Source organism: Paenibacillus sp. WC2504 (assembly GCF_052682475.1).
The window spans coordinates 574,778-632,448 of the sequence record NZ_JBQZFH010000001.1; the positions used below are offsets into that span (position 1 = coordinate 574,778).

Consider the following 57,671-nt stretch of genomic DNA (forward strand, 5'->3'; position numbering starts at 1 on the left):
AAAGAAATGAGCCCAAAGGAACGGCTATTCATATCAGTTTGCCGTTACAATTCGCTGAGAAACAGGGGGATGGAGCATGACAGCAACTGGGGCGAAAATTTTAATAATTGATGATGAGGCGCAAATTCGCAAGCTGTTGCGAGTAACATTGAATGCGCATGGCTTCGATGTGACAGAAGCTGCAACGGGCCAAGAGGGCTTATTGCAAGCCACAATGGTTCGGCCGGATCTCATCGTGTTGGACCTCGGATTACCGGATATGACAGGGATGGATGTGCTGCAGCATATTCGTGAATGGTCGCAGGTACCGATCATTATTCTTACTGCCCAAGACCAGGAGCAGGATAAAGTGGCTGCCTTAGACCGGGGGGCTGATGATTATGTGACAAAGCCCTTTGGCATGGGAGAGTTTATGGCACGCATGCGGGTGGCGTTACGCCATATCGCTAAGACGCAAGATGAACCTGTGTTGAAATTAGGGGATCTGGTGATTGATTTATCCCAACGGGTCGTGGAACTCCACGGAGAGAAGCTCAAATTGACACCTACGGAGTACGATTTGCTAAAAGTGTTAGCCCTTAACAACGGTCGCGTAATGACACATCGCCAATTGCTCAAACAAGTATGGGGCGGCTCGCAGTATGAATCCGACAGCCAATATCTTCGGGTATACGTCGGCCATTTGAGGAAGAAAATCGAAGAAGATTCGACAAGACCCCGTTATATTCTGACGGAGCCGGGAATTGGTTACCGCTTTGCTTGGCAAGAATAGCTCCTTTTTGTATAGCCTTACATCACTTGTGGGAAATTAACGCAAATGAAAGCGACACAGGGGGTAAGTAAGGTGACCAAGCTTGATCAGCAATTATCGGTCTTCTCCTTAGGCGGTATTAATGAAATCGGTAAAAATATGTACGTCGTCCAATATGCCAATGACATTATCGTGATCGACTGCGGCTCTAAATTCCCGGATGAAACTTTACTGGGCGTTGATCTCATTGTTCCTGATATTACTTATTTGCTTGAAAATAGCGATAAAGTCCGTGCTCTGGTTATTACGCATGGGCATGAGGATCACATCGGGGGCATTCCCTACATCCGCAAACAAATCAATGTGCCGATCTATGCAACACGCTTAACGATTGGGCTCATTGAAGTGAAGCTGAGAGAGGCCGGCTTGCTAGCAGGTACCAAGCTGATTGAAATCACCTCCGATTCCACGGTTGACCTTGGCAGCATCACGTCCACTTTCTTCAAAACCAATCACAGCATCCCCGATTGTCTTGGGGTTGTTTTTCATACGCCCGAGGGAGCGGTTGTCCATACGGGAGATTTCAAATTTGACCTTACACCGGTCAATAATCAATATCCGGATATTCATAAAATGGCGGACATTGGCTCGAAAGGGGTCATGCTGCTTTTATCCGAGAGTACGAATGCGGAGCGTCCGGGTTATACGCCCTCGGAAAGCCATGTCGGGAAGCATATCGAGGAGGCTTTCCATAAAGCGAAGCAAAAAGTGTTCATCGCCACCTTTGCTTCCAATGTCCACCGGCTCCAGCAGGTGATCGATGCCGCGCAAGCGACGAATCGCCATTTAGCCTTGCTGGGCCGGAGTATGGTCAACGTCGTGAAAATTGCTTCCGAGATGGGCTATTTGAGGGTTCCTGACGGGATGCTGGTGGAGGCGGGAGAGATCGGCAGCCTGGCTTCCGAGCGGATTGCCGTTCTCTGCACGGGTAGCCAGGGAGAGCCGATGGCCGCGTTATCCCGGCTATCTCGCTCGAACTACAGGAATGTAGAAATCCATCGGGGGGACACCGTCATCCTGTCCTCATCGCCGATTCCTGGAAATGAGCGCAACGTTTCCAAGACGGTAGACAATTTGTTTAGCCTTGGCGCGGAGGTCATCTACGGCTCAAGCTCAGTGACCGGCATGCATGTTTCCGGCCATGGCAGCCAGGAAGAGCTCAAGTTAATGCTGACGCTCATGAAACCGAAGTATTTTATTCCGATTCACGGCGAATATCGGATGCTTCATCAGCACCGCATTTTGGCGGAGTCAGTTGGTGTCGAGCCTGCTAACATTTTCATCTTGAACAATGGGGATGTTGTAGATATCAAGGATGAAGTGGCGACGCAAAGCCGCAAGGTCACGGCGGGCAACACCTTGGTCGATGGTTTGGGCGATGTGGGGAATATTGTTTTACGTGACCGGAAACAGCTTTCAGAGGATGGGATCCTTATCGTGGTTCTTCTTCTCAGCAAAACGGATGGCAAAATTTTATCCGGACCCGATATTATTTCGCGAGGGTTCGTCTATGTGCGCGAGTCTGAGGATCTCATAGATCGAGCGAGCATTCTGGCCGCAGATACGGTGAACAGACTGCAAACAGGGCAGGAGCCGTTGAACCAATGGAATGTGCTGAAAATTAATGTGAAAGAAGTGCTCGGACGTTTCTTTTATGAGAAAACCGGCCGTAGACCTGTGATTCTCACGATCATTACGGAGTTCTAGCCGGAGGGGCGTAACTGGTGGCGGCCGCTAACCCCCTGCCGCGAATGGGAACAAAAGGGCGCTATTTCTACGAAATGCGCCCTTTTGATCGTGGAGAAATAACACCCTGTAGTTCCCCTACAGGCCACCACCTCCCGCTATTCGCAGAAATAGCGGATTGTAGTTCCTAATTTGGCTTGGCAGCCAAATTAGCTCATAGGCTACGCGAATAGCCGTGCGGCACCTCACTCAACGAAAAAGACTGTCCATCAAGTAGATCACTCTACTCTAAGGACAGTCTTTCTTTCTATACAGGCCGCAGCAGCACTTTGCCTGAGGTCATGTTAGCCGCATACTGTTGAATGGCATCTACCGTCTGGCAGAGCGAGAACGTCTGGCTAATCTCGGTCTGGATCTGCGATCCGACCGACTTCTTCATAGAGCCCTGCAGGGAGAGCAGCTCAAAGATCGATTGGGTCTTCACCCAGTCAGACGCCCAGAAGCCTGTGATCCGCTTGCGGCGGAATACCAGATCATCTGCGTTGATCGTTGTTGTGCTTCCTCCCAGGAGGCCGTATTGAAACAACGTGGATCCGTCCGGCAGCGCCGAGAGCACGGTGCCTGTCAGGTCTCCGCCTATGGCATCGAAGCATACGGCAGCTCCAAGGTCATGAGACTTCCGTTTGAGTTCGTCTTCGAAGGTTGGGGAGCTGCTGTTCACGATATGCTGTCCGCCTATCTCTCTAAGGAGCTGCGCATGCTCATCTTTGCGGACAACACTGATGACGGCCAGGCCGTTCTCTCTGCCGAGCTTCACCAGGATTCTGCCGAGTGCGCTGGCTCCGGCCGTTTGCACGATGGCTTTGGACTTGTGCTGCTTGGCAATCTTCACCATAGCCATGGCGCTTGCCGGATTGACGAAGAAGACAGCGCCCTGCTCGTCCGATACGTGGTCGGGTAGAACCATGCAGGTCATGGCGCTTGCCTTTGTATACTCCGACCAGGAGCCGTAGACTTCGGATACGAAGGCTACGCGTTTTCCTTTCAGCATGCGGGCTACGAGGCTATTGCCCGTTGCGATGACCGTGCCGCACCCTTCCATTCCGCCAACCGACGGCAATGCGCGTTTAATGCCATAATTGCCGGAAAGAAATAATAAGTCAGCGGGGTTAATAGATGCCGCATGCACCTTGATGAGTACTTCGTTACTGTCTATTTGGGGAATTAACGTTTCGCCGAATTCAATGCCTGAAACCCCGCTGTATGTCTTAATCAGCGCTGCTTTCATCGTTTGTGCCATATGGAAGTACCCGCCTATCAGTAGATGTAATTATAACTAATGAATGTACACTGTATTATATAATACGCAGTGAACGGGTAGGTTTTAATAACATTAAATTTACACAAAGATTTGGTCAAAAAGGGGCCTCAGTCACCTTTGTCTAATGTGCAGCGCGATTATAATTGATTCATGAAGCCATGGGCGATATTCAGGTCGGAGGGCATAAATTTGCTGGCGCCGGATTTAATGAGCCCGGCAAGGACGACACAATTCGAGGCGATGGCGCCGCGCATCCATTTCGGATCGAAAGGGGAGTTGTTTTCTAAAGCTGAAAGCTCGAGAAGAGCCAGTTGTCTGGTAAGTTGAGTAAAATCGCTCCTTGAACAGTAGAGATCCTGTTCAAGCTCGATCTGGAAATGGCGCAGATACGTTTTCTCGCCGCCGGTGTAAGCGAACGGCCCCAGTGATGCAGGTAAGCGAGAGGAGAGCCATTTGATGCAGGTCGTTATCTGCCTTTGATGGGGCGCCCCAAGCAACTGGAATTCTTGATTAAGATCCGAAATGCCGAAAGGAATGAGATAGGGCGCTTCGCACTCCTTGGTAATAATCTGGATGCTGCCGCCTCCGACATTGATGACGTCAAGATGGCTGGGGATATCCGATTCGCTTATCGCTTTGCGCAACAGTTCCGCTTCTTCTTTCTGACTGATCGTCCGATAGGCAATGCGCAAGTTTCTGCAGATCTCCTCCATATGTTCAGAGAGGTGCGGCGACCTTCGCATGGCTTCCGTCCCGAAGGCCTCAATGTTTCCGGGGGAGGCACCTTCTAAGAAGGTGCCTTGTGTGGACAACAAGGACTTAAGCTTATCTTCAATGGATGGAAGGCAGACCTCACTCTCCAAAAGCTCCCATGTGAGGACATCCACTTGTTCGATACCAATATCTGATTTCTTGAAAACTTTCGCGCTATGACTGCCCAAATCCAAAATTAATTTATCACTATTCATAAGAGTTCACCTGTTACTCCCTTTAGTAATGGTTATCGCACTGTGAATCCCTGTTTAGTTAATTGCCATTCGGTGTATAGCTGACTATTCCTAGCAAATAAAGGCCTCAGAAGTCCAATAATAAATGATTAATGTTTTCTATGTCAACCAATTTATGTTAAAAATATGGAAGAAGTTTCATTGCAATCATATTTCAACAGATTGCATGGTTATCCGACAAATTGGGCTCTCCGGGAATATGGAGAAAATCAAATAAGAGGCTATCTCCCGGGTCATTTACGGACCTTGGAGACAGCCTCTTCCCTTATAAAACAAATTTGTAGCCAACCCCCCAGACTGTTTTTATGTATTTGGGTTCTTTGGGGTTGACTTCAATTTTCCTGCGTAAATTTGTAATATGTACGTCGATAGCACGATCGTTGACATAGGAATCGAAGCCACGCAAAGCGTTAATCAGATCCTCCCGGCGATACACGCGTTCGGGGTGCTCATACAGCAGCCGAATGAGTTCGAATTCGGAGAATGTCATGTCGATGGGTTCGCCTCGCACATAAAGCGTTCTTTTTTCCAAGTTAATGTCCATATCAACAGACGGTACGGGAACAACTTGCTGGACAGGCTGCTCTTCGGGTGGATGAGCCTGTTTGAACCGACGCAGAAGGGCTTGTATACGGGCCTTCATCTCATGCATGCTGAAGGGCTTGCATAAGTAATCATCAGCTCCTACTGTAAACGCTTCAACTTTCTCGCTGACTTTGGAATTGGAAGAGATGATGATGATGGGAACGGGCGTTAAGCTTCGCAAGGAGTTGCATAAGTCCGTGCCTTCAAAGTCAGGAAGCATGAGGTCCAAAAGAATAAGATCTGGTTCGAATTCGCGAAGAGCGGCAAGGCCTTCCTGACCATTATGGGCTCTTAGCACTAAGAAGTTCTCTTCTGTCAGATACATACAGACCATTTCACCTATAATATCGTCGTCCTCAATTAAAAGCACTCTGTCCAAGCATAAACTCCCCCAAACTAAGTTTATTTTCTAATTTCTTTCCTGAATGAACAGAGGGATCAAAAGTCCTAACAATTTACTTGCTCAACCTATTATAAGGTGTCGAAAATTAAGTGTAAATCGCTCTTATACACTTTTTATCGGGAAATTGTTAGTAAATTGTTAGCGAAAAGGGGCGAGAAAACATACCATTTAGGTAAGTTACCTAATAAGTGGAAAGTACAATAGGAGATAATACGGTTTATTGTGGAAATTGCTTGTAGGAGGTGTAAATGAAGTGGGTCTTTTAAATAGGTATGGAGTCCTGATTGTAAGTGATTTTAATGATTTGAGAGAGAGGTTGCTGCCCATCTTTCAGCAAGATGAACAGTTCATCTTGACAGGTACGGCAAAACACGGAAATGCCGCATTGGATTGTATGCTTGCTGGAAGACCTGATTTGGTGGTCATTGATTTAGCGATGGCGAACATGGCAGGCATTCATGCGCTTCAACTCATTATGAATCATCGTCCAATTCCTATTGTAGTGCTTAGTACACATACATCCGAAGGTGCCATGCAGACCATTCAGGCTATGCGGATAGGCGCTGCGGATTATTTTCATATAGAAATGCTTACTGGGCCAATGTGCCATGAAACGATGATCATTTATTTCCTGGAACGCTGTAAAATGGCTATACGAAACGGCATTCAAAGCGTGCATGAGTCTCCGGTCAAATCCTTAGGAATCGTGGAAGCTGCGCTCTCCGGCTCGCTGCAGGCGAAGCACGACCAGTTTCAAAGACGAATGGATATCGAATTTCATTTGCGTAAAGCGATTGAGAATGAGGAATTTCATCTCGTATATCAACCCGTTGTTGATGTATACACGAACCGGATCGTCGGTTTAGAGAGCTTAATTCGCTGGCACAGTGCGTCTTTGGGGCAAGTGCCGCCTTGCGATTTCATCCCAGTAGCGGAAGAAAGCGGCCTGATTCATGAGATCGGAGAATGGGTGCTGAGAGAGGCTTGCACACAGAGCGTGAAATGGCAGCAAGCAGGTCTTCCCCGTTTGTTCATGGCCGTCAACCTATCCAGACGACAGTTCAATGATGGCGGACTCAGCGCGATGATTCAGAAGATTTTGGAGGAGACAGGCTTACAACCGAAGTACTTGGAACTCGAGATTACGGAGAGCATGAGCATGGATGTCAATCTGGCGGCAGATGCACTTAGTCAGCTGAAAAGGCTGGGTGTGCGCGTAGCGATGGATGATTTTGGCACCGGATATAGTTCGCTTGGCTATTTAAAGGATTTCCCGATCGATAAGTTGAAGATAGATCAGTCGTTTATTAAGGGATTGAAACATCGGGAAGTGAATGCGGCTATCGTGAATACCGTCATTACAATGGCCAAAAACTTAAACTTGCTCGTAGTGGCCGAAGGACTGGAGACCGAAGAGGAGCTTCAAGTGCTGAGGGACTGCGGCTGTCGTTTCGTGCAGGGCTACTATTTCAGCAAGCCGGTTCTAGCGGAAAGCATTGAGCACATGCTGAACACCGATGCGCGAAACAAACCAAACAGGATTGTTATTTAACTATAGGCTGGTGATTGTTCTGCTGCGCGATTTGATTACCAATTTTGCGATTATTACCGTGTTTGTCTTATTCGTCGAACAGTTTTTCATTATAACGAAATTGGATCAGAAGCCGACGTGGTACTACAAAGTTTATGTGGGTCTTACCCATGGCATCCTTGTTGTGATTCTGGTTAGTTTTGGTATTACATTCGATGCTCAAATAGGCCTTAATTTTCGTGGCGTAGGCTTCCTGCTTGCCGCCTATTTGGGAGGATACCCCTCTATCCTCATTACCTTCGCTGTCTTAAGTATATGGCGAATCATAATGGACGGTTCTATCCAGATTCCGCTGCTGTTAATTGGATTTGCTGCGATTATAGGAACCGGTTTTGTGTTCTCGAAAGTACGCTCCTACTGGTTCAAATGGTTATTAGGAGGAACATTCTTTTATGTGTTCTACTATGGAATGATCTGGACTGTGTACCGTTCATCGCTTCAAGTCATAGGAATATACCTCACCTACCAAATGGTGTGTGTGGTGGTTGTGGCATGTTTTCTTGGGTATCTGCTTCGTGCCCGGGAGTACAAGCTGCAGATTCGGCAGGTGGAGCAGGAACTCATTGATATGCTGCGCTTACAGCCGGGGTTTACGTTTAAATTCCATAAGCACCGGGGCCATTTTGTCTATATATTGATTGAGGGTCAATTACTTTATCAGCTGGGTTTGCGGCCGAGTCAATTTATTGGGAAAAAGGCTCATGAAATCAGCATATTAGGGACTAAGTTTCTGGAGTTTCTGCAGCCCTATTATGAGCAGGCTTGGGAGGGCGAAAGAGTCATCTATGAATATGACTGTCAAGGCTTCACGATCCTCGTTACTTTGCAGCCTATCTTTAAGTTTGGCGCGGTTAGTGAGGTCATCGGGTCAGCGGTGGATGTGTCGGAGCATCGTGCAGTGCAGATGAAAGTTAGGGTTAGAGACGAGCAATTCCGGACTTTAGTGGAAAACTCAGAGGACTTTATTCTCCGATTTCGACTGGATGGAAGCGTTGCCTCTGCTAACTCTAAAATGTATCAAACCTACCAACTTACGCCTGAACAGGTAAAAGGAAAGCAATTGACGGAAGTCATTGACATGGATAATCCTTCGAAATGGGAGCGCTCCTTCACCCAATCGATCATCAACGGCAAGACGCAGCAATTCGCCATTAATTTTCTGCTGCCGGACGGTACTGAGCATACCTATAATGTCACGTTATCCCCCCTTTTCAATGAAACAAGGACGGAAATTATTGCGGTCACCGGGACCGTTCACGATATTACGGATCTCAAGAAGCGCGAAGAGGCGGATGAATCCAACCGGGCCAAAAGCCAGTTCCTGGCGAGGATGAGTCACGAAATTCGTACGCCGCTTAACGGTATTCTGGGGCTGTCCCTTCTGCTGCAGCGAACCGAGTTAACACCGCTGCAGAAAGATTATTTGAGTAAAATGGACGCCTCTTCCAGTGTTCTGCTGGCGACGATTAACGATATTCTGGATTTTTCGAAAATTGAAGCGGGGAAATTAATTTTGGAGAAAGTCGACTTCTCCTTGGAAGAGTCACTCCAAAAGGTCGCCGACCTGGTGAGCGTTTCCCTCGGCAACAAGCGAATCGAGATTTTGCTGGATACGTCGGAGGATTTGCCGGATATCGTCAGCGGGGACTCTTTTCGATTAGAGCAAGTACTTATCAATTTATCGAATAATGCCATTAAATTTACGGAGCAAGGACATATTCGGCTTCAAGTGCAGCTTGAGGAATATGCGGAGGAAGGCATCATTATATCTTTTGCCGTAGAGGACACGGGGATAGGGATCTCTAAGGAGCAGCTGTCACAGTTATTCTTGCCTTTCTCGCAAGCGGATACATCGACTAGCCGGAGATACGGAGGCACAGGGCTTGGGCTTGTGATCTGCCAGCATTTGGTGCAGTCGATGGGAGGCGTGCTCCGGGTTGAGACTACGTTAGGGGCAGGCAGCCGCTTCTACTTCAGTCTGTTGTTCGGACGAAATCAGCAGACGGAGGATGACATGTACTCTGCTTACAGGCAGCATCTTCTGCCACAAGAAAACAAGCATGTGCTCGTTGCCGAGGATCATCCCATTGCTGCTCGGCACGTAACCGAGTTGCTGGGCTCCTTCCAGCTGGAGGCAAAGACGGTGCTGTCGGTATCCGACTTATTAGCGGCGTTGGAACAAGGAGAGGGAGGAGCAGGCCAAGCTGCGTTCCGCTATATTTTCTTGGATATGCAAATGGACCCCATGCAGCATCAGGCGATCTGGCAGCGAGTACTGAATGCGGTAGATCGCTCCCAAACTCATGTGATCGCGCTCACGACACTGGAAGGCAGAGAAGAAATGTGCGAGCTGCCTGAAGCGTTGAAGGCGGATGCCGTTCTGGTAAAACCGGTAAGCAGGTTGTCACTGCGCAAGGTTTTGCAGGTTCTGAGCGGGCAGAAGCCATCCCCTAAGAGGTGTGATCGCGATAAGGAGCAGGCTATGGCAGAAGGAGTACTTTTCCAGTCCAAGGGGCACATTTTGGTAGCGGAGGACAATGAAATCAATCAACTGGTCATTACGCAGCTTCTGCAGCAATTGGGCTATGAGGTGGTAATTGCACAAAATGGCTATGAGGTTCTGGAACGGGTGGGTCAGCAAGCCTGGAAGCTTATCCTTATGGATATTCATATGCCGGAGATGGATGGCTATGAGGCAACGCAAAAGCTGAGACAGCTGAAGCCGATGCAGCGGATTCCGATCATTGCGCTTACTGCAAACGGATTCGTGAAAGACACGATGCAAATGCTGAAGCTGGGACTCAATGGCATTTTAGTGAAACCCGTCAATGAGAAGCAGTTGGCCGATATGCTCGATAAGTGGCAGGATTTGCAGTGGTTATTGCGTATTAAGGGGATTGATGCGGAGCGTGTGCTGCGGAATATCGATCAGAAAGTCCATATTTTTCAATACATGATTGAGAAGTTTAAACAAGATTATACTTGTTTCACGGAAAATTTGCTGCCGCCTATCATCCACCAAGAAGATGCTGTTGCTCGCCGCAAGGTGCATACGCTGAAAGGAGTGGCCGCGAATTTCTATGCCGAATCCTTGTTGGCGGCTGTCTTGGTGCTCGAGAAAGAGATAGAGCAAGAGATCAACTTGGAGACATGTAAAGAAGAGATTGTGCGCGTGCAGCTGGAGATTGATCAAATTATCGCAACGATTTAGAGCATACAATGAAAAGAACCAGGCAGAAGTGATTGCCGGGTTCTTTTCGCTGCCGCTAGCTGGTTGCAAGGTATGTGAGTCCATAGGATAACCAGACGAAGTGATACACATTGACGACTCCGTAGATGATCACCGTGAGGGATAGGCAGGGCTTGACCCAGGCGCGTTTCCGGATATAAGGGTAAAAGGCCATGAGCAGCAAGGGAAGTATGAGTTTAAGGAAATAATACCCGGCGACATGCCATTCATATACACTTCGTATCAGAGGGTTCAGTTCTTCAATAAAGGACAGATGCAAGCCGATGTCCGTGAATACGGCATCACTCAAGCATAAGAATAACAGCCAAAGGAGTAGCTTGCTCTGAAAGAAATGGCGGATGACAGGCATAGGCTGGACGTCCTCGCTTTCGTCGCATGAATGGATAAGTTCGATAAGTAAGATCATTTTAATGATACACTTTGTATCTAACGAAAGCAACTAAACCCACGACTTTGACTAGGACGGTGCGAGCAAAATCAAGCCGAGAACGTAGACGGAATTCCGTCTGAGGACTGATTATCCAGCGACGGATCTCTTTTACAATGAATGCGGGATATGGTGAACGGTAACGGAGAGAGGGTGAGGATGCTGCGAAATGGGTTGATTAGGCGGGGGCGCCCGTTCTTCCTGCGTTGGACTTATTCGATACATCTTGCACTGATCCTTAGGTTGAGCTGTTTCCTTCGCTGCATACTTATTCACCTGAGTTATATGCAAACGCGGATGTTAAGCGGAGTTTGGCGGGTTCGGAAGCGGCAATGGCAGATTCGGAAGCGAAATGGTAAAAAAGAGGCCCTCCTCAAGTAGAATAATCTACTCGAAGACGGCCTCTTGCTCGATTAGAACACTTTCGTTGTCCAAGACTCGCAATTCCAAGTTTCCGTCACAACATCACGGTAAAATTCCGGTTCGTGGGAAATCAGAAGAATGCTGCCCTTGTAGGCTTGCAGCGCGCGTTTGAGCTCATCCTTGGCATCTACGTCCAAATGGTTGGTCGGCTCATCGAGCACCAGTAAGTTCGTTTCGCGGTTGATCAGCTTGCAGAGACGGACTTTCGCCTTCTCGCCGCCGCTCAGGACGACAACTTTACTCTCAATATGCTTCGTGGTGAGACCGCATTTCGCTAGCGCAGCGCGCACCTCAAATTGCGTGAAAGAGGGGAACTCGTTCCATACTTCCTCGATACAAGTGTTGTTGTTGGAATCTTTGATTTCTTGTTGGAAGTAACCGATTTGCTGGTTATCGCCTTTTTGAACGGAGCCGGATACCGGCTGGATTTCACCCAAAATACTCCGCAGCAAAGTCGTTTTCCCGATACCGTTGGCACCGACCAGCGCAATCTTCTGACCACGTTCCATTCGCAGGTTAAGCGGTCTGGATAGCGGTTGATCGTAGCCGATCACGAGATCTGTCGTTTCAAAAATGAGCTTGCCTGACGTGCGTCCTTCTTTGAAATTAAACTGCGGCTTCGGTTTCTCCTTTGCAATTTCAATAACTTCCATCTTGTCGAGTTTCTTTTGTCTGGACATCGCCATATTCCGCGTCGCCACGCTCGCTTTGTTACGGGCTACGAAATCCTTCAACTCGGAAATTTCTTGTTGTTGGCGTTTGTAAGCTGACTCAAGCTGCTGTTTCTTCATTTCGTGTACTTGTTGGAAGTGATTGTAATCTCCCACATAGCGGTTTAAAGCTTGATTTTCCATGTGGTAGATCAAGTTGATTACGCTGTTCAGGAACGGAATATCGTGAGAGATAAGAATGAAGGCATTCTCATATTCTTGCAAATAACGTTTCAACCATTCGATGTGCTGCTCATCCAAATAGTTGGTAGGCTCATCGAGGAGCAGAATGTCCGGTTTCTCCAGCAAAAGCTTCGCCAGAAGCACCTTCGTCCGTTGACCACCGCTCAAATCGTTCACATCTTTGTCTAAACCAATATCGGTGAGGCCCAGCCCGCGAGCGGTCTCTTCGATTTTGGCATCGATCATGTAAAAGTCTTGATTCGTCAATGTATCCTGAATTGTACCGACATCCTCCAGCATCTGTTCAAGCTCTTCCGGCGTCACATCGCCCATCCGACCGTACATGTCATTCATTTCTTGTTCCATGTCGAACAGATATTGAAAAGCTCCCTTCAGGACATCGCGGATGCTCATGCCTTTGCTCAGAACAGCATGTTGATCCAGGTAGCCAACGCGCATGCGCTTGGACCATTCAACCTTGCCATCATCCGGCTGAAGCTTGCCTGTAATGATGTTCATGAAAGTAGATTTACCTTCCCCGTTAGCACCGATGAGTCCGATATGCTCCCCTTTGAGCAGGCGGAACGAGACGTCGTTGAAGATGGCGCGGTCTCCAAAGCCGTGACTTAATCTTTCTACATTTAATATGCTCATGAAATGACACCTTTTCTTTTAAACTTTTTCTCGTTTTATTATAAGCGTTATGGGATGGAAAACTCAATGAATCAGCGAGCAAAAATGTGACTTGATGGGATACATAATACATCCAAAATAAGGGAACGGTACAAATAGCTAAACCAAAAACAGGGTGATCCTATGTCTACGACTGCCGCTCCATCGCTAACCCCTCATCTGCCTGAAAATATAGCGCAGCTTGTCGAGATTCTGGGGGAAAGCAGCGACATTATAATTAGAGAGCTCGGCATCGGACGATCGGGCGAGCTGCCGATTGCCATTGTTTTCACGGACGGACTGGCCGACCATACTTCGATTCATGAATTATTAGAATCTCTTATGCTGTTCACAGGGGACTTTCGGAACGCGGATGGAAGCTTGATAACAGATCTTCCAGGTGCCCTGGAACGATATATTATTTCGTTAGGCGGCGTGAGGAAAACCGAGCTGATGGAGGATCTTTACGATGCGATCCTATCCGGTGATACCGCTATCATGCTGGATAACTGCCGCCTAGGGCTCATCGTCAGCACAAGAGGATGGGAGTCACGCGGAATTACAGAATCCAATGTGGAAGCTGTCGTTCGGGGGCCTCGCGAAAGCTTCACAGAAACGCTGCGTACCAATACGTCACTCATCCGCCGGAGAATCAAGCATCCTTCGCTTCGAATGGAGAACCTCCGCGTCGGGCGGATATCCAAAACAGATGTTGCCTTCATGTATATTAAAGGGATTGCGGATGACAAAGTTGTGGACGAAGTCAGGAACCGCATTCAGCGGATTGACATCGATGCCATTATGGATACGGGTCAAATTGAAGAACTAATACAGGACGAAACGTTCAGTCCTTTTCCAACGATCTATAACTCTGAACGGCCGGATACGATTGCTGCAGGCATGTTAGAGGGGCGTGTTGCAATTCTGGTGGACGGCTCACCGTTTGTTCTGTTAGTCCCCGTTATTTTCACTCAATTTCTGCAGTCCGCAGAAGATTACTACCAACGATCGGACTTTGGCGTCATACGGATGCTGCGTTATGTGGCGATGCTGATCTCTCTCTTGACACCATCGGTTTATATTGCCGTGACCACCTATCATCAAGAGATGCTTCCAACTACACTGCTGCTCAGTCTGGCAACACAGCGGGAAGGGGTTCCGTTCCCGGCTTTTATTGAAGCGCTGTTGATGGAAACAGCGTTTGAAATTTTGCGTGAGGCCGGAATTCGCATGCCGAGGATGGTCGGCTCCGCCATTTCCATTGTGGGGGCCTTGGTGCTTGGACAAGCCGCCGTTCAAGCGGGTCTGGTATCTGCGGCGATGGTCATCGTTGTTTCGATCACAGCTATCGCAAGCTTCGTCATGCCCGCCTACTCCATCAGTTTTCCGCTTCGCCTGCTGCGGTATCTGTTAATGTTTATTGCGGCTTCCTTTGGCATCTATGGCATCTTCTTAGGTTGTATGTGCATCTTGTTTCATTTGTGCAGCCTTCGCTCATTCGGAGTTCCCTACATGTCCCCCTTTGGTCCCTTTCATGCAGCAGACCAGAAGGATGCGATCTTTCGCTTGCCGCTCTGGGCTATGCACCGCCGGCCATCTTTAATCGGTAAAGAGACTAATCGGACTCGCATTAAAGATAGTAAGCCTAGGAAGCCAATCGATTAGTTCGAAATAAGAAGGGAGGGTTTTCCTGATGTGCAAGAAGATAAGGGTTACTCTCCTGATCATCCTTCTATTAAGCATAACGACGGGGTGTTGGAACCGACAGGAATTAAATCAGCTCTCCTTTGTGATGGCACTTGGCATAGATAAACATGATAACCAAATTGAATTAAGCGCCCAAGTGGCGAATGTCGGCGAAATCGGGATGGACTCATCTTCGGAGCGCGGGACATCCGTTACGAATTTCCATGTCGTATCTCCCACTTTATACGAAGCTCTTCGCAAGATGACGAGCCATGCCCCCAGGGAGCTATACCTTTCCCATTTGCGAATGTTAGTGATTGGTGAGGAGCTGGCAAGGGAAGGGGTGAGGGACGTGTTAGATTTCTTTATGCGCAATGAGCAAATGCGTCCTGATTATTTCGTTGCGATTGCCAAGGACGTACAGGCTAAAGAGATATTAAGCACATTGACTCCAACGGAGAAAATTCCGGCGAATAAGCTGTATTCCTCCTTAAAAACCTCCCAGAACCTTTGGGCGCCTACGATTGCCGTGCATGTAGATGAATTTGTGGCCAATCTGGTTGCTCTAGGTAAAGAACCTGTCTTGACAGGGCTTAAATCCAATGGGGAATTAGCCGTCCTCAACAAAAATAATAAGCTGAAGATGACGGATGCTCCTGTCGGATTGGTCTTTACCCAGTTGGGTGTTTTTCGCGGGGACCGATTAGTTGGTTGGCTGAATGAGCAAGAGAGCAAAGGCTATAATTACATAAGCGGAAATGTGAAAAGCACCGTTGGAAATGTGCTGTTGCCTGATGGCGGAGAAGCGGCCATCCATATTTTAAGAACAAAATCCAAAGTAACGGCAAGCATGAAAGAAGGCAAACCGGTATTTACCGTCAAATTACAGCTGGAAGGGGATATCGGTGAGGTCGAGGGAAGCATTGATTTAACAAAATCAGAGTCGATTTATCTGTTGGAACAGGTCATGGAGAAAAAGTTGAAGGAAAGCTTGCAGGTCGCGGTTTCCAAAGCGCAAAAGCTTGAAGCGGACATTTTCGGCTTCGGTGAAATTCTGCACAGATCAGACCCTGGTTCTTGGAAACAGATGAAATCGGACTGGACGAGTTATTTTGTAAAATCAGAGGTGATCGTACAAGTGGATGCCAAACTGCGTCGAACAGGGAAAGTAAGCAGCTCTTTCATTGAAGAATTAAAGAAAAAGACAAAGGAGTAGTTGACCCATGGCACTTCTTCCTTTCATCTTACTTGCGGTTGCTGCCATCGTGCTCATTGAGGTCCCTAGAATGAGGCGAAAGCATCTGAAGAAGGAGCTGTGGTCGTTTTCTTTGCTGCTTGCGCTTGGCACGTATCTTTGCGCAGCGAAAGCTTTGGGCGCGCATCTGCGAAGCCCATTAGCGTACATTACGTATGTGTTTAAGCCTATGGGCGAACTTCTGCAGAAGATGATGAGTTGATGAAAGAGCTGGAGACGGGATTATGTCTTTGGCTTTTTAGTTTGTTTCGGCAGGTGGCGCAGCTTGGCAATCAGCAGCATGAGCAGCGGAAGCAGCAGGGTGACGGTGAGTGCGTAAGCGGGCCAAATTTTGTTCGTGAAAGTAAAGGAGTAAGGGATATTGGGGATTAAAACATTAGCTAAAGGGACTGAAATAACGCCAATCGGGAGCACAAGCGGGCGGTATTCTTTTAAACCTAGTATTTGGGCTAGAATGAGTGTCGTAATATAAAAGTTAATGACCGTATAAAAATATTGCGTGACAAACCAGATAATCGCAATAATGGCCTCGGCGCGCTGTAGAAAATCGCCAATATTGATTTTTTGCGCCATATCATAAGTCGGATAGATGCTCCCCAAAGCTAAAGAGACACCTAAAACGGCAATATTCGTCATCGTGACGATCCATATCACAGTCCCGCCGATAACTGTTCCTAGATAATAAGCTTTCTTCGCTTTGCTGACATCATTGGTATAAGGCAGCAGCATGAGAAAGTTGAAAACGGCTGTGAGCGGAAAACTGAGAAATTGGACGCTGCCTCGAATGGTCGGCTTAATTCCTTCTTCCAGAACTGGGAGAAAATTGGTTGGCTTCATCTGTGGAATCAGCATCAAAATGACAAGAAATAAAAACAACAAGGTCCATGGAAACAGAATTTCACTAACACGGCTAATGGTTTCGAGCCCCAGAATGACGCTGAAGGCTATCATGATGACCGTAATGGAGATGATGACTTCAATAGGCGTTTTGGACAGCATTCTTGTTGCGAGAAAATCGCTAATCCCCCACAAAGGGTACAAGGTGCTGATATAGACAAAAGATAATGCGGCCAAGGCCGCCAACTTTCCGAAGAAGCGGCCTAAAATCTGCTCGCTGTATTGAGCGAAATTCAGGTTAGGAAATTTTCCGCCGAGCGTGCAGTAGAAAACGATGAGGAGCATGCTGGCGAGTAATCCAACGATGATCGATAGCCAGGCATCCTGTTTGGCCAAGAAAATGAGTTGGGGTGGCGAGTAAATAATCGCGTTTCCAATCGTATAAAGGCATAAAAGTACCCCGAATTGTCTGCTTGATATTTGGCCTTTTTCCAACATTCGAAAGTTCCCCCGATTTTGTAGCATCTCAGTGATCTTTCCTATTTTTGCCTGATTGAGAAGGGTTAAACGTGGTGAGGACGGAAAAGACCTGAGGGTTGTTTGCCCTCAGGTCTTAAGATGATTATAGTGCCATCATTATGGCAGGCGAACGGATGCCCTGTATAAGCTGCTGTTCCAGTCCACTTTGCTATTCAGTGACTCCGCAACGAGACGGAGTGGGACGTACATGCGGCTGTCCCCCATAATCTGGAGCGGGACCGGCACGGAGACCGACTTGCCGTTCACCGTCGCTGAGGAGCTCCCGTCCTTCAGTTTCATCGTCACGCCTCCGCTCGTAATAGTAGCCGTTCGGGTTGCGGCATCCCACTGAAAACCGGCATTCATTGCGGTGATGAAGGGGCGGATCGGAACAACGGTCGTCTCATTGACGATGAAGCCGCTATAGTCATACTCAGGCTGACCGTTGATGTCGATTTGCACCTTCGGCTTGTCCATCTTACGCACGACGAGCGCGTTGCTCAGCTCGCGGCCGGGATAGGTCAACATGGTGCCGTTGGCGTACAGACCGGAGCTGGACCCGCCGTCCATATTCATGGCTTCCTTCAGTCCAAGCTGAAGGGTGATGGCGGCGAGCTGGGATAGCGTTGCGCTCGGCACGGTGCCCATCACGAGACGATCAGACCCGTCGATGCCGATGAAGCTGCGCGCAGCAAGGGATTGCGTCACCTTCGGATCGGAGAAGCCATCTCGCGTGACGTCGAGATCGACAGCGCCGCCGGTGACTAGCTTCGGCCCGACCCCGATCGCCGCGAGCCACGACTTGGCGTTCAGAGAGCTTCCGCCTTCGCCTTTGGCCAGCAGCTCTTTCGTGACGCGATCGCCGACGTCTAGATTCGGCAGGATGTGCTGCCGGTTGTTGGCGCTGTTGCCGACAAACAGGACGTAACCGCCGGCAGGAACCTGCACGGAATCGTTCGTGATGCGAGTGATGAGCCCATCTTCGATGACGACCTTGGTCCCGTTCGGGAAGTTGATCCAGCTGCCAAAGTCCGGGGTATACCAGATCACTTGATCGGTGCTGCTTTCACCGTAATACTTGTTAACCCCCCAAGGGTTAATGGTGTAAGTCCCGTTGCCTTCACTGACACGTACGGCGATGTCGAGGTCCACGAACTGAATATCCGGCACTTTATCCCGATTCAGAATAAAGGTCTGATTTTCCCCGGAGTGAAGAGCTTCACCGGCTTCTACCATCGTCCCGTTCGGGTAGCGAATGTAGGGGTTGGACTCATAGGCGTTGAAAAATGTACCGTTAATCGCGGCAACGGCCCCTTCGCGCTCGGCGATTGCTTGTAATGGAGCGTCATGTCCAATTCCTCCGTCAGCCAAGGCGGGAGCGAGCTCCAAGGTCGGGTCGGTCAAGTCGACCGTAACGACATTTACATTATAGGTTTTGTCTTGAGCGGTTACTTGCTTGGTAACGGCGTTCACCGAAGGGGAGTATAGTGCGGACGCGGGCGAAGCGCCGGCAAAAAGTGCAGCTGTCAGCAGAAGCGCCGCACCGGGTTTCATGATTTTATGACGAAACATGAGGTAGTCTCCTTTGGGTTCAGTCGAATGCTACCGAAAATACGCGGCTTACTTATATTATTCGGTTGAGATGAGCTTTTTTGTGACGTCTGGCGGACATTCCAGGAGGAGGGGATGGTTGGTAAAAGGGCAGGCGGCGGTGTAGGTAAAAGAAAACACCGGCTCAGGTGAGCCGGTGCATGGGGAATTAAGCAAGTTTCGCCAAGTACTCGTCGAGTTGATTGAAGGTACCGCCAAAGCCTTGTTCCATGTTCTCAATCATAGACGTGTAGAAAGCAGCTTCTTCTTCGGTTGGGTTAACAGGGCCACCGCTAATTGTGACAACGGTTTTACCATCTTGCTCTTCGAAGGTTACGATATTCAAAATTTCAAGTGGGAAAACCGGGCTGAACGGAGCACGGATCGTGTTCGCGTCCGCATCGGAGAACGAGTTCGTGTAGACGAGTTTATCCGAAGGGGAAACCTCGCTATATACAAATTTGCCCCACATTTGAAAGCCGTCAGGGGATTTCATGCTGAAATGGAACATGCCGCCGGGGCGAACATCACACGTGGATACTTCCAGTTGCATCCCTGTCGGTCCCCACCAGTGACTTAGATGTTCGGGCTTCGTCCAACATTGGAAGACGAGCTCGCGAGGAGCGTTGAACGTGCGTGTAATAACTAACGAGCGGGCGTTTGTCGTTTCGGACATGGGTGAGTACCTCCATAAGTTTAAAATAGTATCGATCTGTAAGAGTGGCAGAAAAGCGGGTCGGGTCTCCCTTCTACTTCGAAGCGGGACCCACGGCAGTCTTGCTGCGACAGCCTAAGGCTTGTCCTCCGAATTTCTTTCTTTGTTTTGCAGTTCTTGCAAATAAGCGTCCAAGCGGTCGAAGCTCAATAGTCGAATTCATGCTTTAAATATACTTTGTTAGGAATATTCCTGTCAAGGAATATATAAATAGCATAGGTGACTGGAGTAGTATGGCCTGATGCGTGGCGGTTTATTTCGGAGAGGATCTTGTGGGTGGTGGATGAGTAACGTTCGAACGTGTGTGAGGGAGGGAACTACAGGGCGTTATTTCAGCCGGAAGAGCCGGGTTTCACAGTTTAGGGGAACTGGAGGATCTTATTTCAGCTGATAAACAAACAAATGGCCTGATTATGGAGAAATAGAGGATCACAGTTCCCATTGATCGGAAAAGAAGCTAATTCGACGGAAATAGAGGCCCACAGTTCCCATTCGCCCCTCTCGCGCCAAATTCAAAAGGCCGCCAAGGAAAGGTATACATACCTTCCATGGCGGCCTTATTATTTTAGGCACCGGGTTGTTTCCCCGTGAGCTCCACTTCAAAAGCATCAATGATGAACAAAAACCTCTCGGCCTCCCGAAACACATGGTCCGCGAGCAGCGGATGGATGATGCTTTTGATTTTGCAGGCCTCGATCAAATCTCTGGCCGTCTTCTTGAAGTCGCGGAGCGAGACGACGGAAACGCGGTTCTGATCCAGGAATTGGTCCAGAAGCGGCTCTGTCTGTGATTGCGGCTTCATGCCGCTCAAGTCGATAGCTTGAAACAACAGCTGATCGAAATCATGGCTGAAATTGCGCGCTTGCTCGACTAATTGACGCTCTGACGGGTCGAGCAGATGCCCGATGAATTTGGCATGATCCGCCATAATGCGCAGGAAGAAAACATTTTCATGAATAATCGCATCGGGCAGCGGATCCAGTCTTCCAGTGTTTAATTCCTCCAGCCGATTCCTGAAATAGTTGGCTTCTCGGCTTGTATGATCAACGAGTAAGGGAAAGTTATTGCCTCCTGGCAGTTTACATTGAATGATTAGTCCAAGAACTTTTCTTTTAAAAGCCCAAATGTGCGTTGCTGCTGCGTGTGCTTCCAAGTTAAAACGCTGGATTTGCGAGGGATCAGTCGCTTCGGTATACGAATGGGCTTTAGCTTCAATTTGCTCAAAAATACTGTAAAATTGATTCGCTTCCTGAATGAGTTGCGTATCTTCGCAGCGGAAACCCAGCTTCAGAAAAAGGGAATGTTCCTTCATAATTCGGGACCAGAATCGCACTTCTTCCAAAGAACGTGCTACAAACGCATTGGACAAGATCAGCACTCTCCTCGCACTTCAAATATACTATGTTAAGTATAATCGCTTGGAGGAGAAGATAGACCATTTTCGGCCTAACTGGGACAGCTCCCTATCCGTTAGCTCACGTTACCCGGCGATGATGCTCCGCCTTGCGATAATCTTTGGGCACGATGCCTTTGCTTTCCCGGAAAATGCGGGAGAACGTTTTGTACGAGCCGTAACCAACCTCGTGCGCAATTTCCGTTACGCTCATCTCTGTGGACACGAGCAGGCTGCAAGCATGACGCAAGCGCAGGTCGTGGAGGAAGTGGACGAACGTTTGGCCAGTCGTCTGCTTGATCACCTCAGAGATCCGCGAGGCGCTCATCGCGAACTTCGCAGCGAGGTCCGATAAGGCCAGCTCCTCCTGATAGTTACGATGAATATAATGAATGATAGGCCAAACGGAGTGATGCGTCTTCGCGCCGTGAAGTGGGATTGCTGCTGCCTCCGCCAAGGGAGCTTGCTTCCAACGATGGCGGTCGAAGCGGATGAGAATTTCTTTTAGCTTGCCTTTTAAAAGTGTCTGTCTGTATCGTTCGGTGCCGTTATATTCCTGATACATCTCCTCAAGGAGAGCGAGCATCTGCTGCTGATCTTGTCCATGCAGCTGGACATAGGCAGGCAAGGCCGTCATCTCACCCAAAAGCCCCGACAGACCGGGATCGCTCCCTGATTCCATCAACAAATCCATGCTGAACATGCAGTTATACAATACCAGCTTTTGTCCGGGGTCCGTAAAAATTTCATGCACCTGATAAGGCAGCACGAACGTGAAAGTGCCCGTCCTCATCTCATGATTGACATCATTAATGCTTTCCGACCCGGTGCCCTCAATGACATAGGATAACTCGAGGAAATCGTGACGATGTGCGCGAAAGCCGTGCCCCAGCGTATTTTTGCTGATATGAAAAGGGAAGGATGAGTGCATGTTTGGGTACGTTTTCAAATAGTCGGGAAAATACGTCATACTCAGCTAATCTCCTTCGAAGAAATGGGACGTTTTCCGAAATATAGGTGCGTTTTTCTACTGCCTTTATTTTATCATAAAAGCAGGTCGTACAGGATGTACTTATGAGGAGGAACAGAACGTGGGAAGCAATAAAATTAGAATTGGTATTATTGGTGCCGGTAACATCGGCGGCGTGCATATACGCGAGTTTTCGAAATTGGCGGATTCCTGTGAAATTACGGAGATTACAGACGCCTATTTGCCTCTAGCACAAGCAAAAGCTCAAGAATACGGCATTGCTCACGTAGCGGCTAGCCCGGAAGAGCTTATTCAAAGCAGTAATGTAGACGCTGTCATTATTGGTGTGCCTAACCAGCATCATGCTTCCCTTGCTGTACAAGCTATTGAAGCCGGCAAGCACGTGCTGATTGAAAAGCCGATGGGCATTAATGCCGCAGCAGCTAAGCAGATTCTGAAAGCCAGCGAGGCTTCGGATAAAGTGGTCATGATCGGCCACCAAATGCGCTGGGAAGCTGTCCCGCAGCTGATCAAAGAGCAGGTTGAAGCAGGTGAGCTTGGTAAAATTTACACAGCCAAAACAGGCTGGTTCCGCCGCAAAGGGATTCCGGGCTGGGGCACATGGTTTACGAAAATGAACGAATCGGGCGGCGGCCCGTTGATTGATATTGGGGTTCACATGTTGGATCTTGCGCTCTACCTGATGGGCAATCCGAAACCTGTCTCCGTCTTTGGCGCTACTTATGCCGAATTCGGTCCTCGCAAGAAGGGGATTGGTACGTGGGGGACGCCAAACTGGAACGGCACGTATGATGTGGAAGATTTGGCCACGGCCCTTATCCGTATGGAAGACGGCAGCACATTGACGTTGGAAGTGAGCTGGGCGGTTCATATGGATACGGATAACACGCCGTTCATTCATCTGATGGGCTCTGACGGCGGCGCAAGTTATAAAGGAGCATCCGGCAAACTGCTGACAGAGAAGTTCAATCGGGCTATCGAGACCGATTTGAAAAAGCCTGAAAATGACGAAGGGGAGCGCCTGCGTCTAAGCAGACATTTCCTAACGTGCATTCGGGAAGGCAAACAACCGATTACATCCGCTTTATCCGGCTACACGAACAATTTAATTCTTGATGCAATCTATGAATCTTCCCGCACAGGGAATGAAGTTAAACTAAACTGGGACATCTAATTCGGGAGGGAAACACGATGCTTAGAGGGTTAACGGGAGCAGGACTTGGCAAGCTGGAGAGCAATGAGCAGTTCATCGAGCTAGCGGCAAAATACGGCTTTGCAGCCGTCGATATCGACGCGCTCGCCTTAGTAGAGAGCCACAGCACGGACGGAGCGCGCGAGCTGCTGAACAAGCATGGCCTCGTTATTGGCTCCATCGGTCTACCGGTGGAATGGCGCGGGTCTGAGGAGCGCTTCCGCGCGGACCTGCCGAAGCTGACTCAAGCAGCCGCAGCGGCTGCAGCGCTTGGCTGTACGAGCTGCTGCACGTACGTTCTGCCATCGACGGATCTGAATGCTGCGCATTTCATGGCGCTGGCCACGCGCAGATTGCGCACTTGCGCGCAAATCCTAGGCGCATACGGCATCCGTCTTGGCCTAGAGTTCGTGGGGCCGCATCACCTGCGCACACGCTGGAAACATCCGTTCATCTGGACGCTCGAAGAGACGCTGGATTGGATTGATGCGATCGGCGAGAGCAACGTCGGTTTGCTGTTCGATGCGTACCACTGGTACACGAACGGGTTAACGGTAGCTGACATCGAGAAGCTGCGCCCTGAGCAGATCGTCCACGTTCACATCAACGACGCGCCGGACGTTCCGGTGGAGGAAGTGCTGGATAACGGACGTGTGTACCCAGGCGAAGGTGTGATCGACTTGGCAGGCTTCCTGCAAGGTTTGGCGAAAATCGGCTATAAAGGCGCTGTTTCGCAGGAGATTTTGACGGCCACGCCTCCGACGGATTCCCCGGAGAGTTTGGTGCAGCGTTCCAAAGCGGGCTTTGATAAGGTTTATGCGGCGGCGGGGCTGTAGGCTTTTGTGTGGTTAGCCCCAAGCGCAGCTGGGCAATACAAGAATGATGAGCCAGAGGACGTAATGTCCTCGGCTTTTTTACTTTTTCAGGGCTCGCATTCTCACGAAATGCCAGAAAGTTTGCCATTCGACAAAGGTTCCCATGAACCATCCACACAGTCCGACAACATTTTCATGCATTCTCGTTTACTATGTTCCTGTTCTACTAAATATGCCTAAATCAAAATGAAAAGGAGATAAGATCATGCAAATTAAAAAGAAGGATGACATTGGCTTGATTTTGGACAACTTTTCGTCGTATGCGAAGTGGGATCCTTCGGGCCAGAAACTATACCTTGTGTTCGCTGATAACAAGCGTGGGGGGCAGTGGACGCTGATGAACTACAACGATGATCGTTTCAGCGTACATGGTCGTGGTAAAGACTACTTGGATGAAAAAGAAGCGTTCTTTGAGGAACGGAACAGCGTTGTTTCGTTCTTATGGAACAACCGTGCCGCGCTAAAGGCAGCTGTAGATCCAAGCGAGTAGAAAGCTGGACAGCCAGCTAGCTCACCTAGTTTAACGAAGAGGCAAAAGCCTCCGAAACCACCAACGATGCTTGGTGGCTCCGGAGGCTTTTGGCGTTGGGTGCTGCTCGGGTTAAAGAGCAGCGCCCTCTTTTTGCTTATCGCGGTATTGCCCCGGGGTAATACCCTCTTGCTTGCGGAAGGACCGGATGAAGTTTTGCGAATTGTTATAACGCAGCTTGGATGAGATATCCTTGATAGGCATATCCGTCTCCGACAGCCATTTCTTCGCCATGTTGAACCGGTAGGCGGACAAATAATCGCTGAAGGAGCAATTCGTCTCTTTGCGGAAAATGCTGCTTAAATAATTCGCATTGTAATGCAGTCTGGATGCACAGTCCTCCAGCGTGAGGTCGGTATCGTAATATTTTTGCACAAGATCGATAATTTTCTCTGAAATATTGTGATACTGCGCATCCTGTCGGTCACGGTAGATGCGAATCAGCGGGTGGATGACCTCTGTCCAGAACCAGTCTTCGATTTCCGCCGTCATATGCAAATTCAATAGCTCTTCGAAAAGCGAGCCCTTGTTCGGATGAATCTGATTCAAGGAAATGCCGGATTCCTGCATCACCATCAGCAGGTTGTTAAGCAGCCTAGCCAGCGGAATCTGATATTCCTGTGGTGAAAGCGGAGCGGCGAATACAGCTTGCAGGAGCTGTCGCAGCAGCTCTTTGGACTTATCCTTTTCAGCAACCTTGATGGCGTCCATCAATTCATTTTCGAGCGGCTTCGGATAGTTCAGATTCAAGAAATGTTTGCCCGAATTTATATTCTCGTACTGAATGATGATCCCTTCGCCGAGCTTGATCCGATGCTTCAGAGCTTCAAGTCCTTCTTTGTAGGCGATCGACATTTGCGAAAAAGCATGGATGGGAAGGCTCATCCCGATGCTGACATGCAGATTCAGGTAGCTGAAAATGTGCTGCTGCATCTGCTCCGTCAAAGCGTAAACTTTATTGCGGAAAGCGGCAGCTTCGCTGTCTGGACTTCCAATCAAGGTCACCACCGTCTGATCGATAATGACCGGAGCGAGCCGCTGGTCGGAAGGAATAAGCTCCTCAATCATATTGTGCGCGGCGAAAAGCAGCAGCTCCATGTCCCTTTTTTCATAACGGGTATTGTCGATGGAGTCGATCTGCAGGGTAATAACGGACATCGTTTTCCATTCGTCCATATGTTTCGTATAGCCAAATTGGGCTAATTTATCGGGCAGTTCGCTCGTTTTGATATGCCCCTGGAAAGCTTTGATCAAGAAGAAGGTCCGCACCTGGCCAATATGCTGGTGAACCTCACGTTCCAGCTGGGACTTGGATTGGAACAACGTATGGACGTGCTCGCTGATCATCTGGAACTCGTTAGCCTTTCGCTTCTGATTCACGGTAACGAGGCCCCCGATTTGATTGAGCAGGAGCTGGATGGGCGAATACATTTTGCGTGAACCGAGCCAAGCGAGCAGCATGGACAGAAGCAGCATCAGAATACAGACGTAGATGGTGTAGACACCGATTTTACGCGATTCCTTGGTCAAACTGTCGATGGAAGTTAGGGACAAATAAGTCCAGTTATTCAAGTTCGAGTGCAGATAGCTCACGGAATAGCTCTTGTCGTTGATATCCGCCGTGAACTGACCTGTAGGCGCCATTAGATGGCTTAGATCCTTCAGGCCGGCCTCGGCAATAGGTTTACCAATCAGACTGGCATCCGGATGCATGAGAATTTGATTGTGCTCGTCCATAATCAGAATATCTTCCAGATGTTTGGTATCGCTTTGAATCAAATCCTGCAGGGAACAGGCTGGAATGTTGGCCATCGCCAAGCCGTACTTCTCCAGACCGGTGGTTGGCAGCTTTTTGACCAGTGAGATGCTGTAATCGCAGGTTACACTCCGAGCATTTTCCTCCGTAAAAAACCACTTCGACGGGTTCAAAATCCAGGTGCTGTTCTCCTGCGTGTTCATCAGATTCAGCAATTTATCGTAAAAGGGGTAGCCGTCAAAACGGTACAACCCCGAGTTCTTAATCATCCAGTTCTCGCGGGCATTGATCAAGATGACATCTTCCAGCTTCGTGTCAAAAGATTGCATATACCGGATTTCGCTGCGCAAATCGTCATACATCATGAAATCGTTTACAGTTAGAGGCATATCCATCGCCTTCTTGAGCACGGTGGAGTTGACGACCTGATTAAGTGTATGGTTGACAGTCGTTAATTTCTGCTCTACATTGGAGTTGATTTGGGTGATTAACTGCATTTTTCCTTCGTTGACATTTTTTTGGATCTCATTCGACGAGGTCATGAAGGCAAAAGCGCCGATAAAAATAACCGGGAGCGTGCTGAGCAAGAACCCGAACATGGTCATTTTGCTGAGAAAACTTAAATTGGGCATCGCAGCCAACACCTTATCTTAGGATGATCAATTCTGTATCTAAGTTCTGTATCTATGTATTGTAGTCAAGTCTGTCGTTAAGAGCAATAATCATCTGTCTGGCGGATAATCATTTTCTCTGATTATGACCGCAAAACGCTGCTGCATCAAGGGGGAAGGATCATGAACACACAGGTAAACATGAAAGGTTTTAAGCGCGGTCGTCTCTTTATCTTTGGTCTGCTGATGGTTGTTTTGATCAGTGGTTGCACGAAAGGAAGCACTACGGGAGCCAATGAGGCGAGCAGTGATCGCCCTGTCATTTCGATTATGGCACCGCTTCATTTTCCGCATCCGCCTATCCCCGAACTTGTTCAGGAGATCGAAAAGCTTACGAATACGAAGCTGGAATTGAATTGGGTTCCGGATGGCATATACACCGATAAAATGAACACAGCCCTCACCACGAACTCGCTAAAAAAAGCAACCTATGTGAAATATACGGACTACATGTTGATGAAAAATTCGATTCGCTCCGGCGCCTTTTGGGATATCGGACCGTATTTGTCGGCTTATCCGAATTTGAAGCAGTTGAATAAGGAGATTTTGGGACAGGCGGCTGTCGATGGAAAGATCTATGGCTTGTATACCGAGCGGCCGTCCTCCCGGCAAGGGATTATTATTCGCGAGGACTGGCTGAACAATGTGAAGCTGGCTAAGCCTACTACGGTTGATGAGCTGTATCAAGTGTTAAAAGCTTTCACGTATGGCGATCCCGATCGCAACGGCAAGGATGATACCATCGGGCTGACGGACCGAAATGACTTGGTTTTTGGCGCTTTCAAAACGCTGAGCTCCTACTTCGGCACTCCGAATAACTGGGGCGTTGCGAATGGAAAGCTGGTGCCGGAGTTTGAAACGCAGGCTTATGTGGATACGATGAATTTCATGAAAAAGCTGTACGACGAAAAGCTCATTAACTCGGATTTTGCGGTCACTAGTAAAGAAGTGCAGCGTGATAAGCTGATTCGTGGCATTGCGGGCGTCTATATTGGGAGCATGCAGGATGTGCAGCGCCTTTCGGACGAAGTGCAGCTTGTGAATCCTTCGGCCAAATTCACTCTCGTGAATCATATCGAAGGCCCTACGGGATTCAAGATCTGGTCGATTCCGAACTACAGCGCGCTGTACCTGTTCTCCAAAAAAGCGATTCGCACGGAGGCGGAATTGAAGCAGGTGCTGCAATTTTTTGACCGGTCGATGGATAAAGATGTCGCCAACCTGATGAAGTATGGATTGGAGGGACGTCACTACACCACCATTGGGGACAAAGTCCAGCTGCTGGAGGAGACATCCAAGATTCGCGTGAACGAAGTGAATGCGCTGTATGCGCTCATGATCGCGGACTTGAACAACCCGCAGGTGAAGCAGGTCGCGGAGAGCGAGTCCCTGTCACAACTGGCGGATAAGCTCAGCTTGGATAACGAGAAATATATCGTTAAGGACCCGACGCTAGGGTTAGAGTCGAAAACCTACGACGAGCGTGGCGTCGAGTTGTACAAAATCATCTCCGACGCGACGTACAATTATATGCTGGGGAAACTCGATAAAGCTGCTTTCTTGCAGGAGACTGAGCGCTGGAAGCGTAGCGGCGGCGACCAGATCATTGGCGAATATAATGAGGCATATGCGAAGAAGTGATCTGATGGGAGTGCCCGAGGGCGTCTCGTGGGGGAAATCCGGCGAAAGTGAGCCGAACCTCCTGCGAGAGTGCCGAAAGGGCCGTCTCACGGCGGTGGAACCCGTGGACTCCGGCTGAGCGAGCCTTAAAGGGCGTCTCGTGGGGGAAATTCGGTGTAAATGCACCGAATCTCCTGGGAGAGTGCCGAAAGGGCCGTCTCATGGCGGTGGAACCCGCGGACTCCGGCTGAGCGAGCCTTAGAGGCCGTCTCGTGCCGGAAATTCACCCCAATCCCACTAACCCCAGCTAGCAACCGAAAAATCCTCTCCGCGCCACTATTTCTGTAACGTTGTTTTTCGACACTAAAGTTTGGATAGTGTGCCAACTGTTGCAGTTAACGTCTTAAAACACGCTTAACGCCGGCAGGGGATTGCCGCCCCTAGCCCGACCTCATCTGTAACGTTGTTTTTCAACGTTATAGTGTGGGGAATGAGCTGTTAGTTGCAGTTAACGTCTTAAAACAAGCTTAACACTGGCAGAGGATTGCCGCCCCTAGCCCGATCTCACCTGTAACGTTGTTTTTCGACGCTAAAGTGTGGGGAATGAGCTGCTAGTTGCAGTTAACGTCTTAAAACAAGCTTAACACTGGCAGAGGATTGCCGCCCCTAGGCCGATCCCATCTGTAACATTGTTTTTCGACGCTAAAGTGTGGGGAATGAGCTGCTAGTTGCAGTTAACGTCTTAAAACAAGCTTAACACTGGCAGAGGATTGCCGCCCCTAGCCCGATCTCACCTGTAACGTTGTTTTTCGACGCTATAGTGTGGGGAATGAGCCGCTAGTTGCAGTTAACGTCATAAAACAAGCTTAACACTGGCAGAGGATTGCCGCCCCTAGCCCGACCTCATCTGTAACGTTGGTTTTCGACGCTAAAGTGTGGGGAAATGGGCCGCTAGTTGCAGTTAACGTCATAAAACAAGCGTAACACTGGCAGAGGATTGCCGCCCCTAGCCCGACCTCATCTGTAACGTTGGTTTTCGACGCTAAAGTGTGGGGAATGAGCCGCTAGTTGCAGTTAACGTCTTAAAACAAGCGTAACACTGGCAGAGGATTGCCGCCCCTAGCCCAACCTCATCTGTAACGTTGGTTTTCGACGCTAAAGTGTGGGGAATGAGCCGCTAGTTGCAGTTAACATCGTAAAACAAGCTTAACTTGGTAGGGCCCCCCTTGCCTCTAATCAAATCCCACCTGTAACGTTGTTTTTCGACGCTATAGTGTGGGGAATGAGCTGCTAGTTGCAGTTAACGTCTTAAAACACGCGTAACACCAGAAGGGGAGCCTCGCTCACGCTCAAGGGCGTCTCGACCAACCCCACAAACTGCAAAAAGTGCAGCAATTTGCCTCGTCTTGCCCGTTTCTAGAGATGAACATGCAAAAAGTACATGTAATTCATTGTCTTTTACCCGAAATAGGTAGAAAACGCCAATTTAGCTGCACTTTTTGCATGATTGAAGGGAAATTCATTGATTTCCGCCGAATTAGCTGTACTTTTTGCAGGATGTGTTTTGCAACCGCATCTCCCTCTCGTTCCTGCACCCACACCCACCTTGATCTGCTGTATCCAGCCCCATCAAATTCCCCCATCTAGCTACTTAACACCCAAACCGCATCCCCCACTCGCGCCTACATCCACATTCACTTTGACCTCCTGAATCCATCCCCACCATATTCACTCCATCCAACCACCGCAACTCCGTGCCCGCACCCACATCCTACTACTCCAGTGTGAAGCTGAACCTGAGGGCCAATAATCATCTCCCTCCCCAATAATCATCATCTCACATCCTAGAAGAACCAGGTCGAAATGAGTAAATGATTATTTCGGTACCTACATAAGACCTTGTAACGTGGAATTTGTAGCAAACAAACAATTCACGGAGGTCTAACAAATATGAAGAGAAATTTCGTCTCGATACCGCTCGGCATTCTGCTCGTATCCAGCTTTGCACTTGCAGCTTGCTCAGATGGAGGCAAGGCCACTCCTGCAGCTACGACGGCAGCAGCCGGTACAACAGCAGCACCAAAAGCAACGGCCGATACAACGCCAGCCTCGATCACCATTATGGCGCCACTGAACACAGCACAAACGCCACCAGATACGATCATCAAAGAACTCGAAAAATTAACAAACACGAAGCTGACCTATCAATTTTTCCCGGCTGATACGTACGAGGAGAAGCTAAACACGACGTTCGCTACCGGTGCATTGCCGCAAGTGACGTACTTGAAAAACCAAGCGACTTTCATTCAAATGAAATCCGCCATCCGCGACGGCCAATTCTGGGAAATCGGACCGCTGCTCAAAGACTTCCCGAACCTGAGCAAGCTGAAGTCCACAACGAATGACAATACAAAAGTAGACGGCAAGCTATACACGCTATATCGTGGCGTAGACATCGCCCGCCAAGGTCTTATCTACCGCAAAGACTGGGCCGATAAGCTGGGCTTGAAGCCACCGTCTAACATGGATGAGCTGTACGCGATGGCAAAAGCCTTCACAGAGCAAGACCCTGATGGCAATGGCAAAAAGGACACCATCGGCCTAACAGACCGTAACGATCTCATCTACGGTGCTTTCAAAACAGCAGCAACTTGGCTAGGCGTTCCGAACAACTGGGGCGTGAAAGACGGCAAGCTGCAACCGGAGTTCATGTTCCCTGAATATGTGAAGTCGATGGATTACTTCAAAAAGCTGCGCGACGAAGGCTTGATGAATAAAGACTTCGCAGCAACAAGTAAAACCGATCAACAAAAGCTGTTCACGAACGGTACGGCAGGGATGTACATCGGAGCTATGACAGACGTTTCTTCCCTGAACAAGGATCTGGTCAAAAACGTGCCAACAGCCGTTGTAGACGTACACAGCATGGTAGCAGGACCTGACGGCAAGTTCGCTGCATGGGCGCTCCCAGGTTACGCGAACGTTGTACTATTCCCGAAATCTGCAATCAAAAACGAAGCTGAGCTGAGAAAAGTCCTCGCCTTCTTCGACAAAATGATGACGCCTGAAGTAGCGAACCTAGCAAACTGGGGTATCAAAGATGTTAACTACAGTGTAATCGACGGCAAAGCGAAAAAGCTGGATGAAGAGAAATGGACACGTGAAGTGAAGCCGTTCACTGACGCAGCCATCGGTGATGAAGATACATCAGGAAGACTGCTCGGTATTCCAACGATCCCTGCTCAAGGCAAAGCGGATGAGCTGAAAATTGCGAATCTGAAATTCGCTGTACAAGACCCTGTGGCAGCGCTTGACTCCAAAACAAACTTGGAAAAAGGCGTTCAACTCCAAGACGTTATCAAAGATGCAACGAACAAATACATCTACGGCAGCATTGATAAGGCTGGATTCGATAAGGCCATCGAGGACTGGAAAAACCGCGGAGGCAACAAAATCATCGAAGAGTACAACGCTTTATACAAAAAATAAGCCGTGGACTGGAAACAAGGAAATCATACTGGTTTCTAATCGGGGAGGCTGCTGATCATCAGGGGCAGTCTTCTCGTTTTTAGGAAACATCGGGAAAGGAAGAGAATTATGCAGGACGTACATGCTGTGCAAAGTGTGGTGGAAAGGAAACAACAGAGCAGTGAGTTAGGCAGGCGGCTATGGAGGAACAAATGGATTTATGTCATGCTGCTGCCGGGTATTTTATATTTTATCGTGTTTAAATATGTCCCGATGTACGGATTGATCATCTCGTTCCAGAACTATAAGCCGTTCAAAGGGGTTAGCGGGAGCGAATGGGTAGGTTTTGAGCATTTTCAGCGGTTGTTTACAGAGCCTGATTTCTTAAATATTTTGAGCAATACGTTAATTTTATTTGTGATGAACATCCTGTTTTACTTCCCGATCCCGATTATCATGGCCTTGATGCTCAATGAGGTGAGAGGGGAATTTTTTAAGAAAACGTTTCAAACGATCGTCTATTTGCCGCACTTTATGTCTTGGGTCATCATCGTTTCGATCTCTTTCGTTATGTTGACGATGGACGGCGGGATTATTAACGACATTATTGAATATTTCGGTTTTGAGAAAATCAATTTCCTTTTGGCACCGGAATGGTTTAGACCAATGTACATTCTTCAAGTCATCTGGCGGGAAGCCGGCTGGGGGACGATCATTTATCTGGCGGCGATTGCCTCTATTGATCCTGGATTGTATGAGGCGGCACGTATGGACGGTGCAGGACGTTTGCGCCAAATGTGGCACATTACACTTCCGGCATTGCGCAGTGTCATTATTGTTTTGTTAATTTTGAAAATTGGTGCGGTTCTCGAACTCGGTTTTGAACATGTGTACTTGCTGCTTAACTCTATGAACCGAAATGTTGCGGAGATCATTGATACTTATGTATATACAGCGGGTTTAAAACAAGGCCAATTCAGCTACAGCGCAGCGATCGGATTGTTCAAATCGTTTATCGGACTTGTTCTGGTGATGATTGTCAACCGCATTGCGAAGAAAATGGGCGAAGAAGGCGTGTACTAAGGAAGGCAAAGAAAGGCAGGAGGGCTGCACCATGGTAGAGGATAGAACATTAGCCGGGCGAATGTTTAGCATCATTAACTATTTGCTCTTAACGATTATTGGTTTGATTACCGTGATTCCTTTTGTGCATGTCGTGGCGGGATCCTTTACGACCAGCGCGGAGATGGCGGCGAAGAAGTTCGTCATTATTCCAACGGAATGGAGCATTGAGGCTTACCGTTTTATTTTTTCGACAAATACGATTTTTAAAGCGATGGGCGTTTCCATCTGGACGACGCTGCTCGGGACGATCATTTCGATGTTCATCACAGCACTCATGGCGTACGGCTTGTCCCGCAGAGATGTGGATGGCCGCAAAGTGATCATGTTCATGGTTGTGTTCACAATGTTGTTCCACGGCGGTTTAGTGCCAACGTTCCTGGTTGTAAAAGAATTAGGGATGATCGACTCTTATATGGCTTTAATTTTACCGTCGGCTGTTTCAGCGTTTAACTTGATTATTTTGAAAAACTTTTTCCAAAACATCCCGGAAGGTCTGGAAGAGTCGGCGAAAATCGATGGCTGCAGCGACTTCGGCATTTTGTTCCGCATTGTCTTGCCTTTGTCGATGCCGGCGATTGCTACGATTTCCCTCTTCTATGCCGTAACGTACTGGAATACCTACCTGAGCGCAATTCTTTATCTGAATGAGAGCGCGATGTGGCCGATTCAGGTACTACTGAGACAAATTGTCGTTCTCGCAAGCGGAATGGATCATAGCGTGGATCTCGACAGCGTGACGCCGCCTCCGGCTCAGTCCATCAAGATGGCGGTTATCGTTGTAGCGACATTACCAATCCTTGTTGTTTATCCGTTCCTGCAAAAGCATTTTGCGAAAGGCGCGATGATCGGTTCCATTAAAGGGTAAAAGAAAGGAATCCAACATGCAGATGTTTAAGCATATCGAAGAGATCCGCGAGCTGCTTGCGGACATGGACGGTTTGTTTGCCGGGTTTCACGACTGGCTATGGGGACAGTACGACGCGGAAAGCGGCGGTTTCTATTATGCAAATAGTTCTAAACAGCTGCCCGCCAGCAGTGGTGTCCCAGACATTGAATCAACGGCGCAAGCGCTCAATATTATGGAGCGCTTCGGCTTACTAAGCAGCCTGCCGGCGGAGATGAAGCGGGGGCTTACACGCTTTTTCCAGAAAAGGCAGGACCCTGTATCCGGGTATTTCTATGATGCGAATCCGCTTATGCGCGAAGATGAAGTGATGGTGGCGCGGGCCATCTCCTACAGCCGTAACGCGCTAAGGAAACTCGGCGGCCAGCCGCTGTATCCGCTGCCCTATGAGGCACAGCAAGCCCCTGCTTATATGGACTCACCGCAAAGCTATCTGACATGGCTGCAGTCGGTGCCGCTCGTGAACAGCTGGCGTGGCTGCGACCGTCTGTCTACCTCCAGCGTGTACGTGCGGCAGGTAGAGCTGGAGGAGCGCAGGGGGGCTTACGCGAAGACGGCGTTTGACTTCTTTGCGGAAAAGCAGGACCCGCACACAGGGCTATGGGGCGAAGGCTCCTACTATGTGCGGATATCGGGGACGTTCAAGCTGCACATTTTTTATGATCACTTCGGGATTCCACTGCCGAGTGAAGATCTGATTTACCAAAGCATCCTTATAGCGCTAAGGCAGGAGGAAGCAGCGGATATGTGTTATATCCGCAATCCGATTCACTTGCTTTCGTATATGAAGCTGTCGATCCCAGAGGAAGAGCTGCGCGAAATCATCCAGATTACACTCACGAATATGCGAAGACTGCTGCGCGCTGACGGTGGCTTTTCCCGTGAGCTTGCTCATTCTCCGACAGCGCCTAACGTCGCTCAGGTCAAGCCAGGCGAGTACTATCCCGGCATGCCGAAGGCCGTACACATTGGCGGCGGCAAGGTCGAAGGCGATATGAACGCTGGGACGCAAGCGCTGCTAATTCGCTCGGTTTGCCATCAGTTGGCTGGAAATCCATAAATCTATATAGGAATAGAGAGGGAAACTTACTATGACGGATATTTATGCAAAATCACCTATGGAATGGGCGCGAGCTGCCTGTGATTCCATTATGAGCCAGTATACACCGATGGAACTGCCGCCCGCCGGGCGTTGGCATTATCATCAAGGTGTGTTTTTATGTGGGATGGAAATGCTTTGGGCAGCTGAAAAGGATGATCGCTACGACGCCTACATTCAGGCTTATGTAGATGGCCTGATTGACGATAACGGCAATCTTTACTTTGCTCGCGATGAGCTTGATGCCGTGCAGGCCGGACTTTTGTTGTTCCGTTTGGAGGAGAAGACGGGACGCACGAAATACCGGATCGCTGCCGACAAGCTGAGAAATTTGCTTAACACGATCAACCTGACGTCAGAAGGCGGGTACTGGCATAAAGACAAATACGCCTACAACATGTGGCTCGACGGTTTGTATATGGCGGGTGTCTTCTCGCTGAAATATGCGAATGCTTACGGTGATCTCGCTCTGCGCGATACTGTGCTGCATCAAGAAGGACTGATGCGCAAGTACATGAAAGACGACGCAACAGGGTTGCTCTACCACGCATGGGACGAGAGCCGCAAAATGCCTTGGGCCAATGCCGAAACCGGCTGTTCACCCGAGTTCTGGGGCCGTTCGCTTGGCTGGTACGGTCTTGCCCTCGCGCAGTTCCTGGATGAGCTGCCTGCGGATGAGCCGGGGCGCGAGGTTTTGGTCGACTCCCTGCGGGAGTTCGTTCATGCCTTGATTCGTTACCAGGATGCCGAGAGCGGACTGTGGTATCAAGTCGTAGACAAAGGCGATCAACCGGATAATTGGTTGGAGTCCTCCTGTACAAGTCTGTTCGTTTACACGATCGCCAAGGCGGTTAAACACGGTGTTGTCGGCGGGGAGTGTGCGGCTGCAGCAGTGAAGGGGTATGAAGGCTTGATCCGCACGCTAAAATTCGATGAGCAGGAACGGGTCATCCTGCCTTTGATCTGCATCGGTACGTCAGCCGGCGATTACGAAAACTACGTAACACGCCCAACTAGCGAAAATGACCTGCATGGCGTAGGGGCTTTTGTTATGGCTTGTGTGGAAGTCGAGTCACTCGTTAAACAGACCGTATAGGCATCTAAGAGAAACAGACGTAAGAGCAGAGCATCACCTGTTATTCGTCTGTTTCTTTCTTATGATTATGTAAACGCATACATTTTAATTGTCAGATAAAAGGAGAGATACAGCTTTGAATAAACGGCGTATGATTTCGGTATTCATGTCTGTGATTTTGATGTTTTCGATGCTTCCGGTGGCGTTAGCTGCGGATGTGATTCCATGGGAATTCAGTGCCTTCGGCGCAGGGACTAGTAGTATAAATACACCAGTGCCAACCATGAATGCAGACGGTTCCGTTACCCTGTTAGCCAAAGACGGGAAACTGGCTAGCACAGAAGAAGGGATATCTTATTATTTTAAAAAGTTAGAGAAAGATGCCAACCTTGAGATTCGTGCAACAGCGACTGTAGGCAATTTTAATAGTAAAAATCCGCCATCCACACCCAATCAGAAATCGTTCGGGCTGATGCTGCGCGGAAGTTTTGCGCAAGGTAGCGCCAAACAATCATCGAACTATATAGCCATTGGAGGCATGGGGGATAAAGACAATACGCCGAATGTGGTACAAGCTATTTATAAACAAGGCGTTACCGGGACTACTTCCGATGCTGCAAATACGAACAAGAAATTACTATTTAGCGGAGTGAGGGCTCCTGCACCTAAAGAGGTATATAATTTTAAAATCAAAAAATCCGGTGACGCTTTCGAGTTAACTGTCAATGGAGTCACACAAATCTTAACAGTTAATGACCTGTTTGATGGCAATGATCAGCTGTATGCCGGGTTATATGTCGCCAGAGATGCAGAGATCACTTTCAGCAATTATGACATTAAAGTGGATGAGAGAGTCCCAAAACAGCTGAAATTGAATACAACTTCTATGAAAAAAGACTACTTTATCAAAGATAACCTCGACCTTACTGGCTTAAAAGTAACAGCCGTGTATGCGGATAATCACGAAGAGGAGCATTCATTAGGAGATTATCTTGTGACGGGGTTTGATAACAGTGTGGTGGGAACGAATCTCATTACAATCTATTTCAACGGTCAAACAGCCACCATTCCTTTAAACATGAAGAACTTAGTCGTCACCGCCATGGACATCCGCTACAAGCCGGCCAAAACCGACTACTACCCGGAGGAATTCTTCGATTCGCAAGGCCTGACAGTGCTGGGACAATTCAATGGAGGCGACGTTTGGTCCGAAATGTCCGATTCGCAATATACATTTTCCCTTCCGCCAGCGGCTGCAACCGTATCGAACGCAACCTATACACTCAAGACACCGGGAACCCATACCGTTACGGTTAGGTCCACAGTGACCACAACCACCTATGCGACATTCGATGTCACCGTGAAAAACGCCCAGCTAACGGGCTTGGACATCAAACAGCTGCCTCAGAAAACCCAATTTTTCGTTGGCAAAAATTTCGATCCGGCCGGCTTGGTTGTAGAGGCGAAGTACAGCGATGCTTCAACCGTTAGATTATTGCGAAGCGACTACACGCTTTCAGCGCCGGATATGTCGACGGCAGGTACGAAGGAGATTACGGTTACTTATAAAAATGTGCCCCAAACTGATAAGACGGTTAAATTTCCTATTATAGTAAAACAGCGAACGGTTATCGGAAGCCAAGTTACCGGATATCCGAAAACAACCTATGCCATTGGGGAGTCTTTTGACCCGGCAGGTTTAGAGGTGAAGGCGGTTTATGACAGCGGGGATCAGGAACTGTTGGCCGATGCCCAGTTCACGCTAGATACTTCAGCTTTTGACAGCACAAATGCAGGTGTATATTCCATTACGATTACGCCTGTAAATGCAGCCATTCCACCAACCGTACTGCAAGTATCCGTCGTTGAACCTAGAGAGCACGAGTGGAAAGTCATCCGCTTTGGGCAATCCACCTCAAACACGAACAACACGGTTACGGTCGTTGAGCCAGGTAAATCAGCTACACTTGTCGCCTTAGAAGGCGGCGGTAAAGTGACTGGCGACCACGATGGGATTAGCTTTTACTATACGGAGCTGGATGCGGTCAAAGACAACTTTGAATTATCTGCGGATATCAAAGTTGTTGCGTATGCCAAAGATCCGCATGACGGCCAAGAATCGTTCGGCATCATGGCCAGAGACGCGATCGGAACGGCCGGAGACTCCGCCGTATTTGCTTCCAACATAGCTGCCGTTGGCGGATACAGCGGCGGCACAACGAAGCAGAACGGTACGCAGTTGTTCGTCAGAACCGGCGTTACAGCTCCGAATGGCACTGGCAGCCAAGGTGATCAAAGCAAGATGTTGAGTGCGGTGAAACCAGCCCTCGCGAATACCTATCCAGCGGCTAATTATAAGCTAACGCTGACGAAAACCAATAGCGGTTTCACGGGTCGATTAAACACCGATAAGGCCGAAGAGATTTTTGCGCCGGATATTATGACGGTGCAGGATGGCGACAAGATGTATGTCGGCTTCTTCACCGCTCGTCTGGCAACGATTGAAGTGAGCGGCATAGACCTGAAGGTGACCGCTGCTCAAACGGATGCGCCCAAGAAGGAGCCTGCTCCGGCAGCCATCGATCCGGATATGAGCCTGACCGGGCTGACGAGAACTTCAACGACCGCGTATTCCTTTGGGCTGAAATCCAATGTCAGCGGTGTGGTGACGATCAAGCAAGGATCGAGCTTCCTTGCCCAAAATGCTCAAATTCATGCGGGACAGCCGCTTGTGCTTAACACAACGGTTACGGCTAACACGTATACCAACTTTAGCGCGGTTTTCGTGCCCGACGATACACAATATTTGGCGAACTACGGCAAAATCGTGAAAAACTTCACCGTCGATATGAAAACCTATGTGGATAACGGTGACATCTACGTATCGCCGGCAGGAACTGCGAGTGGGGACGGTACAATCAACAACCCTCTCGATCTGGATACGGCCATTGATTATGTGAAATCAGGCCAGACCATCATCCTGCTGGACGGCAGATATGTACGCAGCGCCAAGCTGGAGATCAAAAAAGGCAATGACGGCACGGCCGATGCCATGAAATCTTTGGTCGCGGCGCCAGGGGCGAAGCCAGTGATCGATTTTGACAAAAAGACGGAAGGTGTCGTGCTTAGCGGGAATTACTGGCATGTGAAAGGCATTGATTTCACTAGGTCTGTGGGCAATACCAAGGGCTTCACGGTAGGTGGAAACCATAACATTGTGGAGCTTAGCCGATTTTACGATAATGGCGATACAGGTTTGCAAATTAGCCGTACCGATGAGTCCGATTCGGATAAAACGCTATGGCCGTCCTACAATCTCATTCTGAATTGTGAATCTTTTGATAATGTGGACCCATCGAATAACAATGCCGACGGTTTTGCTGCAAAGTTGACTTCTGGTGTGGGCAACGTTTTTCTGGGAGATATTTCCCATAACAATATCGATGATGGATGGGATTTATACACCAAATCAGGGACAGGGGCGATTGGTCCTGTTGTCATCGAGAATAGCATCGCGTATCACAATGGAACTTTAACGAACGGTACGGTAGGTGCAGGGGATAAAAATGGCTTCAAACTCGGCGGCGAAGGCATCCATGTACCGCATGTCATCCGAAACAGCATCGCTTTTGGCAATGGTGCTTATGGCTTTGCGAGCAACAGTAATCCGGGAGTGCGCGCGGAAAGCGGAAATATATCTTATAACAATACCAAAGGCAATCTGAACTTTACGACGTACACGGGTATTCAGACCGACTTTCGTATCGATGGTTTTACTTCCTATCAAAAGGATTTCACGGCCAAAGATAATTATCCGGCAGCCTTAAATTCTGACACCAACTATCTATTTGATGGCTCCAAAAGTGTGAACAAATCCGGCGCACAATTGACGGATGCGAATTTTGCGAGTCTGGTTCCTGCACTTCCGTATCAAAGAGATGCGGAGGGCAATATCATCAGGGGCAACTTCCTGAAGTTGGTTAGTCCTAGCCATCCATCCCGGTCGGATTCAGGGGGCGGTTCATTTTCTAGTAGCGCAGCTCCTAGCAGCACGGTGAAAGAGGTAACGGGTGGTGTTGAACTACTAGGAGTACCTACTGGAGCTACGGTAGATGGGAAAAAAGTATCAACATTTTCAATTACAGCTGATCAATTCAATAAAGTGATCGACCTTCTGAAGAAGGCGAATGGAAATACGATTATTGCTGAAGTAAAAGGCGATGGAACTGTAGCTGCTGTGGAAGTGCCTGCAAGCTCAATAAGCGCAGGAGCGGCAGCCATGCCAAATTTGGAACTTTCGATTAGAGCAGGCGGCATGACTTACAACCTGCCTCTCAAAGCGCTGGATGTAGATGGGCTAGCGGCGAGTTTAGGGACAGATGCGGCAAATGTGAAAATTAGCATTTCCCTTGAGCAGGTAACTGGAGCAGCTGCTGATCCAATAACAGCAAAAATGAAAGAAGCAGGCGTCACGCCGCTAGCCGCACCGGTAGAGTTCAGCATCGTTGCTGAGGGCAACGGCAAGAAGGTGGCTGTCACCGATTTCGGGAGTACCTATGTCACCCGAGTGCTGATCTTGCCATCCGCGGTTGATGCTGAGCAAGCCTCAGCTGTATGGTTGAATCCGGCGACAGGGGAACTGAGCTTTGTTCCGGCGATTTTTAACGTCGTTAACGGTCAAACCGAAGTTACGATGAAACGTACGGGGAACAGTGTTTACGCTGTCGTTTCTTCGGATCAGACCTTTGAGGATCTGACCGGGCATTGGGCCAAAGCGGATGTGGAGCTGCTGGCTTCCAAATTCGTCGTCAAAGGCGTTGCAGCTGGCACCTTTGCGCCAAACGCGTCCATTACGCGCGCTGAATTTGCAGCGCTGCTAGTACGCGCATTGGGATTGAATGAAGCGGGCGCCAGCACTTTCTCGGACGTACCTGCGAACAGTTGGTTTGCAGGGGCGGTTGGCGCTTCAGCAAAGGCCGGACTGATTGAGGGATTTGAAGATGGCTCGTTCGGGCCTGGTGAGCAAATCACGAGGGAGCAGATGGCGGTCATGATCACACGTGCCATGAAGTTTGCCGGGCAGCAGCCTGCGGTGATGGATGTAGCGCAGCTGGATAAGTTTGGCGACAATGCCGCCATTCATGAATGGGCGAAAGCAGCTGTCGCCGAAGCGGTTAGCGTTGGCATTGTAAATGGCGTAATGGATACGACGTTTGCGCCTGGTGCAGCTGCAACCCGCGGGGAAGCAGCGGTTATGCTAAAAAGATTGCTGCAGAAGCTGCAATTTATGAACTGATCTGAAAAGGCGCCCGCGAGGGCGTCTTTTTTTGCGGGTTGAGGCAGGTGTTAGATGCTTACAGCACTGCAGTTGCTTCTTTCATTGGATGAATTCCAATAGAAAAGTCATTTGGAGGGCGGAATGGTCCGATCCTTTGGACAAATTCCAATGAGACGGGTGAATTCGGTGCCAAATTACCTGGTTTCACCGAGTGCTGTTGGATTTTATCCAAGGAGGAGTGGAAAATTACGCCTCAAAAGGGTAGTTTCATTGGAAATCGTCCAATGAGTCGTACGGACGCGGCGCTTACGCATACTCCCGTGACAAGCTCTTTTTGACATCTTCACCGCCTTAAACAGGTAATTACTATGATAAAATAGAATACTAGAGAGACTCATAGGGGAATGAAGCCTGACATCAGGGGGTACAGTAGATGAAAAGAACATTAGTCGTAAGCGATATCCATGGTTGTTTGGAGGAATTCAAGCAATTACTAGTTAAAGTCAATTTCAATGCTGAGGAAGACCAACTTGTCCTGCTGGGAGACTATGTGGACCGCGGTCCGGACAGTCGGGGAACGGTAGAATACGTCATGCGCTTAGTGCGTGAAGAGGGCGCGATTGCGCTCAAAGGCAATCATGATCAGCGGTTCGTAGAAGTGCTGAGCGAGGTAGATCCATTGACGGAGATGAAATTTTTCGAACATGGCGGTATCCAAACGTTCAGAAGCTTCTGCGGTCAGGACAATCTGGATATTAAGCAATCCAAAGAGCGGATTTTGGGGAAGTGTTTGGATCACATCACCTTTCTAAACAACCTTCCGCTTTATTATGAGGATGAGGATCATATTTATGTGCATGCCGGGCTGAATCCCGCATTCGTTGACTGGAAAACGCAGCCAGAACGGGACTTTTTATGGATTCGTGCACCTTTCGTTCAGCAGCCGACAGTTGTGAAAAAGACGGTCATTTTCGGCCACACCCCAGCCAAGGATATTCATGGCAAAGCGGATGTGTGGTTTGACCGCGATAAAATCGCAATTGACGGCGCATGCCCGTACGGCTTTCAACTCAATTGTTTGGAAATCAGGGGGGAAAACGAGTACACGACGTATTCCGTAGCCTCAAGAGGCAGCTGGAAATAGTCGCTGCTTAATATGGCTATTCAGATCGCTGCGCGGAATGATCGGAGTCGTCGCCGGAGTCCTTTTTAGCAAGAAAGATCAAGAAGCAAGACGTTCAATCACGTACACTGTGGATAGCAGCAGGAGGGGGCAATAGACGATGGGCACCGAGTACGATGTGCAAATCCAGGCGACATTGGATTATATTGAAGACCACCTTGCGGAGCCTTTGTCCGTGGAGGGGCTTGCTCGTGTAGCCTGTTTCTCTGAATTCCATTTTCATAGGGTTTTTCAGAGCATGGTTGGAGAAGCGGTAATGGAGTATGTTCGGAAAAGAAGATTGGCGAGAGCCGCCTACCGAATCGCGCATACGGATCAAAGGCTGATCGATATTGCCCTCGACCACGGGTTCCAATCCCATGAGAATTTCACTCGAGCATTTAAAAAGGTGTTTGAGCGAACACCGCTCACCTATCGGAAGCAAGGTATTGTGACACCGTTATATGCCAAAGCGAATGTGCTGCAAAGGAAATTAAATCTAAGTCCCTATTTAGGAGGCATACGCATGGAATATCAATTGAGAACGAAACCGGCTTTTAAGCTAATTGGGTACGAACTGAGGACGACTTGCAAGGATGGGCAAAATCACCGGGACATTCCTGTTTTTTGGAACACGTATCTGCAAGAGAATAAGGGAAGCCGCATAGGCAATCGCGTTCACACGGATTCACCGGTGGAGCTTGGCCTTTGCACGGATTTTAATATGGAGACTGGGGAGTTAACATATCTGATCGGGATGGAAGCTACAAGCTTCGATGGTGTGCCTGCTGACTTGGTGTGCCGTGAGTTCCCTGAGGCCAGATATGCGGTTTTTACGACGCCCAAAGTGACCCCGGATCAATTCGTCGCCTCGATTCAGAGCACGTGGAAGTCTATCTTCGAGGAATGGTTCCCTCATTCGGGCTTGGAGCACGCAGGCGGCGTGGAGTTTGAGTGGTATGATGAGCGCTGTCATGCCGACAAGCATGATCAGATCCAGATTGACATCTACATTCCGGTAAAAGATAAATAACAGCTTGTAAACAAAATAACCATCATTTGTAATCGAAATGCAATCTTGTTTTCATCTGGGATTAAGGTTCGGGACCTATAATGAAATTCGACCCCCTTTTAATATATATATACTTAAGACCCGCAGCCCGTTGCTGTGGGTCTCTTTTTGTCTACTCCGGTTAAAAGGATACGGACAGATAGCTCAGCGAGCCGACTTCATAGCTGCGGTGGATGACTTGAGGCGTACGAGCCGGGTCGCCGCTGCCCATTGCGATATAGAGCGGGATGAAGTGCTCTGGCCGAGGAACAGCCATGCGCGCATGAGGGGCTTCGGCAGCGTAGTTGAACAACGCGTTCAGGTTCTGAGCGCTCATGTTCTGCACGAGCCAATCGTCAAAAGCGACGGCCCAAGCATCCGGCTCCGTGGCTTCCCAGTTGAGCGCGCGCAGATTGTGCACGGTGGCGCCGCTTCCGATAATCAGGATATCTTCCTGATCGAGGCCGCGCAGCGCTTCCCCAATGCGATACTGCTCAGCAGGCGGCAGGTAGGGGTTCACGGACACCTGGATCACGGGGCAGACAGGTGTAGGGAACATGCGCAGCAGAGGCACCCAAGAGCCGTGATCCAGTCCACGCTGGGCGTCCAAGTTCACTTGGATGCCTTTGGCTTGGAAGCGCTCGGCAAGCTGAGCGGCGAGCGCTTTGCTGCCTTTTGCCGGGTACTTGATTTGGAATAGCTCCTTCGGAAAGCCGCCGAAATCATAGATGGTATCATAGACATCGTCGGTGGAGGAGATGGTAAGGACATCTGTTTCCCAGTGAGCCGTAAAAATTACGATGGCTTTGGGTGAAACTTTTTTGCCATAGTCCAAAAGGAATTCGGTGCACGCTGTATCTTGAATAGCCATCATGGGGGACCCATGCCCAACAAATATAGGTGATATCATCGTTATCGCTCCTCGTATAGTTACATTTAATAACCTAGTTACTTTATGTAACTTATATTACGCGCAAGTGTCTATCTGGTCAAGTAAGTTATTTACTTTTTGTAAGTTTAGTGGGAGGAAGGGAGTCATCTCAGGGATAGTATGGCCTTCTTAGCTGAGAACCTTTCAAGCAATGCCTTCGTACCCTACAACGTTGCGCACGGTAGCCTTTCCAGCTACCTCAGCTGAACCTTCTACATGGAGCGTTAAGCTGGAACTGGGCACAGGAGTAGATAGATTACTTTAAGTTAGCGCCCCTGCCCCTATAGATCCACTTTTGCCTTCATTGCACAAACTGCAACCTAGAGAGGTGATCTGGGCAAGTTAAGGCATTTACATTGCACAAAGTACATTCAGTTTCATCCCAAAAGGGCTGAAACTGGGGATTTTTCTTCCCTGCGTTGTACAAAGTGCAATGTAAAGTAGTGATTGGGGCAAATACCAGCGGCTACAATGTACAAAGTACAACGAAGACTAGAGAAGACTAAGACGCAACTCGCCGTGCGCGAATCCTTGGCGCAACCCGCCGCCTAAACGCAAAAAAACCTGGCCTAAAGCAGCCAGGTTTTCCTCTAATCGGTCGGGTCGACCAATTCCAACGCGGCAAAGGAGTTGCCGCCATCCTCGTCGTCGGACTCGACGAATCTTTTGAGTGCGTTTAATTTGTTTTCCCAATAACGCTCATAATAGGAAAGCCAGCGCTTGAGCTCCATCAGCGGCTCCGCTTCCAGCCTGTAGCGGGTTTCGCGGCCGACTTTCCGCTCTTTCACCAGCCCCGCATCGGCCAGGATGCGCAAATGCTTGGACACCGCGGTGCGGCTCATCGGAAAATGACCGGAAATCACGGTCACAGGGAGCTCCTGCTCACGAAGCAGCTTTAGCACCTGCCGGCGCGTGGGATCGGCTATCGCTTGAAACACATCATGTTTCTGCGAGGGGGAGGGGGCTGACATCTTAAGCCTCGATGTAGGCCGTAAGTTTCTTCGCGATACCAGTCCAGCCGTTCGCCATCATCTCGCGTACAACGGAATGAGGTTGGTTGAATTCCGTAACTTTGTCCGCATCCCAACCAGAGTGGATGAGAGTGAATTCTGTTTTGCCATCCACATCTTTCAATTCAAATGTAAGCGACCAGTCTTTACCCCATGCAAAAGAAAGGCGGTTAGGCGGTGTAACGTCCGTAACTTTGCAAGGGGAGTTGCCGAAAGGTCCGGCTTCCAAGTGAAATTCATACCCGGCCTCCGGTTTGAAATTATTCGGCATGAACCAAGCCGCGATGCCCTCGGAAGTCGCAACGGCATCCCATACTTTTTGAATCGGCGCGTTAAAAACGACAGTTTGTACAATGTCCGGTAATGTGTTTGTTTGATTGCTCATTTTTAAATTCCTCCAATAATTGATGTGTTGTTAATTCGGATTTGTTGTTAATTTTGCACTTCACTTGAATCATGTGTTGTTAACCCTTGCTCTTCACCTTATCCAGATGACGGAAGCGGAGTGCGGACCATGTCTCATCCACAGCCACATTACTAACCGCACGATACTCAGAGATGCTTGAAACCAAGGTAAACAGGCTGTCACGGTTAATATTCGTCTTGACCTTCGAGCTTTGCTTCGGATAAGTGATCCAGAACAAAGCGTCGTCTTTCAGATACTGGATCGCTTTAGGCGTCCATTCTTCAACTTCAGCTGCGTCCTTGACAAATAGCTGGACGAAATCGTAAGACCCATTCGGCTCCCCAGGCTCTTCAATACCGAGCGCATAACCTTCGGGCGCATGGAGTACGAGAGCTCGTCCTTGCTTGTAGTGCAGCTTTTTAAGTAATGCTTCTTGCATCGCTTGCGCCTGCCTTTCCTTTCCATGCCTAGCTTACTTGTAGGTTGTCCTAAAAGACATTCGCTCATGAAATACGAAACCAAATGGTTACATGTTGGATTATACGAAACCTTTTGGTTTCACGTCAAGAGGAAAAAAAGCAGCTGCTCTCTATGAGAGCAGCCGCTGTTATTTACCAAGCGTAAGCTTCCGGAGCCGCTTTACCGGGACCAGGGAAGATTTCATCCAACTTTTTCAAAGTCTCTTCACTTAGTGAAACCTCAGGTACGCGTAATGAGTCCTGAAGCTGCTCGATAGTTCTTGGTCCGATAATCGGTGAAGTAACAGCCGAATGCGATAGAACCCAAGCCAAAGCAACAACGTCTTCTTTTTCGCCGATTTCTTTGCAGAGTGCGGAGAATTGCTCCAATTGGCTCCGATGCTTCTCAACCCGTTCGGCAGAGCGTGTGCTGCGAGCACCAGTACCTGCCAAGGCGTTACGGCCGAGCAAGCCTCCGGCAAGCGGACTCCACGGAATGACGCCTAGACCGAGCTTCTCAGCAGCAGGAAGCACTTCCAACTCTGGCAATCTGGCAAGCAGGTTGTACAGATGCTGCTCGGAGACTAAGCCCAAGAAGTGGCGGGCTTTCGCTTCGGCTTGGGCACAGGCTATGTGCCAGCCTGCAAAGTTGCTGGAGCCAATATAGTCGACTGTGCCTTGGTTAACCGCGGATTCGAACACACCCCACAGCTCATCCCAACTCACGTTACGGTCAATATGATGCATTTGGTAAAGCTCAATGTGGTCGGTCTGCAGTCTTTTGAGGGAAGCGTCCAAATGACGTCTGATTTTGTAAGCAGACAATCCACGTTCTGAGTTAGGTCCATCATGAGGATCATTCATATCGCCATAGGCTTTGGTCGCAAGAATAACTTTCTCTCTGCGCCCACCGCCTTGCTTAAACCAACGGCCGATAATTTCTTCCGTCCAGCCCCTTCTTTCAACGCCACCGTACACATTAGCTGTATCGAAAAAATTAATTCCCGCATCCAATGCGGCATCCATAATTTTAAAAGCTTCTTTTTCCTCAGTTTCCGGTCCAAAGTTCATGGTTCCTAGACATAATTGACTGACCTTTAAGCCGGATTTCCCTAAATACGAATACTTCATGATTCATCCTCCCACATTCCTCTTGATATTAGTAAGCACTAATTGTTGAAGACTTGTACGTCGTGATGATAGTTTCTATTTTATAGAAGTTTCTACATCAGTGAAAGTAGTGAAATTCTTTACAGTTGGTGACTTGAAAGTAACTTTCTATAGAAGAAGTTACTAACTAACTCGATCAATTGGAATTGTATACCAAATACATTTTTATCCTTTCCCTCTCTTTAAAAATCTGTTAAAATGACATTGAAATCGCTTACAATTTTCGTTGGGAATGACGTAGAAACTTAAAAAATTGAGGTGATAGCCACATAAGAAGAGATCCTTCACGTGATTAATGAAATGTTTTAGGCTGAAAATTACCATTCTTAGGTTGCGCTGCAGTACCGGAAACAACATGCGTCATGTTTTATAACACTATATCCGCGAAATTCATTATTTTTAGACCTGTTTTTAGAATTTTTTTGTATACAATGCACCAAATATCTATTCACATAGAAGAAAATGCGGTATAATTTTCTTCGAAGGTCAAAAAATGATGAATACGGGGGATGCGGATGATTACTTCATCACATGTTGTGTATGCTTTAGTGACATTAAGCGTTATCGTCGTCATGTTGTTAAAACGAGGAGTCGTCATTCCCACCTTAATTGGTACCTTCTTAATCGGATGGATTTATAAGGGGGATGTGATCAGCGGGTTCAAAGCAGTCTACAACGCTAATCTGACTGCAGCCAAAGAATTATTTACGATTTTCTTGATTATTACGTTTATGGTCGCTTTGCTGGCTTCTTTGAGGGATATCGGCGCTGACAAGCGCATGATCACGCCTATTCAGAAGCTAATGGTCAATGGTCACATTGCCTACATTGTTCTAGCTGTTGTTACATATGTTATTTCACTTTTTTTCTGGCCGACGCCGGCCGTTCCGTTGATCGGAGCGCTGCTGATTCCAGCAGCCATTCGCGCAGGATTACCAGCAATGGGAGCCGGTATGGCGATTGCCATTGCTGGACAAGGCATGGCATTATCCTCTGACTATGTCATGCAAGTAGCGCCGATGCTTAGCGCAAAGGGCGCAGGCATTGATACGGCTTCCGTAGCGGACAAGGCGATGATCTTGTCTCTCATCACGGGGGGCGTAGCGCTAACCGGAGCTTATCTCATGAACAGGAAAGCGATCCGCAAGCCGGAAAGCACAACTGCTGAAACTTCAAATCAGGTACAAGCTATCCGTGTTGTACAGACAGCTTCCGAGTTTCCTGAAGCAGCTGCAGCCGTAGAAACGCTTAGTCCGGCCGTTATTCGATGGTCCAAAGTGTTCGCGGTGCTTGTTCCACTTTCCATGCTTGCCGTTATGGTGGTTATGATTCTAAGCAAGCTGGGACATAAAGGCATGAGCGGATTTGAAGGAGGAGATGGCGCCGCGTTTATCGGCGGTGTGGCGGTTATCCTACTCATTTTATCCTGTACATTGTTCTCCAAAGTTCAAGCCTTGGATAAGATCAGCGATCATCTGACAGAAGGCTTCGTTTTTGCATTCAAAGCCATGGGGCCGGTCATTCCGATCGCAGGATTCTTTTTCCTGGGGAATGCAGATTTCTCCAAAAGCATTCTCTCCTTAGGCGAAGGTGATAAAGCGCCGGCGATTCTCTACGATTTGGTGATGTCTGTTCAACATTTGATCCCGTCGAGCGGCATCCTGACTTCGTTTGGATTGTTGGTCATGGGGATTATCGCGGGATTAGAAGGCTCGGGTTTCTCCGGTCTTCCTCTCACAGGCTCGTTGTCCGGTGCTTTGGCGCCGGCAGTAGGTATGGATCCCTCCACGTTGGCGGCTATCGGCCAGATGGGGTCGGTATGGTCGGGCGGAGGGACGCTCATTGCGTGGTCATCGCTCGTAGCGGTTGCCGGATTCGCCGGTGTCTCGGCGATTGATTTGGCGCGGAAGAACTTCTTGCCGGTTATAATCGGCTTAAGTGTTTCTACGATTTTAGCTGTTTTAATATGGTAGGTTAAAAAAAGCGCCAAGCCATTTACGTCGCAGACGATAGATGGTTAGGCGCTTCATTCCCTAATTCAGGAGCAGGCATTAGCTGTGGGATGATGTCTTGACATGATTTCACCAAAAGACGCGAGATCACCGCTGACATTTCATCAATAAACGTAAGGCTTGTGTGCTCCATGACTTTATGGTTGAGCAAGCTGTGGTTGTTAATAATCCCTTTGAGATGAATATGTCCGATAGGCGGAAGCTCTTTATTTAAGCTGACACCGGGCTGAAGCGGTTCTTCCACTAGTTGGAGCGTTCCGATTTTGTAGAACTGGCCAAGAGCGGCATCAACAGCAATCGTGTAAGCTTGATTATGTGATTTGGCAATGTGAGCGATGGTCTTCTGTAAATTGAGTGCATGCACGGGTTTCTCCAGCGTTCCATAAAGATGAACATGACGGTGGCCTTCGAACCGCTCGGATAACCGACTCCCGACCATCGGGCCAAGGGAATCCCACGTGTAACGATTGGTGCCGACGCATATAATGACAATTTCCGTGTAGGCCGGTTTTGATAAATAATGATTCGTTAAAGCTTCAGACAAATAGGCAACAGATTTCTTATCAAGGTAATGGATATGGCGCATCATGGGGTAAAATCACCTCTCTTCCGTAAGTAATATACGCCGAGCAGCTGTACAGTATGAGTATACATCCTGAAAGGAAAGAAAATCATAAATGATACTATATCCTAATATAATCTTGGTATACAATATACACAAGTAGAAAAAGGAGAGTGAATGCGATGTCGAATGCTTATATTTTAACACAAATGACATGGCCAGAGGTAGAAGTGGCCCTCAAAACGGTCAAAATTGCCATTATTCCACTAGGCGCACATGAACAGCACGGCCCTCATATGGTTGAAAGCTGCGATGCTGTTCTTGCTGAAGAAATGGGAAAAAGGCTAACGGCAAGGTTATACCCGGAGGCACTTTTAACGCCTACCATTAATATGGGCGTCTCCCCGCATCATCTTCATTTTCCAGGCACAATTTCCTTGGAGCCTACAACCGTTATTGCGATTCTGCGCGATATGATCAAATCATTAAAAAGCCAAGGGATCGAGAAATTCCTGGTCATCAATTCGCATGGCGGTAACCAAGCGACATTAGGCGTCGCGGCGGATATACTGACAGCAGAACTGGGAGTATCCCTCTTTTATGCCAAAACGACGGCATCTGCGAAAGATGTGATGGACAGGCGCATCGCATCCAAGCTGTACGGTCACAGCTGCGATCGCGAGGTGTCCGAAGCGATGTATTTGGCGCCTCATCTGGTCCGTGAGGATAAACTGGAGAAAGGCGACATTCAAGAGGGGCGCTGGAAAAAGCTTCGCCCGGGCAGTCCCCTTCAAGGCTTCTATTACTATGAAGAAATGACGTGCAACGGCTGCATCGGCGATGCGACGAAAGCCAGCCGGGACATCGGAGAGGAGATTGTTGAGACGGCCCTTGAGCGGTTGACTCAAGCCGTTAGAGACATGATATAAACTTATGAAGCAAGCACTGTTTATTGCAGCGATCGCCGCCTATCTTGTCTCTGAAATCTATCCAAGCGAGTGGCTAACTTGGCTCCAATCCGGGCTTAGTCTTGTCATTATTGTCGTCGCATTCCGCTCGATCAAGCCATTCGTGCAGCTATTAGGCACAATTTTCCTAAGCACAGGCGCCATTCTTCTAGCGGTGAACGGAGCTTCATGGACGGATTACTTCCTTAGCTTCGGCAGTATGCTGAACGTATTAAGCTTATTTGTGCTGATTCCGATGATTGCCTTGCCCATCGAGCTCGCACACTACGCGGTGAGAGTACAGGCGATTCTCTACAGCAAGGTGCAGCACTCCGGTATGCTCTATTGTATTACTTCATTATTATCCTATATTTTGAGTTCGTTTATGAACCTGGCCACACTGCCGATGATGTACCACAGTATTCAGCCTTCCCTGCAATATTATCCGATTCAGCAAAAAGACAGATTTATTAGCCGGGCAATTACACATGGCTACAGCATGCCAATTCTGTGGACACCAGTAGCCCCGATTGTCGGCATTATTGTGGAAATGACAGGCGTAAGCTGGAGTGCGATTTTACCCATCGTCATACCGTTCAGCTTATTAGGTCTGGCTTTGGATTGGTTGATGGGGACGTGGGTCGCTAATCGCCGCCTTAAAAAAATCAGTCTGACTACGCTTGAAGAGATTTCTGCTGCCAGGGAAAGTGCGGTCGTTCATCAGCCGAATGCGTCTAATGAGGTCAAAGGGAGCCATCCGTGGCAAATCCTTATCGCGATCGTTGTACTTAATGTGCTGGTTTTTGTATTAGAGCGATTTACGCATATGGGATTCTTGCTGTTAGTCTCGATCATCGTTATTCCATTTGCTTACGTATGGTCTTTGATGTTAGGGAAGGGCATGGCGTTTATTACAAGCAGCCAAACCTTGCTATCGTCTCATGTGCTGAAAATGAAGGATCAATTCTTCGTTTTCTTAAGCGCCGGTTTTATGATATCAGCTATTAAATCTACGGGCAGCAACCATGCGATCAACGAAGGGATCATGGCTATTCAACATGCCATCGGGTCTAATCTCTTTCTGCTCATGATCCCGCTAATTCCGTTAGCGCTTGCATTTATCGGGCTGCATCCTGCAGTTGGATTGGCTCTGGCAGCGGAGTCATTGAATCCGCAGGCGCTAGGTATTTCCGTGCAGCTGATGGCGATCGCTATGCTTACGGGGGCGGCCACGGCATTCTTAATGGGGCCTTACAACGCTACCGCCGGGATGATGTCTAATTTGATAGGGAAGAGCTCGTATAAGGTATCAAACTGGAATGCACCTTTTACAATTGCGTATTTAATGATGTCGATGATCTTGCTGTTAATCTTAAAAAAAGTGGGTTGACAGGGTAGCCCAATCTAAGTAATAATAAGTCCATGAAATCATTTTGGTATACCATATACCAAATGCCAGAACAATCGACGAGTTGATCTACTACGACACTTTACATTTTGAGAGGAGAGTTTTATATGACAACAGCAGCAACTGAATCCCGTTTGATGAACAAAGAGGAATTCCGCTATGCACTTGAGCAAGCCATTGAAGGTAATGCCGTTTCAAAAGCTCCTTTTACAACAATGTGGGCAAATGGTGAATTGAAGAAAGAGCATTTTGCCAGATGGGTAGAACAGCATTACGCGTATGTAGGTCCATTCGCAGAGTACTTGGCTTATATCTATGCCAACTGTCCGCATGAGGACGCAAGAGACTTCATCCTGCAAAACATGTGGGAAGAGGAACTCGGCGGCGACCGTCACACCGATTTGTTAATTCGTTTTGGTGAAGCTTGCGGAACGACGCGCGAACGCGTGGAATCCATGCAGCACCTGCTCCCTGAAACCATCGGCTTGCAATCCTGGTGTTACCGGATGGCTTTCAAAGAAAATTTTTTATTCGCAACAGCAGCGTTAGTTGTAGGACTTGAATCTCAAGTGCCTGCCATCTACCGCAGACAAACGCCAACGCTTCGCAATCACTACGGTTTTACAGATGAAGAAGTGGAATTCTTCGATTTACATATCGTATCCGATGAGATCCACGGCGAGCGTGGCTACCAAATCGTACTTGAGTATGCTAGAACACCTGAAGATCAACAACGCTGTATCAAAATTGTAGAAGAAGCTACGAAAATGCGCAGAATGTACATCGCAGCAATCTCCCGTGAATTTTGCTTAGAATAGTCCTTATCTCTTATAAATGTTCATAGAAAATAGAAGTTAAACCGTTCCCGGGAAGTTGAATTCTCGGGAATTGGTCTAACTGGCATACAGACCCTGCTTTTGAGCCGAAATTGGTCGTTAAAGAGAAAGGGGATTGACATGGCAGCAACAGAAACAGCCGTACAGACTTTCAAAAACCTGATTAACGGGGAATGGGTAGAGGCCGCAAGCGGTGAAACCTTCTTGACCATTAACCCGGCTAATGTGAAAGATAGCGTAGGAAGATTTCAAGCTTCGACAGAAGAGGATGTCATCCAGGCTATGGAGGCTGCTGAGCAAGCTTTCAAAACTTGGCGTCACGTTCCCCCTACCAAGCGAGCGGAAATCTTGTACAAAGCAGCGGACTTGCTGGAAGCAGGTTTGGAGCAATATGCGGAAGAACTGACTCGCGAGGAAGGAAAAACGATGGCGAGCAGCCGGATGGAAGTGAAACGTTCCGCCCAAACGCTCAGGTATTACGCTTCTGAAGGATTAAACGTTTCTGGCGAAACGCTTCCATCAGATGATGCAACTACTTTTGTATACACACGCAAAGAACCATTAGGTGTTATTTCCGTCATTACACCTTGGAATTTCCCGATTTCTATTCCAGTACGCAAGATCGCTCCTGCCTTAGTTACTGGCAACACCGTGGTCTTCAAACCGGCATCGAACACGCCGTTGATTGCTTATCGGTTAGTGGAGGCGCTTCATCAGGCTGGACTTCCAGCGGGCGTGATCAACTTCGTGACAGGCTCCGCATCCAAAACAGGCGTGCCGCTAGTCACACATTCCGCCGTCAAAGCGGTTACTTTCACGGGTTCCACGGGTGCAGGAGAGAAGATCAATCGTCAGGTACGATTATCCACTCGTGTGCAGCTGGAGCTAGGCGGTAAGAATCCGTTGATCGTGATGGATGACGCGAATATCGATCATGCGGTGGAGCTCGCCGTGAAAGGCGGCTTCGAATTAACGGGCCAAGCTTGCACGGGCACGAGCCGGGTCATCATCATGGATGCGGTGCATGATGAATTTGTTGAGAAGCTTGTAGAGAAAACCAAGCAGCTCAAAGTTGGCAACGGGTTAAGCAAAGGCGTTGAAGTCGGTCCTCTCGCGAATGAAAGCCAACTTCGCAATGTGCTCGATTACGTCGCCATCGGAAAAGCGGAAGGTGCTGAACTGGTCGTAGGCGGCGAGCAGCTAACCGACGGCGATTACGCCAATGGTTACTACGTAACGCCAGCCGTATTCGTAGGTGTTGCACCTGACATGCGCATCGCGCAGGAAGAGATTTTTGGACCGGTCATCTCCGTGATCCGTGTTAGCAGCTTCCAAGAAGCGATGGACATCGCCAATGATGTGGAGTTCGGACTTTCCGCAGCGATTTGTACATCCGAGTCCGGCCGGATTCAACATTTCATCCAGAACATCGAGACTGGCATGGTGAAAATTAACCGACCCACGACGGGGAATGCCTACAACGCGCCATTTGGCGGCGTGAAGATGTCCAGTACAGCAACGTATCGCGAGTCTGGTCGTGCGGCACTTGATTTTTACACGCAAATCAAAACGGTCTACCACGGCATCTAAACGATAGATTCATAACGGAGGATCTGACATGAAATCGGTCTTAAAGCTGGAACTGGAAGAAGCAAAAGTGATGATAGAGGCAGCTAAAATAGCGGCGGAAGAAGTTAAAGCTTTGGAATCCATCTGTATCGTGGATGACGGCGGTTATATCATTGCACTGGAGCGCATGAACGGCGGGCGAATTACAGGTCCTGAGATCGCAACGTCCAAAGCTTTTACAGCAAGTGGCCACAAGCGTTCCACGCATCTGTTCAACCAACCGGGAGGACCTGCGACAACAACCGGAGAAGCGTTCGGTATTCACGTGATGATGCCAGGTAAGTTCGCGATCTTCGTTGGCGGATTCCCGATTGTCGTGAATGGCGAAGTCATTGGAGGCGTCGGCGTTAGCGGAGGGAACGGGGAGCAGGACACAGCGGTCGGCACCGCGGCGTTAAAGGCTTTGCAGCAGCATTTGGGCAGCGAATATGAAGTAATGACCCAAGCGGATATTAAAAAATAATCGCGGTTCGTTCCTTGTGAAACTAGCTGCACATGGAGAGGGAAGAGGGAAGATGGTGTACTGGAATCTGTTCCTCGGTTTTTTTCGAATCGGTCTCCTGGGGTACGGCGGAGGGCCAACCATGATTCCATTGGTTCATGCGGAAGCTGTTCAGAAGTACCAGTGGATGACGGACGATGAATTTACAGATGTACTTGCTATGGGAAATGCATTGCCTGGGCCAATCGCTACGAAAATGGCGGGGTATATCGGCTACAAGGTGAAAGGCTACTTAGGCGCATTTATTGCGATAGCAGCTATGGTCATTCCCGTGCTTGTAGGTATGATTTTACTTCTTGGTCTCATCTATAAGTTAAAAGATTCCGGTATTGTAGGCGGCATGACACACGGAATTCAGCCTGTTATCGGTGTAATGATGGCGGTTATGGCTTATGACTTTTTCAAAAAAGCTTGGCAAAGTTGGGTGAAGAGCAAAACGCTGGCGTGGACACTCATCTCGATTATTGCGCTGGTTCTGCTTAACTTGAATCCGGGCTTGCTGATTGGCATCGCGCTTGCTTACGCGTTCACGGAGTCAACTTACTTGGCTAACAAAAAGAAGCGCAACCAGCAGCAACGCGATGCAGACAGGGGTTTTTCAGCATGAAGCTTTTAGAAATATTTTGGGCTTTTTTTGTTCCAAACATATTAGGCTACGGTGGCGGGCCGCCGATTATCCCGCTGCTGCAGGCTGAGGTAGTTGATCATTACGGATGGATGAACGTGGAAGAGTTCGGTAACGTGCTGGCGCTCGGCAATGCACTTCCCAGTCCGATCGCCACTAAACTTGCCGGGTATATCGGGTATCAGGTTGGCGGTATCCTTGGCGCGATTGTTGCGCTAATCGCTACCATTCTTCCCACGGCGCTTGCGATGGTCCTGTTGTTCAAGTTTATCAACTTCTTCAAAGGAGCTCCGCAAGTTATGGCGATGACGCTGATCGTGCGCCCGATCGTTGCTGTTCTTCTCGGTACGTTGGCTTTGCAGTTTTTCAACAGTGCGTATCAATCGGCGGGGATTTGGCAGACGGCATTCCTGGCAGCGGCTAGCTTTATTGCTTTGGAAAAATGGAAAGTACATCCCGCAGCTGTTGTAGGATTAGGTTTAGTGTATGGGGCTTTTGTACTGGGCTGATTCGGCGGTAGACCTCCGTATTTTAAAAAGTTGATTGGTTATGGTGTATCGATTACACTGTAAGAAAACGCATTCGCGGAGGTATACCATATGCCGGACAATCCAGTTGTTTGGAAAGATGAGGAATTAAGCCCTATTCGGGATAAAGTGTTTCAATATATTAAACAAGCTATTGTACAAGGTGTATACAAATCCGGTGACCGGATTATCGAGAGAGAGTTGGCCGATCAATTAAACGTTAGCCGAACGCCCATCCGGGAAGCCTTATTCCGGCTTGAATCACAGGGGTTTGTCAAGACGCTTCCCCGTAAGGGCGTGGTGGTCTCCAAACTTTCACCGGAAGAAATCATTGAAATATTCACGATTCTTTCTTCGTTGGAGAGTTTGGCGGTTAAGCTCGCTGTGAAGAAGTTGGAACAGCAGCAACGGGACGAACTCAACCAAATCGTTGTCGAGATTGACACGGCGTTAGCGAAACCGACGTTTGAGCAGTCGGACTGGAAATACCATTTTGAAGCGAATGAAATTATATTCCGTGCTGCTAAGAGTCCGAGACTAACGCAAATGTTGGATGGTTTATCCGACTATATTCGCGCCTTCGTTCATGTAGGCTATGAGCTCCCTGGACGCCAACGCAAAGCGATGGAGGAGCATAGGGAAATTGTCAAAGCCGTACTGAACGGTGAAGCGGAGTTTGCAGAAAATTTAACGAAAATTCACGTTGAAAACTCGAAGAAAGCTTACATGGAAGCTTTGGAAAGAGAATAATTGCCGTATTTGCCTACGCTCATGCTGCTGTATGGAGG

General features: G+C 48.6%; 46 protein-coding genes (1 of these 46 cut by a window edge). 29 read left to right on the forward strand and 17 right to left on the reverse strand.

What is annotated here, in order from left to right; translation table 11 throughout:
* The 3 genes from ACUN27_RS02755 to ACUN27_RS02765 form a co-directional block, all read left to right on the forward strand.
* Nucleotides 1–80 carry the final stretch of an ATP-binding protein gene (locus ACUN27_RS02755; protein WP_326063529.1) on the forward strand. The gene continues 1,453 nt to the left of window position 1, outside the view, so only the last 80 of its 1,533 coding nucleotides appear in the window; its start codon lies off the left edge, out of view; its stop codon occupies nucleotides 78–80.
* Nucleotides 77–772 carry a response regulator gene (locus ACUN27_RS02760; protein WP_157324221.1) on the forward strand — a complete coding sequence of 232 codons (696 nt, stop codon included), beginning with the start codon at nucleotides 77–79 and terminating at the stop codon, nucleotides 770–772. The genes ACUN27_RS02755 and ACUN27_RS02760 overlap by 4 nt, the downstream gene beginning before the upstream one ends.
* Before the next feature lie 72 nt (nucleotides 773–844).
* A complete protein-coding gene (locus ACUN27_RS02765) occupies nucleotides 845–2,518 on the forward strand; it encodes a ribonuclease J (protein WP_326063526.1) in 1,674 nt (557 codons plus the stop codon).
* 286 nt (nucleotides 2,519–2,804) lie between these two features.
* Here the strand turns inward: ACUN27_RS02765 and ACUN27_RS02770 are convergent, their stop codons facing one another.
* From ACUN27_RS02770 to ACUN27_RS02780, 3 genes are all read right to left on the reverse strand, one after another.
* A complete protein-coding gene (locus tag ACUN27_RS02770; protein WP_315952833.1) occupies nucleotides 2,805–3,797 on the reverse strand; it encodes a zinc-binding dehydrogenase in 993 nt (330 codons plus the stop codon).
* Between the two features lie 158 nt (nucleotides 3,798–3,955).
* Nucleotides 3,956–4,786, reverse strand: a complete 831-nt coding sequence (locus tag ACUN27_RS02775) for a Ppx/GppA phosphatase family protein (RefSeq protein WP_326063522.1) — start codon at nucleotides 4,784–4,786, stop codon at nucleotides 3,956–3,958.
* A gap of 304 nt (nucleotides 4,787–5,090) precedes the next feature.
* Complete coding sequence (locus ACUN27_RS02780; protein WP_315953116.1) at nucleotides 5,091–5,780, reverse strand: response regulator transcription factor; 690 nt, start codon at nucleotides 5,778–5,780, stop codon at nucleotides 5,091–5,093.
* A gap of 286 nt (nucleotides 5,781–6,066) precedes the next feature.
* Here ACUN27_RS02780 and ACUN27_RS02785 point away from each other — a divergent pair, with 286 nt between their 5' ends.
* Nucleotides 6,067–7,365 (forward strand): GGDEF/EAL domain-containing response regulator, encoded by a 1,299-nt coding sequence (locus tag ACUN27_RS02785; RefSeq protein WP_326063520.1) that lies wholly within the window; start codon nucleotides 6,067–6,069, stop codon nucleotides 7,363–7,365.
* Complete coding sequence (locus ACUN27_RS02790; protein ID WP_326063518.1) at nucleotides 7,331–10,615, forward strand: response regulator; 3,285 nt, start codon at nucleotides 7,331–7,333, stop codon at nucleotides 10,613–10,615. Before ACUN27_RS02785 ends, ACUN27_RS02790 begins: the two co-directional genes overlap by 35 nt.
* A 55-nt stretch (nucleotides 10,616–10,670) precedes the next feature.
* Here the strand turns inward: ACUN27_RS02790 and ACUN27_RS02795 are convergent, their stop codons facing one another.
* Both ACUN27_RS02795 and ACUN27_RS02800 read right to left on the reverse strand, forming a co-directional pair.
* Nucleotides 10,671–10,943 carry a DUF5658 family protein gene (locus tag ACUN27_RS02795; protein ID WP_445558339.1) on the reverse strand — a complete coding sequence of 91 codons (273 nt, stop codon included), beginning with the start codon at nucleotides 10,941–10,943 and terminating at the stop codon, nucleotides 10,671–10,673.
* Nucleotides 10,944–11,494: 551 nt separating this feature from the next.
* Nucleotides 11,495–13,051 (reverse strand): ABC-F family ATP-binding cassette domain-containing protein, encoded by a 1,557-nt coding sequence (locus ACUN27_RS02800; RefSeq protein ID WP_315952842.1) that lies wholly within the window; start codon nucleotides 13,049–13,051, stop codon nucleotides 11,495–11,497.
* Between the two features lie 162 nt (nucleotides 13,052–13,213).
* On the opposite strand from ACUN27_RS02800, the gene ACUN27_RS02805 reads away from it, so the two are divergent.
* From ACUN27_RS02805 to ACUN27_RS02815, 3 genes are read left to right on the forward strand one after another with little or no spacing between them, the layout of a single operon-like run.
* Nucleotides 13,214–14,734 (forward strand): spore germination protein, encoded by a 1,521-nt coding sequence (locus ACUN27_RS02805; protein WP_315952843.1) that lies wholly within the window; start codon nucleotides 13,214–13,216, stop codon nucleotides 14,732–14,734.
* A gap of 28 nt (nucleotides 14,735–14,762) precedes the next feature.
* Nucleotides 14,763–15,971: a Ger(x)C family spore germination protein gene (locus ACUN27_RS02810; RefSeq protein ID WP_326063517.1), complete on the forward strand. Its 1,209-nt coding sequence runs from the start codon at nucleotides 14,763–14,765 to the stop codon at nucleotides 15,969–15,971.
* Nucleotides 15,972–15,978: 7 nt separating this feature from the next.
* Nucleotides 15,979–16,212 (forward strand): hypothetical protein, encoded by a 234-nt coding sequence (locus ACUN27_RS02815; RefSeq protein WP_445558340.1) that lies wholly within the window; start codon nucleotides 15,979–15,981, stop codon nucleotides 16,210–16,212.
* 20 nt (nucleotides 16,213–16,232) lie between these two features.
* Here ACUN27_RS02815 and ACUN27_RS02820 read toward each other — a convergent pair whose 3' ends face one another.
* The 5 genes from ACUN27_RS02820 to ACUN27_RS02840 all read right to left on the reverse strand — a co-directional run bounded on the left by ACUN27_RS02820 (nucleotide 16,233) and on the right by ACUN27_RS02840 (nucleotide 22,034).
* Nucleotides 16,233–17,345, reverse strand: coding sequence for a GerAB/ArcD/ProY family transporter (locus ACUN27_RS02820; RefSeq protein ID WP_445558341.1), 1,113 nt, complete (start codon nucleotides 17,343–17,345; stop codon nucleotides 16,233–16,235).
* Between the two features lie 138 nt (nucleotides 17,346–17,483).
* Nucleotides 17,484–18,938 (reverse strand): stalk domain-containing protein, encoded by a 1,455-nt coding sequence (locus tag ACUN27_RS02825; RefSeq protein WP_445558342.1) that lies wholly within the window; start codon nucleotides 18,936–18,938, stop codon nucleotides 17,484–17,486.
* Nucleotides 18,939–19,125: 187 nt separating this feature from the next.
* Nucleotides 19,126–19,632 (reverse strand): SRPBCC family protein, encoded by a 507-nt coding sequence (locus ACUN27_RS02830; protein WP_127456639.1) that lies wholly within the window; start codon nucleotides 19,630–19,632, stop codon nucleotides 19,126–19,128.
* Nucleotides 19,633–20,236: 604 nt separating this feature from the next.
* On the reverse strand, nucleotides 20,237–21,040 hold the full coding sequence (locus ACUN27_RS02835) for a DUF2935 domain-containing protein (RefSeq protein ID WP_445558343.1): 804 nt from the start codon (nucleotides 21,038–21,040) through the stop codon (nucleotides 20,237–20,239).
* 106 nt (nucleotides 21,041–21,146) lie between these two features.
* Entirely contained in the window at nucleotides 21,147–22,034 is an 888-nt protein-coding gene (locus ACUN27_RS02840; protein WP_326063508.1) for an AraC family transcriptional regulator, read from the reverse strand.
* 121 nt (nucleotides 22,035–22,155) lie between these two features.
* On the opposite strand from ACUN27_RS02840, the gene ACUN27_RS02845 reads away from it, so the two are divergent.
* From ACUN27_RS02845 to ACUN27_RS02855, 3 genes are all read left to right on the forward strand, one after another.
* Nucleotides 22,156–23,229 carry a Gfo/Idh/MocA family protein gene (locus ACUN27_RS02845; protein WP_326063506.1) on the forward strand — a complete coding sequence of 358 codons (1,074 nt, stop codon included), beginning with the start codon at nucleotides 22,156–22,158 and terminating at the stop codon, nucleotides 23,227–23,229.
* A gap of 17 nt (nucleotides 23,230–23,246) precedes the next feature.
* The gene (locus ACUN27_RS02850; RefSeq protein ID WP_315952859.1) at nucleotides 23,247–24,083 is read left to right on the forward strand and encodes a sugar phosphate isomerase/epimerase family protein; all 837 of its coding nucleotides are present in this window, start codon (nucleotides 23,247–23,249) and stop codon (nucleotides 24,081–24,083) included.
* Nucleotides 24,084–24,327: 244 nt separating this feature from the next.
* Nucleotides 24,328–24,612: a hypothetical protein gene (locus ACUN27_RS02855; RefSeq protein WP_127456634.1), complete on the forward strand. Its 285-nt coding sequence runs from the start codon at nucleotides 24,328–24,330 to the stop codon at nucleotides 24,610–24,612.
* Between the two features lie 111 nt (nucleotides 24,613–24,723).
* Here ACUN27_RS02855 and ACUN27_RS02860 read toward each other — a convergent pair whose 3' ends face one another.
* The gene (locus tag ACUN27_RS02860; protein ID WP_445558344.1) at nucleotides 24,724–27,039 is read right to left on the reverse strand and encodes an AraC family transcriptional regulator; all 2,316 of its coding nucleotides are present in this window, start codon (nucleotides 27,037–27,039) and stop codon (nucleotides 24,724–24,726) included.
* Between the two features lie 162 nt (nucleotides 27,040–27,201).
* Here ACUN27_RS02860 and ACUN27_RS02865 point away from each other — a divergent pair, with 162 nt between their 5' ends.
* The 9 genes from ACUN27_RS02865 to ACUN27_RS02905 all read left to right on the forward strand — a co-directional run bounded on the left by ACUN27_RS02865 (nucleotide 27,202) and on the right by ACUN27_RS02905 (nucleotide 43,842).
* The gene (locus ACUN27_RS02865) at nucleotides 27,202–28,719 is read left to right on the forward strand and encodes an extracellular solute-binding protein (RefSeq protein WP_326063503.1); all 1,518 of its coding nucleotides are present in this window, start codon (nucleotides 27,202–27,204) and stop codon (nucleotides 28,717–28,719) included.
* A gap of 1,929 nt (nucleotides 28,720–30,648) precedes the next feature.
* Nucleotides 30,649–32,187, forward strand: coding sequence for an extracellular solute-binding protein (locus ACUN27_RS02870; RefSeq protein WP_445558345.1), 1,539 nt, complete (start codon nucleotides 30,649–30,651; stop codon nucleotides 32,185–32,187).
* 108 nt (nucleotides 32,188–32,295) lie between these two features.
* A complete protein-coding gene (locus tag ACUN27_RS02875) occupies nucleotides 32,296–33,249 on the forward strand; it encodes an ABC transporter permease (protein ID WP_445558346.1) in 954 nt (317 codons plus the stop codon).
* A gap of 31 nt (nucleotides 33,250–33,280) precedes the next feature.
* Nucleotides 33,281–34,156 (forward strand): carbohydrate ABC transporter permease, encoded by an 876-nt coding sequence (locus ACUN27_RS02880; protein WP_127458688.1) that lies wholly within the window; start codon nucleotides 33,281–33,283, stop codon nucleotides 34,154–34,156.
* Nucleotides 34,157–34,172: 16 nt separating this feature from the next.
* Nucleotides 34,173–35,255 carry a hypothetical protein gene (locus ACUN27_RS02885; protein ID WP_445558347.1) on the forward strand — a complete coding sequence of 361 codons (1,083 nt, stop codon included), beginning with the start codon at nucleotides 34,173–34,175 and terminating at the stop codon, nucleotides 35,253–35,255.
* A 31-nt stretch (nucleotides 35,256–35,286) separates the two neighbouring features.
* The gene (locus ACUN27_RS02890) at nucleotides 35,287–36,390 is read left to right on the forward strand and encodes a glycoside hydrolase family 88/105 protein (protein WP_326061721.1); all 1,104 of its coding nucleotides are present in this window, start codon (nucleotides 35,287–35,289) and stop codon (nucleotides 36,388–36,390) included.
* 115 nt (nucleotides 36,391–36,505) lie between these two features.
* Entirely contained in the window at nucleotides 36,506–41,665 is a 5,160-nt protein-coding gene (locus ACUN27_RS02895; protein ID WP_445558348.1) for a bacterial Ig-like domain-containing protein, read from the forward strand.
* A 415-nt stretch (nucleotides 41,666–42,080) separates the two neighbouring features.
* The gene (locus tag ACUN27_RS02900; protein WP_445558349.1) at nucleotides 42,081–42,791 is read left to right on the forward strand and encodes a metallophosphoesterase family protein; all 711 of its coding nucleotides are present in this window, start codon (nucleotides 42,081–42,083) and stop codon (nucleotides 42,789–42,791) included.
* 139 nt (nucleotides 42,792–42,930) lie between these two features.
* A complete protein-coding gene (locus ACUN27_RS02905) occupies nucleotides 42,931–43,842 on the forward strand; it encodes an AraC family transcriptional regulator (RefSeq protein ID WP_315952871.1) in 912 nt (303 codons plus the stop codon).
* A 160-nt stretch (nucleotides 43,843–44,002) separates the two neighbouring features.
* Here ACUN27_RS02905 and ACUN27_RS02910 read toward each other — a convergent pair whose 3' ends face one another.
* From ACUN27_RS02910 to ACUN27_RS02930, 5 genes are all read right to left on the reverse strand, one after another.
* Nucleotides 44,003–44,770, reverse strand: a complete 768-nt coding sequence (locus ACUN27_RS02910) for a DODA-type extradiol aromatic ring-opening family dioxygenase (RefSeq protein ID WP_326061718.1) — start codon at nucleotides 44,768–44,770, stop codon at nucleotides 44,003–44,005.
* 611 nt (nucleotides 44,771–45,381) lie between these two features.
* Nucleotides 45,382–45,762 (reverse strand): ArsR/SmtB family transcription factor, encoded by a 381-nt coding sequence (locus ACUN27_RS02915; protein WP_315952873.1) that lies wholly within the window; start codon nucleotides 45,760–45,762, stop codon nucleotides 45,382–45,384.
* A 1-nt stretch (nucleotide 45,763) separates the two neighbouring features.
* Nucleotides 45,764–46,186, reverse strand: coding sequence for an SRPBCC family protein (locus ACUN27_RS02920; protein WP_315952874.1), 423 nt, complete (start codon nucleotides 46,184–46,186; stop codon nucleotides 45,764–45,766).
* Between the two features lie 79 nt (nucleotides 46,187–46,265).
* Nucleotides 46,266–46,646, reverse strand: a complete 381-nt coding sequence (locus ACUN27_RS02925) for a hypothetical protein (protein WP_445558350.1) — start codon at nucleotides 46,644–46,646, stop codon at nucleotides 46,266–46,268.
* A 172-nt stretch (nucleotides 46,647–46,818) separates the two neighbouring features.
* Nucleotides 46,819–47,796, reverse strand: coding sequence for an aldo/keto reductase (locus tag ACUN27_RS02930; protein ID WP_315952877.1), 978 nt, complete (start codon nucleotides 47,794–47,796; stop codon nucleotides 46,819–46,821).
* A gap of 548 nt (nucleotides 47,797–48,344) precedes the next feature.
* Here ACUN27_RS02930 and ACUN27_RS02935 point away from each other — a divergent pair.
* A complete protein-coding gene (locus ACUN27_RS02935) occupies nucleotides 48,345–49,808 on the forward strand; it encodes a hypothetical protein (RefSeq protein WP_315952878.1) in 1,464 nt (487 codons plus the stop codon).
* A gap of 22 nt (nucleotides 49,809–49,830) precedes the next feature.
* On the opposite strand, the gene yyaC is transcribed toward ACUN27_RS02935, so the two are convergent.
* Entirely contained in the window at nucleotides 49,831–50,436 is a 606-nt protein-coding gene (gene yyaC, locus ACUN27_RS02940) for a spore protease YyaC (protein WP_445558351.1), read from the reverse strand.
* Between the two features lie 155 nt (nucleotides 50,437–50,591).
* On the opposite strand from yyaC, the gene ACUN27_RS02945 reads away from it, so the two are divergent.
* From ACUN27_RS02945 to ACUN27_RS02980, 8 genes are all read left to right on the forward strand, one after another.
* Nucleotides 50,592–51,338, forward strand: a complete 747-nt coding sequence (locus ACUN27_RS02945; RefSeq protein ID WP_445558352.1) for a creatininase family protein — start codon at nucleotides 50,592–50,594, stop codon at nucleotides 51,336–51,338.
* A 4-nt stretch (nucleotides 51,339–51,342) separates the two neighbouring features.
* The gene (locus tag ACUN27_RS02950; RefSeq protein WP_445558353.1) at nucleotides 51,343–52,746 is read left to right on the forward strand and encodes a hypothetical protein; all 1,404 of its coding nucleotides are present in this window, start codon (nucleotides 51,343–51,345) and stop codon (nucleotides 52,744–52,746) included.
* A 125-nt stretch (nucleotides 52,747–52,871) separates the two neighbouring features.
* Nucleotides 52,872–53,582 carry a TenA family transcriptional regulator gene (locus ACUN27_RS02955; RefSeq protein WP_127456901.1) on the forward strand — a complete coding sequence of 237 codons (711 nt, stop codon included), beginning with the start codon at nucleotides 52,872–52,874 and terminating at the stop codon, nucleotides 53,580–53,582.
* Nucleotides 53,583–53,720: 138 nt separating this feature from the next.
* A complete protein-coding gene (locus ACUN27_RS02960) occupies nucleotides 53,721–55,190 on the forward strand; it encodes an aldehyde dehydrogenase family protein (RefSeq protein ID WP_315952887.1) in 1,470 nt (489 codons plus the stop codon).
* A gap of 28 nt (nucleotides 55,191–55,218) precedes the next feature.
* The gene (locus ACUN27_RS02965; protein WP_315952888.1) at nucleotides 55,219–55,692 is read left to right on the forward strand and encodes a GlcG/HbpS family heme-binding protein; all 474 of its coding nucleotides are present in this window, start codon (nucleotides 55,219–55,221) and stop codon (nucleotides 55,690–55,692) included.
* Nucleotides 55,693–55,708: 16 nt separating this feature from the next.
* Entirely contained in the window at nucleotides 55,709–56,338 is a 630-nt protein-coding gene (locus ACUN27_RS02970) for a chromate transporter (RefSeq protein WP_445558354.1), read from the forward strand.
* On the forward strand, nucleotides 56,335–56,865 hold the full coding sequence (locus ACUN27_RS02975) for a chromate transporter (protein WP_315952889.1): 531 nt from the start codon (nucleotides 56,335–56,337) through the stop codon (nucleotides 56,863–56,865). The genes ACUN27_RS02970 and ACUN27_RS02975 overlap by 4 nt, the downstream gene beginning before the upstream one ends.
* A gap of 90 nt (nucleotides 56,866–56,955) precedes the next feature.
* Entirely contained in the window at nucleotides 56,956–57,633 is a 678-nt protein-coding gene (locus ACUN27_RS02980; RefSeq protein ID WP_326061714.1) for a GntR family transcriptional regulator, read from the forward strand.
* Nucleotides 57,634–57,671 lie beyond the last annotated feature (38 nt).

Excerpts from the sequence above, each read along its gene's own strand:
- ACUN27_RS02830 (WP_127456639.1), bottom strand. The coding sequence starts at position 19,632 with ATGTCCGAAACGACAAACGCCCGCTCGTTAGTTATTACACGCACGTTC.
- ACUN27_RS02815 (WP_445558340.1), top strand. The coding sequence starts at position 15,979 with ATGGCACTTCTTCCTTTCATCTTACTTGCGGTTGCTGCCATCGTGCTC.
- ACUN27_RS02925 (WP_445558350.1), bottom strand. The coding sequence starts at position 46,646 with ATGCAAGAAGCATTACTTAAAAAGCTGCACTACAAGCAAGGACGAGCT.
- ACUN27_RS02805 (WP_315952843.1), top strand. The coding sequence starts at position 13,214 with ATGTCTACGACTGCCGCTCCATCGCTAACCCCTCATCTGCCTGAAAAT.
- ACUN27_RS02820 (WP_445558341.1), bottom strand. The coding sequence starts at position 17,345 with ATGTTGGAAAAAGGCCAAATATCAAGCAGACAATTCGGGGTACTTTTA.
- ACUN27_RS02870 (WP_445558345.1), top strand. The coding sequence starts at position 30,649 with ATGAAGAGAAATTTCGTCTCGATACCGCTCGGCATTCTGCTCGTATCC.
- ACUN27_RS02975 (WP_315952889.1), top strand. The coding sequence starts at position 56,335 with ATGAAGCTTTTAGAAATATTTTGGGCTTTTTTTGTTCCAAACATATTA.
- ACUN27_RS02790 (WP_326063518.1), top strand. The coding sequence starts at position 7,331 with ATGCGCGAAACAAACCAAACAGGATTGTTATTTAACTATAGGCTGGTG.
- ACUN27_RS02860 (WP_445558344.1), bottom strand. The coding sequence starts at position 27,039 with ATGCCCAATTTAAGTTTTCTCAGCAAAATGACCATGTTCGGGTTCTTG.
- ACUN27_RS02770 (WP_315952833.1), bottom strand. The coding sequence starts at position 3,797 with ATGGCACAAACGATGAAAGCAGCGCTGATTAAGACATACAGCGGGGTT.
- ACUN27_RS02880 (WP_127458688.1), top strand. The coding sequence starts at position 33,281 with ATGGTAGAGGATAGAACATTAGCCGGGCGAATGTTTAGCATCATTAAC.
- ACUN27_RS02910 (WP_326061718.1), bottom strand. The coding sequence starts at position 44,770 with ATGATATCACCTATATTTGTTGGGCATGGGTCCCCCATGATGGCTATT.
- ACUN27_RS02960 (WP_315952887.1), top strand. The coding sequence starts at position 53,721 with ATGGCAGCAACAGAAACAGCCGTACAGACTTTCAAAAACCTGATTAAC.
- ACUN27_RS02950 (WP_445558353.1), top strand. The coding sequence starts at position 51,343 with ATGAAGCAAGCACTGTTTATTGCAGCGATCGCCGCCTATCTTGTCTCT.
- ACUN27_RS02825 (WP_445558342.1), bottom strand. The coding sequence starts at position 18,938 with ATGTTTCGTCATAAAATCATGAAACCCGGTGCGGCGCTTCTGCTGACA.
- ACUN27_RS02930 (WP_315952877.1), bottom strand. The coding sequence starts at position 47,796 with ATGAAGTATTCGTATTTAGGGAAATCCGGCTTAAAGGTCAGTCAATTA.
- ACUN27_RS02810 (WP_326063517.1), top strand. The coding sequence starts at position 14,763 with ATGTGCAAGAAGATAAGGGTTACTCTCCTGATCATCCTTCTATTAAGC.
- ACUN27_RS02920 (WP_315952874.1), bottom strand. The coding sequence starts at position 46,186 with ATGAGCAATCAAACAAACACATTACCGGACATTGTACAAACTGTCGTT.
- ACUN27_RS02965 (WP_315952888.1), top strand. The coding sequence starts at position 55,219 with ATGAAATCGGTCTTAAAGCTGGAACTGGAAGAAGCAAAAGTGATGATA.
- ACUN27_RS02775 (WP_326063522.1), bottom strand. The coding sequence starts at position 4,786 with ATGAATAGTGATAAATTAATTTTGGATTTGGGCAGTCATAGCGCGAAA.
- ACUN27_RS02935 (WP_315952878.1), top strand. The coding sequence starts at position 48,345 with ATGCGGATGATTACTTCATCACATGTTGTGTATGCTTTAGTGACATTA.
- ACUN27_RS02865 (WP_326063503.1), top strand. The coding sequence starts at position 27,202 with ATGAACACACAGGTAAACATGAAAGGTTTTAAGCGCGGTCGTCTCTTT.
- ACUN27_RS02905 (WP_315952871.1), top strand. The coding sequence starts at position 42,931 with ATGGGCACCGAGTACGATGTGCAAATCCAGGCGACATTGGATTATATT.
- ACUN27_RS02875 (WP_445558346.1), top strand. The coding sequence starts at position 32,296 with ATGCAGGACGTACATGCTGTGCAAAGTGTGGTGGAAAGGAAACAACAG.
- ACUN27_RS02800 (WP_315952842.1), bottom strand. The coding sequence starts at position 13,051 with ATGAGCATATTAAATGTAGAAAGATTAAGTCACGGCTTTGGAGACCGC.
- ACUN27_RS02850 (WP_315952859.1), top strand. The coding sequence starts at position 23,247 with ATGCTTAGAGGGTTAACGGGAGCAGGACTTGGCAAGCTGGAGAGCAAT.
- ACUN27_RS02855 (WP_127456634.1), top strand. The coding sequence starts at position 24,328 with ATGCAAATTAAAAAGAAGGATGACATTGGCTTGATTTTGGACAACTTT.
- ACUN27_RS02945 (WP_445558352.1), top strand. The coding sequence starts at position 50,592 with ATGTCGAATGCTTATATTTTAACACAAATGACATGGCCAGAGGTAGAA.
- ACUN27_RS02900 (WP_445558349.1), top strand. The coding sequence starts at position 42,081 with ATGAAAAGAACATTAGTCGTAAGCGATATCCATGGTTGTTTGGAGGAA.
- yyaC (WP_445558351.1), bottom strand. The coding sequence starts at position 50,436 with ATGATGCGCCATATCCATTACCTTGATAAGAAATCTGTTGCCTATTTG.
- ACUN27_RS02760 (WP_157324221.1), top strand. The coding sequence starts at position 77 with ATGACAGCAACTGGGGCGAAAATTTTAATAATTGATGATGAGGCGCAA.
- ACUN27_RS02890 (WP_326061721.1), top strand. The coding sequence starts at position 35,287 with ATGACGGATATTTATGCAAAATCACCTATGGAATGGGCGCGAGCTGCC.
- ACUN27_RS02955 (WP_127456901.1), top strand. The coding sequence starts at position 52,872 with ATGACAACAGCAGCAACTGAATCCCGTTTGATGAACAAAGAGGAATTC.
- ACUN27_RS02915 (WP_315952873.1), bottom strand. The coding sequence starts at position 45,762 with ATGTCAGCCCCCTCCCCCTCGCAGAAACATGATGTGTTTCAAGCGATA.
- ACUN27_RS02980 (WP_326061714.1), top strand. The coding sequence starts at position 56,956 with ATGCCGGACAATCCAGTTGTTTGGAAAGATGAGGAATTAAGCCCTATT.
- ACUN27_RS02840 (WP_326063508.1), bottom strand. The coding sequence starts at position 22,034 with ATGACGTATTTTCCCGACTATTTGAAAACGTACCCAAACATGCACTCA.
- ACUN27_RS02885 (WP_445558347.1), top strand. The coding sequence starts at position 34,173 with ATGCAGATGTTTAAGCATATCGAAGAGATCCGCGAGCTGCTTGCGGAC.